The organism is Acinetobacter sp. BSP-28, assembly GCF_044130285.1.
Lineage (GTDB): Bacteria > Pseudomonadota > Gammaproteobacteria > Pseudomonadales > Moraxellaceae > Acinetobacter.
In genome coordinates, this window is record NZ_JBIQOB010000027.1 from 1 (window position 1) to 45,007 (window position 45,007).

The window sequence follows — 45,007 nt, forward strand, 5'->3', positions numbered from 1 at the left end:
CCCCTGTTTTCACAGGGGCTTTTGAATTTGGCGGAAGCGGTGAGATTCGAACTCACGGAGGACTCGCACCCTCGTCGGTTTTCAAGACCGGTGCATTAAACCGCTCTGCCACGCTTCCATGTGCGCCATAATACGGATCTTTTTAAAAACTGACAAGTAAAAATTACAACTAAACTATTCAAATGAATATTGTTTCACCAAATCAACTCAAAAAATCATAATTTGGCTGCCAATTCAGCACCCTCGCGGATTGCACGCTTTGCATCAAGCTCTGCCGCCAGTTTGGCACCACCAATAATATGGTAATTTGCCAAAGTAAATTCATCTTGATTCGGCATAATGTCTTTGACTGACTCCTGTCCTGCGCACACTACCACTGTATCTACACGTAACAGTTGATCGTGACCATTGGTTTCAATCCATAAGCCTTCATCAGTAATAGATTTATATTGCACTCCACGTAGCATTTTCACGGCATGCTTTTTCAATTGTGCACGATGTACCCAACCTGTGGTTTTGCCTAATCCAATCCCCAGCGGCGTGGTTTTACGTTGCAATAAATAGATCTCACGTACCGGATGGGCCACTTCAGCCGCCTGCATGCCACCTTCAGACACATAATTCGGATTTGGGTCAATGCCCCACTCCCGTTGCCAGTCTGCCAACGGTTGCGGCTGAGGCTGATGTTCAGGCTTCAATAAAAACTCGGACACATCAAAACCAATCCCGCCAGCACCAATCACGGCAACTCTGTGACCTACTGCTGCTCCGCGTAATACTTCTGCATAAGACAACACTTGCGGTGCCTCACTGCCTTCAATTTTTAAACTACGAGGCACTACACCTGTTGCAACCACAACTTCATCGAAGCCTTCACGCTCCAGTTGTTCACGGTTGACTCTGGTATTTAAACGCAGTTCCACCCCGGTTTTTTCAATTTGAACTTTAAAATAACGGATGGTTTCATGGAATTCTTCTTTACCCGGTACCACTTTGGCCAGATTGAACTGCCCACCCACTTCATGACTGGCTTCAAATAAAGTGACTTTATGGCCACGACTTGCAGCCACTGTTGCAGCAGACATGCCTGCCACACCTCCACCAATAACAGCGATTTTTTTCGGTGCTTTGGTTTTCACATACACAAGTTCAGTTTCATATGCAGCACGGGGATTGACCAGACAAGTTGCACGTTTATTTTTAAAAGTGTGGTCCAAGCAAGCCTGATTACAGGCAATACAGGTATTAATTTCATCAACACGATTGGTGGCAGTCTTGCTGACCCAGAAGGCATCCGCCAATAATGGTCGCGCCATTTGCACCATATCTGCCTTTCCAGCAGCCAAAATGGCTTCGGCAGTTTCAGGCATGTTAATACGGTTAGAGGCAATCACAGGAATAGCCACATGCTTTTTCACTTCCGCTGTATAGTCAGCAAATGCAGCACGTGGTACAGAAGTGACAATGGTCGGAATTCGGGCTTCATGCCAGCCAATCCCGGTATTCAGCAAAGTGACTCCGGCTTGTTCAAGAGCCTGTGCCACCGTAATCACTTCCTGCATGGTATTGCCGTCATGTACCAGATCCAGCATCGACAAACGGAAACAGATAATAAAGTTTTCGCCAATTTTTTTACGGATGGCTTTGACAATGTCTACGGCAAAACGCATGCGGTTTTCAATGTCACCACCCCAGCGGTCAGTACGCTGATTGACATGACGACTTAAAAACTGATTCAGCAAATAGCCTTCAGAACCCATAATTTCCACACCATCATAGCCGGCTTTTTTCGCAATGCTGGCCGTATGCACATAATCGTGGATAGTTTCGAGAATCTGCTTTTCACTCATTTGACGTGGTTTAAACGGCGAAATTGGCGATTTAATTGGACTGGCAGACACCACAAAAGGCTGATAGCCATAACGGCCAGAATGAAGAATCTGCATCAAAATTTTTGCGCCATGCTTATGCACGGCATGCGTCACCAAACGATGGGGTGCTACATCACCCAAAGTGTTCATGGTACCACCCGCAGGAAGCAACCAGCCCTGACGGTTCGGTGAAATCCCACCAGTGATAATCAGCCCTACGCCACCTTTTGCCCGCTCGCCAAAATATGCGGCCAGTTTAGGATAATTATAAAAACGGTCTTCCAGACCTGTATGCATGGAACCCATCACGACACGGTTTTTAATGGTCGTAAATCCCAAATGTAGCGGTTTTAAAATATTTGCATAGCTAGTTGTCATGATGGATCCTTAATATATTGGCTTTGCAACTTGTTGCATATTACTTTACCTATTTTTAATTTTTTGTTTATGACTTCTTTTAAACATTGTCTGACGAAACAGTCAATTTCTCATAAAAAAAAGCACAGTTGTTAGACTGCGCCTGAGACAGAACTACTTCATATTTTTTATTTTAATTCAGCTTTTTAATTTAGTTTCCTAATTCCAGTATTTTAATTTTGAGGTATAACCAATCCCCACATTAAAACTGTTGGTTGGATCGAGCTTTTGATAATGATTTTTTAAAGCCGGTTTGGCGACATATAAATGTCCGACATTATGTTCAGCGGGATATTCTGCGCCACGTTGATCTAACAAATTCCACATTTGATGTTCTATCGCCAAAGGATCAACGCCTTTTTTGACAATATAGTCTTGATGGAACACATGACATAAAAAATGGCCATAATAAAGTTTATGAATAATCAGCTCATCCATTTCCTTGGGTAAAGTCTCTACCCATTCACGGTCATTACGACGTAAGGCAATATCCAGAGCCACAATATCTTCCACTTCTGAACGATGAGTATCGCGATAACGAATGGCAGCTCCAGCTACAGCAAAGCGATGCAAAAAGGCTTTACGTCCTTCTTCTTCACTACACAGGAAATAATTACCTGTGATATTTTCAGCAAAATATTGTTTTAAAAATTTCCCAACCTGCTCCACATCCTGATTTTCTATACGCAAAACCAGATGATGCTCATACAGATCACGAAACTCATTCATGCGTTTCGGTAAATGTGAGGGTAAAAATTTGGTCACCAGTTGCAGGACTTTATCTGACAATCCTTTCATGCCAAATTTTTCTAAATAACCATCCACCTTGTCTTTCATGGCAAAGGCAGCCGGGACTTTAGCCGTTCCAAATTTTTCAATAAACATGAAGGTATCTTTGCCGTATTCCGCACCAATGTCGTAAGCCACACGATGAATATATTCACCTGCAATCGGTAAGCGTGGTAAATCGGTCAATAAAAAACGGCGAATTGCGGTTAAATCTTGCTGGGTGTTGGTGCCGACATAAAATACTTGGCTTGGAATTTTTTCAAAGGTATCCAGACGGACTGCAAATACACACACCTTGCCTGCCGAACCGGATGCTTCAAACAAACGGGATGGATCGGCATTAAAACGTGCCGGGGTATTTTCATCGACCTGCGTAACATCATGCGCATAGTGCTGATCTGAAGCACAGCAACCTGGATTATTTTCAATATCGGCAATCTGATAGTTTTGGTTTTGCAGTCTGGTTAAAATATCTTCTGGGTTTGAACCTAAATTCACGCCTAAGTGATTCACCAGTTCCAGTTGTCCTGCTTCATTTACTCGGGCATACAGCGCCAGTTCTGTATAGGCCGGACCCCGGCGAACCAGTGCACCGCCTGAGTTATTACAAACCCCACCCAAAACTGAAGCACCTATACAGGAGGAACCAATCACCGAATGCGGCTCACGATTGAAAGGTGCCAGTTCTTTTTCCAGTTTGTCCAGTGTAGCACCGGGTAAACAAATGACCTGTTTACCTTCATTAATCACTTGAATACCGGCTAAACGGCGTGTACTGATCAAAATCACGGGTCGATCATAATCATCGCCAAACGGTGTTGATCCACCTGTGAGTCCGGTATTGGCTGCCTGCAGAATCACAATACAGTCTGCATCCACCGCAGCTTGCAAGACTTGCCACTGCTCCAGCAATGACCCGGGAGCAACCACAGCCAAAACCTGCCCCGAACCATAGCGTCGACCTTGGCGATATAAACGGGTGTCATTGTCATCAGTCAGGACATGCTGCCTGCCCACGATGTTTATCATTTTTTGGATTGTTTGTTGTGAATTTGATTGCGTGAACATATTTCTAATCCTTTTCTAAAGTCATTTTTGAGCTACTCGCCGCTCTTTTAATACGCTTTAGAAATATCATCATAACTAACATTTGATACACGAAAACGTCATCCGTTGCTGTTTGAGGCAGACTGAAATAGGACCTCAATGTTTCTGCGAGAGATTAATTCGTTTTGTTATTTGACGAGTTCAACGGATGACAAATGCCTTTGGTTACTTTGGGCAAAACCAAAGTAACAGCTGAGCTCCCAATATCTGCTTTTTCACGATAAGACTCCGTCTAAACTCATCTTGCTTCAATTTATTATCTATATGCTTAACAGAGACTGGGAGAAAAAATTACGAAGCTATTTTCTAGAATTTATTAATTTATAAATTCTAGAAATCTCCCCTAACCCCTCTTTAATAAAGAGGGGGAACTCCTTCTTTTCAAAGAAAAGTTTAGGTAATCATCACTCAGCCAACTCTCTATCTAGCTTCACCAAACAATCCGAAGTAATATCGGCAATGGTTTTGGCACCGGTCAGCGTCATTGCCACGCGCATTTCTCTATCAATCAATTCAAGTAGATTGGAAACACCTTCACCACCGGCAGCGCCCAGTGCATAGACAAAGGCACGACCCAACATACAGGTATCCGCACCTAAGGCCAGCATACGCACCACATCCAGACCATTACGGATACCCGAATCGGCTAGAATTTTGATGTCGCCTTTAACCGCATCGGCAATCGGTGGAAGCGCACGTGCAGAAGACAATACGCCATCCAGCTGACGACCACCATGGTTGGAAACCACAATACCATCGGCACCGAAACGTACTGCATCCTTGGCATCTTCAGGGTCTAAAATGCCTTTGATCACCATTGGACCATCCCAGAACTCACGAATCCACTCCAGATCTTTCCATGAAATGGACGGATCAAAGTTATTGCCCAACCAGCCAATGTAATCTTCAAGACCTGTAGGCTTACCCAAATATTTTGAAATATTACCCAGGTCATGTGGACGACCCATCATGCCAACATTCCATGCCCAATGCGGATGGAAACAGGATTGCATATAACGGCGCATTGCTGCATTTGGCCCGCTCATACCCGAGTGTGCATCACGGTAACGCGCACCAGGTACCGGCATATCTACCGTAAACACCAAGGTTGAACAGCCAGCAGCTTTGGCACGTTCCAAGGCATTTTTCATAAAGCCGCGGTCACGTAGCACATACAGCTGGAACCACATTGGACGCTGAATCGCTGGCGCCACTTCTTCAATCGGACAGACTGAAACCGTAGACAAGGTAAATGGAATCCCTTTTTTATCTGCTGCCACTGCCGCCTGAACTTCCCCACGACGTGCATACATCCCTGTTAAGCCCACTGGCGACAGCGCTACTGGCATCGATAGGGTTTCATCAAACAGTTTGGTTTCCAGGCTTAACTGCGACATGTCATTCAGTACACGTTGTCTCAACGCAATTTTTGATAAATCTTCCACATTACGCTTCAGTGTATATTCCGCGTACGCACCACCATCAATGTAATGAAATAAAAACGGTGGCAAGCGGCGTCTAGCGGCTTCACGATAATCATTCGCAGAAGAAATAATCATGCTTATATCCTGTTTAATCTACTGGCACGCTGGCGACGAGCTTCTTCTTCATCAATCAAACGTACCTGTTGTACTACAAACTCAATGTGTCCACAGACTGCACTGCGTGCAGCATCAGGATCACGGCGTTCAATTGCATCCATCACCTGAAAGTGCTGATCATGCAATTGATCAAAACGGTGCGATTCGCTATAAACTTTGCGCCGGCCCAAAACCACATTGTATTTCAACAGGTCAAACAGGCTGCGCATCATCTGTATTAGCACTAAATTATGTGAGGCTTCGGCAATGGCTAAATGGAATTCGGCATCCGCTTTTGCCGACTGCTCATCATCCCCAATGGCTTGATAATGAGCAATCTGATCATAGCAACGGCGTATATTTTCCAGGTCTGCTGCTGTGGCGCGCTGCGCGGCATACCAGGCGGTACCACCCTCTAAAACGCTGCGCGCTTCCTGCACATCAAAACGGTAAGCAGGGTCTTGATCAATCAAGTTGCTTAAAGGTTCTACAATTTGATGATTGGTCCAGGCACCTGGCAGCAACTGCAAAAAGGTTCCCGAGCCAGCCTTGCTGAGCAACATGCCCATACTGACCAAATGTTGAATCGCTTCACGCAAAGATGAACGCGATACCCCGAGCTGTTCACATAATTTACGTTCTGCAGGCAAACGGTCTCCAACCTGCATATTGCTCTGTTCAATCAACATGCGGAGCTGCTGTACGGCTTGGTCGGAAACTTTCATCTGCATTTCTCTACTCTTGCATCAATTCCGGTTTATGGAATCATCCATGGGAACACATAGGCTTGTAAGGTAATGATAATACCAATCATCACGGTAAAGGAGATACTGTGTTTCACGGTAAAGCGGAACAAATCAGATTCTTTACCGACCAGACCTACGGCAGCACAGGCAATTGCAATCGATTGAGGTGAAATCATTTTCCCGGTTACACCACCACTAGTATTGGCCGCAACCAGCAATACTTCTGGCACGCCAATCTGTTGTGCCGTGGTGGCCTGAAGTGCCGAGAACAGTGCATTGGCAGATGTGTCTGAACCGGTCAGGAACACGCCTATCCAGCCCAAAAATGGCGAGAAGAAAGTAAATGCCTGCCCTGTATGTGCCAGTGCTAAAGCCAGCGTGGCCGACATGCCTGAATAATTAGCAATAAAGGCAAAGGCCAGTACCATACCAATCGAATAAATAGGAACTTTCAATTCATTGATGGTTTCGCCAAAAGTGATGACTGCTGCTTTTGGCTTCATTTTCAGGAAAATGATGGTGATGATGGCGGCAATGAAAATGGCTGTACCGGTAGCAGAAATCCAGTCAAATTTATAGATGGCATCATAGTCCTTAATTTCAGGAACCACTGGTGGCATCTTTTGGATCAGCTGATGCAAATACGGCACCTTGATGGAAATAACCAGATCATGCAGCGCACCATCCTTAGCAAATAAATCCTTAAAGGGCTTGATACTCCAGATGGTGACCATCACCGTTAAAATGGCAAACGGCGACCATGCTTTGGCAATCTGGCCAATGGTATAAGTCTTGTTAGCATCTGCTACTGTGTTCGCATCAAGTGCTGTATCCATATCACTAAAACGGAAGATATGTTTTGGCTGCCAGAATTTGAGCAAAACAGTTAAAGAAACAAGTGATGCAATTGCAGCGGTAATATCTGGCAGTTCAGGACCAACAAAGTTAGATGTTAAATATTGAGCAAGTGCAAATGATCCACCACCCACAATCACCGCTGGCCATGTTTCTTTCACACCACGCCAGCCATCCATAATCGCCATAATCCAGAATAATACGACTGGAACCATAAACGGTAACTGACGTCCTACCATCTGGCTGATTTCCATGGTATCTACCCCAGAAACCTGCCCGGCTACAATAATTGGAATCCCCATCGCACCAAAGGCAACAGGAGCGGTATTCACAATCAGGCACAAACCCGCTGCATACAAGGGTTTAAAACCTAAGCCCACCAGTAATGCGGCAGTAATGGCTACCGGAGCACCAAAACCTGCTGCACCTTCAAGAAAGGTACCAAAAGCAAACCCCACCAGCAACATCTGTAAACGCTGATCTTCGGTAATGGACAGAATGGACGAGCGGATAATATCAAACTGTCCGGTTTTGACAGAAATTTTATATAGAAATACGGCACCGATAATGATCCAGGCAATTGGCCACAGGCCATAGAAAAAACCATAAACCATCGATGCAAAAGCCATCATGGCTGGCATTTGATAGGAAAATAGTGAAACCAGAAGCGCAAGGATCACGGTAATTGTTCCCGCTACACTGCCTTTCATACGGAATACCGCAAGCGCTAAAAAGAAAAAAATAATGGGGATCAGGGCGATCAAACTGGAAAGCCAGATATTGCCCATAGGATCGTAAATCTGTTGCCATTGTTGAAGCATTGTCATCTCCTTGAAATGCTCACTGGTCTGCTAGAAATGATTTGAATTGCCTTGTATTAATCAATATTGGTATGACCAATATAGAATTAATTAAAAAAATAATTCACATTATGGCGATTATGGTAATTTTTGTTTAATTAAAGATCAATAATGGCCTATTAAAATAATTATTGGTATGACCAATTTAACAAATAATTTCGAGTAAAAGATCAACTTTTTTAAATCACCCAACTGAGTACAGTTTCAATAAATTGCTTGTTTTTATTTATATTTTTTCTTTTGTATACAAAATTAAAACCCAAGACTACAACTTTAGTCGTATATTACTGTGCATAGCGGTAATTTTAGCCACATAACTTACAAATACAGCAAAACATAAAAGCCATATTGGTCTGATCACCCTATATGGCTTTTTAAATTTATCCTGTCATCCCACACTTATTCCCTACCCGCTTCCCAAAATGCCTGTCCAGCCTGAATCGGATCATGGGTTTCGGCCAGCACATTCACCCAAACATCATATTGAGCAATTATTGGGTGCTGACTAGGGTGAAAATCTTTTTTGAGCCATGCAAACAATTGTTTCTTATTTTTCCCTAAACCTTGTTTACTCAGAAGCCAAGGCACTCCTTGAGCAAACATTTTAATACGTGCTGAAATGGAATAACCCTCGTGGCGTAAAAGTGCTTCAGTTCTGACTAAGCTAAAACCCATCATGTGCATAATAGCAAATGGAAATACCATTTTACGCATCCACTCAGGAACGTCACCCACTTGCATCATCACATCATACACAACGTCCCTATGCTCCATTTCCTCAATAGAGTGCCATGCCAATAAAGCACGTACATAAGGGTCAGCATGGGCAAATGTTCTTTTTTCGCCAAAAAAACTCTCTGCCATTAATGCTGTTAAATGTTCGAATGCAGCCGTAAAAGTTACATTTAAGCGTGATGATAGATTATTCGACATCCAATCAAATATCAGCTTACCTTCTTTCGCAATTTGATGTGCAGGTAACCCTTTCGCTTCTAGAACCTGATTCATCTTGGTATGTGCTATGCCATGTTGTGCCTCCTGACGGATAAAGTCAGCCACATGTAACTTTAGTTTTTCATCCTGAATTTGATCTCTATATTGACGGACACTTTCAATAAAATAGCGCTCACCATCTGGAAATAAGATACTCACTGCATCAAAAAAGCGCGATTTAAAAGGATCATTATCAAACCAATCTTTTTTCATATTTTCCAAATGAAAATCGAGATTGCTACGTACAACTGGATCGACATTAAAATGTATTTTAGCGTTCATCATCTTATTCTCATTGTTCATCATGATGCTATTTTGAATAAAATATAGCTTTACTTCTCGACCATAAAAGCCATATTTTATACTTGAGATGCCAAAAATGATAAAAAATGAGCGAAATTCTAATATCCCATGCCTATTTTCAAATTCTGTATCGTTATATGGTGCAGCACAAATTACTTGACTTGCTGACAGCTACCGAATCAACACATCTTGCAGAACTAGCAGAAAGCAATATTCTTGAGAAAAAACCACTTAGCCAGTTCAATGATTTTCTAAACATCCTAAAACGATCTCAAGTTTCATCGCAGCTTTACTTTGATATTGCTCAAAATTGTGAACTAAAACATTATGGACTGGTGGGCTATATTTCTTCCCATGCCAAGACCTTTCTGGAGGCAGCTCAATACATTGAAAAATATGGCACTTTAATTATTGATCATACTGGCGGTGAGAATATTCATCTGGAGCAGAAAGCATTTGAAAGTGCCGTAACCTGGCCATTTTGGAACAGTGACAGTATTGCCTTAAATGAAATCAATCTGTTTGCCATTCATTTGATTATTCAGCAGTTATTTACACAGCAAAACTTAAAATGCCAACGTATCGAAATTGCACATTCAGCAACCATGCCGATGCACATTTATGAACATATCTTTCAATGCCCGGTCATCATGAATGCTTCACGCTATGCTTTTGTCTATGCAAATCATCAGCTAGATACCCCGCTGCCTCAACCTGACGAGATCCTGATTTCACTGCTCAGCCAGCAAGCAGAGCAATGGTTACAGCATAATGATTCCATCAAAAATACGTTAACTGCCCAACTGGAATATATCATTCAACAGCATCTGGACATGGGACAAGCACTGCCTGAACTTGAAACCTTTGCGCAAAGCTTTCACATGTCCAAACGTAATTTGCAACGTAAACTCAAACAACAAGGGATTATTTACCGACAGTTGATTGAACAGATCAAAATGAAATATTGCCTGAGCTTACTGAAGCAGAACCAGCTGTCTTATACCGACATCGCTTTACAGCTCGGCTATGCAGATCAATCTTCTCTGGGCCGTGCTTTTAAAAAAAATTATGGTTATTCGCTGTCCCTGTTTCAGCATCAAACGTAGCTAGAATGATCATTTAAGCAGTGCTTGTCCCATCGGATCAATATCCTCATAATGGTTGAGATTATGATTCAATGCTGTCTCCGTTTCGGCTGAGTATGAAACTTTCCCAAATAAATATCCAAATCGCTCTGCCAATATTGATCCAGAGTATATTTCGCTATCAGGATAATCGGTAACAGGATCATTCCCCACGTCCCCTCGCCATAACAAAATAACAGCAACAATAAAAAATAGCGGACCTGCTTTCTCACCTGTTCAGTCCCGGTACTGACCTTTAAAGAAAGACGATGTGAAAAAAATAGCAGCGATCCTAAAAGACTAGCAAAAAACAACACCGTAAAGGGATTTTGCATGATCTCCTGTCTTGTAAAAATAAAAAGTAAAATAAACAAAGTGATATGAAGGATTTGCGTTAATCGAAGATAGTAAGCAAGTTTGGGGTTATAACCTGTAAATTGCGAGGCAGCGAAGTATTTTTTAACTCCTTGAATGATAATAATTAAATCATTGATTAACTGATTTATTTTTCCCAGTATTGTTTTTAATATTTGCATCAATGTTTTTTTTATGAATGATACCACTTTATTTTTAATCCCCATATTTGTTTACCGTGCGCTTTTTTTGTTTAAATCATTATCGCTATCTCTTTTATCACATCTTTATCACAAATGACTGGTCGAGAACTTCTCCATTCAATCAAAATCTTTGCGTATAACAATATGTTGAATCTATCAATTTCAAATTTTCAACGAGATTTTCTTTTGTAAAACCATTAGAAATAAAATAGTGCTACAATTGAAGAAATGTGTATTTTCTTGGGCCACCAAATTTCTCGGTGCCTATTTCATATCGTTAGGATTAACAATGACTGATAATGCAACTATCTTGCAGAATGTCCCTGTAGGCAAAAAAGTTGGTATTGCCTTTTCTGGTGGTCTAGATACTTCAGCTGCTCTTTTGTGGATGAAACAAAAAGGCGCAGAACCTTATGCTTATACAGCTAACTTAGGTCAGCCTGATGAAGACGACTACGATGCGATTCCTCGTAAAGCGGAAGCGTATGGCGCAGTTAAAGCTCGCTTAGTTGATTGTCGTTTACAGCTTGCATTAGAAGGTATTGCTGCTATTCAATGTGGCGCTTTCCACATCAGCACTGGTGGTGTTCCTTACTTCAACACTACGCCATTGGGCCGTGCAGTAACGGGTACCATGCTTGTTACGGCAATGAAAGAAGATGACGTCAACATTTGGGGTGATGGTTCAACTTATAAAGGTAACGACATTGAACGTTTCTACCGTTATGGTTTGTTGACCAATCCTGCGCTTAAAATCTACAAGCCTTGGTTAGACCAAACCTTTATTGATGAGCTTGGTGGTCGTGCGGAAATGTCACAGTTCCTGATCGACAACGGTTTTGACTATAAAATGTCAAAAGAAAAAGCCTACTCAACTGATTCAAACATGTTGGGTGCCACTCACGAAGCGAAAGATCTTGAATACCTGAATGCCGGTATCAAAATCGTTGATCCAATTATGGGCGTTGCTTTCTGGAAAGATGACGTTGAAATCAAACCTGAAGAAGTATCGATTACTTTCGAAGAAGGCTTCCCTGTTGCAATTAACGGTCAACGCATTGAAAATCCAGTGGAATTCATTCTTGAAGCCAACAGTATCGGTGGTCGTCATGGTCTAGGTATGTCTGACCAGATCGAAAACCGTATCATCGAAGCAAAATCACGCGGTATCTATGAAGCACCAGGTATGGCTCTTCTTCATATCGCTTACGAACGTCTAGTAACAGGTATTCATAACGAAGATACTATCGAACAATACCGTATCAACGGTCTGCGTTTAGGTCGTTTGTTGTACCAAGGCCGTTGGTTCGATTCTCAAGCGCTTATGCTTCGTGAAACTGCACAACGCTGGGTAGCTAAAGCAATCACAGGTACTGTGACTTTAGAACTTCGTCGTGGTAACGATTACACCATCATGAACACTGAATCTCCTAACCTCACTTATGAAGCTGAGCGTTTGACTATGGAGAAAGGTGATTCTATGTTTAGTCCTGCTGACCGTATTGGTCAATTGACTATGCGTAACCTTGACATCACTGATACTCGCGCAAAATTGGGTATCTATACAGGTGCAGGCTTACTTGCAGTTGGTACAGGTTCAGCAGTTCCTCAATTAAAAGACAAAAACAAATAAGTTTGTTTTTGATATAAAAAAACCGCTCCAAAGAGCGGTTTTTTTATATGACCTGTTTATGATTTTATTAATTCACTTTCAGGGATATAAGAACGAAGAGATTGATAATAAATCTGGTTACGGCCTAAATTCTTGGCACGATATAAAGCCTGATCAGCAATTTCCAATAATTCTTCTTTACTCAGCTCGGCTTCACCATGATAAACGGTAATTCCCAAACTAATGGTAATAAAATCGGATATTGAAGATTTTTCGTGAGGAATTTCTAAACGCTCGATGCTCTTAAATATATTTGACGCTACAGCATAAGCACCATGTGCATCCGTTTCAGGCAATAATACGACAAACTCCTCTCCGCCATAGCGTGCTACAAAGTCCATATGCCGAATGGCATTTTTAATAGATTTGGCAATAGACGAAATCACATCATCGCCTTTCTGGTGTCCATAAAAATCGTTATAGTTTTTAAAAAAATCAATATCAATAAATAGAATCGCCAATGCACAGTGTTCTTGACGGGTTTGTTCATAAAATACTTCCATCATTTCATCGAAAGTACGACGGTTTGAAATTTTGGTCAGGCCATCATGCTGACTTAAATGCAACAACTCTGAATTATGAATACGATGCATTTTTTCGCTAATTTTGGCACGCATGGAATATAAATAAATCATCCGTTCACGTGCAAAAATCATCTGGCTAATCACATAAGCAAAGATACAGCTGCCAAAAAGAATACGCCCCAACACCATGACATTAAAATCAACTTTAAGCGTAAAAAACAAAATGGTGGTGACAAAAGCAGCTGATAAACCAGCAATGAGCATATGAAACGGCTTTACCCCGGTAATCAGAGAACTCACAATGTAAATCATGCAGAGGATGGCCAAGCCTTGTTGCCGCAAGGCAATCGTGTCTACCGTCAAGGTTAACCAGGATGTGGAAACAATGGCCCAGAACATAATGGCCATGGAAGCCTGGGCAAAATATGGACGCAGCTTAGGAAAATGAGAAAAAGCAAATAATACCAACAGGCATAGAGCACCATTGGCCAAACCTAGACTACAGTTCAGAAAATCATGCTTGAAGTACTGTTTGTCGATCACCCAGTAATCGCTGGGTAAAATCACCAGAATAAAAATGAAATAAGATAAAACACCGCCCCACAAATATTTCTCTACATGCTTACGAGCACGTTCCAAGTTTTTCGACCAAAATTCCTGTTCCATTTTTTTGGGAAAAACCTGCCCTACGCGTTGACTTTGCCGCGTAATCAGCTCTTCTATCTTTTCTTTATCATATTGTAATTTCGCTAGATTATACTTGGATTCCATTGCCCAGCATTTCTTTCTTCTTTTAGTTACTAAAAATAACATATTTTTCTTATTTAGAATTAAATATATATAACCATTTGTCTGTAATTCTCGTTACCATTTTCACACTTTATGGATTATCATCTGTTTTATTTCTTCGATTGAAATGGCCTTGAATACTCTTACTCTTCTCCAGCCAGACGATTGGCATGCTCACTTACGTGACGGTTTATCTTTAAAACGCACAGTTCCAGATCTTGCCAAGCAGTTTGCACGTGCCATCTGTATGCCAAATACGGTCCCTCCGATTAAAACAGTTGAAGAAGCAGTGGCTTATCGTGAACGCATTATGGCGCATGTGCCTGAGGGTGTCGCATTTGATCCGCGTATGGTACTTTATTTTACTGACCATACCCAACCGAGCGAAGTCAAAAAAATCAAAGAATCTGAACATGTCAATGCCATCAAGCTGTATCCAGCCGGTGCAACCACAAATTCAGACAATGGCGTCAGCGATATTCGTAAAGTCTATGCTGTGATTGAACAGCTTGAAGAACATCAGGTTCCATTACTGCTGCATGGTGAAGTCACGCATAACCATGTGGATATTTTTGATCGTGAAAAACGCTTTTTAGATGAAGTCCTTTCACCTTTATTAAAACAGTTTCCAAAGCTTAAACTGGTGCTAGAACATATCACCACCAGTGAAGCTGCACATTTTGTCCTTGAACAAGACCGTAATGTAGCTGCGACAATTACCCCACAGCATTTATTGTTTAACCGTAACGATATGCTGGTGGGTGGTATCAAACCGCATTTCTATTGTTTACCGATTTTAAAACGTCAAACCCATCAGCAAACCTTGCTTGAAGTTGCGACCAGTTCTAATCCCAAGTTTTTCTTGGGAACAGACAGTGCTCCGCATTCAAAAAATGCCAAAGAAAATGCCTGTGGCTGTGCCGGTTGCTATAGCGCACCTACCGCAATTGAATTATATGCTCAAGCTTTTGATCAGGCAGGCCGACTTGATCGCCTGGAAGGTTTTGCCAGCCACTTTGGTGCTGACTTCTATGGCCTGCCACGCAATACCAATACCATTACTCTGGTCAAAGAAGAGCAAGTTATTCCGGAAAGTTTAGACTATTTGGATGGTGAACAGATTATCCCACTGTATGCGGGTAAGACCATCCAATGGAGAAAAGTGTGACAGATGAAACCCAACCAGTGATTGGTCAGCGTTTCCGTGGATTTTTACCTGTTGTTGTCGATGTCGAGACAGCAGGTTTTAACTCACAGACCGATGCCTTACTGGAAATTGCAGCAATCCCGATTATTTATAATGAAGAAGGTCAATTTGTACCTGGTGAAGCGCACCATGCACATATTAATCCTTTTGAAGGGGCAAATTTAGACCGTCGTTCCTTGGATTTTATTGGTATAGACCCTTCCAACCCAATGCGTATTGCCATGGCGGAAGATGAAAAAAGTGCATTAAAACGTATTTTCAAATCGGTCAATGAAGTACGTCGCCAGCAAAACTGCACCCATGCCGTTTTAGTCGGTCATAATGCACATTTTGATTTGGGCTTTGTACAAGCTGCGATTGCGCGTACAGGCACTAAAAATCAAAATCCGTTTCACAGTTTTTCGGTATTTGACACGGTGACTTTAAGTGCCGTGATGTTTGGTCAAACCGTACTGGCAAAATCCTGTATTCAGGCTGGAATTGAGTTCGATGGTAAGGAAGCACACTCTGCTTTATACGACACTCAAAAGACTGCAGAACTGTTTTGCTATATTTTGAACAAACTCGCACCCCATCTACTTGACACCTTGGTGGCGGATCAATAAGATACCGCCATCTTCTAAACGACCCTATCGTCTAGAGGCCTAGGACATCGCCCTTTCACGGCGGTAACCGGGGTTCGAATCCCCGTAGGGTCGCCATCTATTATTTCTCTTCGCTTTAATCCAATTTCTTAAAAGCATTCTATTCTTTAGATTTCGCTATATTGCTAAATATCCATATCTATCCTATTGATTATTTTAGTTTCTATTAAAATATTTTATTGAAAATAATTCTCATTTCTATTGCTTAATTCAACATTTATAATGATAATCACTCTCATTTTCATTTACATAATCACTAGCTATGCGATTTAATCACTCTCCTCTTAGCTTTGCCGTACTAACTGTGCTGAGTACTCCTGTTTTTGCAGAAACGAATAAGCAAAATACACCTGAGGCTCAAGTTAAATTAGAAACGATTGTACTAGAGGCAGAACAAGCTAATGATGTCGGTCAAACTACCTATCATGCTGACCAATTAAAACAAATGCCAAATGGTAAAAAATCCATTACTGAATTTTTACGCCTCAATAGTAACGTTCAATTTCAACGTGATTCGCTTAATGCAGGCACTCAAGCTTCTTTAGCACCTGAAGAAATTTCAATTAATGGCGCACCCTTTTTTTCCAATAAGTTCGTTGTTAATGGTGTCAACACCAGCAACACCTTTGACCCAATTGGGGCCAGTGCAGACACCAACTTCACCAGCTTTCCAAATAGCTCACAAACTGCAAATATCAGCACCGACTTATTATGTGAATTAACAGTCTTAGACAGTAATGTCAGTGCTGAACATGGTGATTTCCAAGGTGGGGTAATTTCCGCAAAAATCTGTGCACCTAAAACCGAAGTAGGCAAGATGCATGGTTCTGTGAGTTACGACTATACAACCGATGCATGGTCACGCTTTAATTATATCGACGCAAAAGAAGAAGCTGCTTTTGAAGATAGCCAAGATTCTAAACATCATCGTGAATATACCACTCAAGGTTTAAGCACCAATCTGTATGGCCGCCTTTCAGAACAATGGGGACTCAATTTTACTGCTGCACAACGAAATTCACGCATTCCCGTGCTCAGTGGCTTTGCTGAAGATAAAATAAAAACTGAAGAAAACAATGACAGTATAGGTTTAACCACATATTCTAATTTGAATGAGGATCATAAATATCAATTTGGCTATGACTACTTTTCTTATGACAAAGATGGTTATACCAAGAACCTGATCAATTCAAATTTCAATACCCAAACTGCAACACATACAGCGTTTATCAATGCCATAGATCGCGTTAAAAATGTCACGATTGAACAAAACTTAAATTATCGTACGACTGAATCAGAAAGAAAGATGAAACAGAACTACACTGTTTTATGGGACTATTCCGAAGGTTCCAAAGATTGGAGAGAAAGCCAGACACTGAGCGAAGGTGGCACAGGGGGTACTTTAATCAATGCCCAAGAAAACCTGAGCTATGATATTAAAGCCCTGTTTAATCCCATCCATTTTTTAAATACAACCCATCAATTCAAGGTCGGTGCTGAATATAAACATAATGAAGGCTCTTGGATTCGGCCTGAAGCAACCACCACCTATACAACACGCCAAAATCTCAAGGGTAAAATTTGTGCATTAGGTGATATTTTATGTGATGAGGCTTCACTAAAATACAAGAAATGGCAAGGTCAATTTACCAATTATGGTGCTTATTATGGTGCTGGTGAGTACACAGCTCGTCAGGATCAAGGGGCTGTATTTCTCGAAGATCTTATTCAATGGAATAATTGGTCTGCACGCTTAGGTCTACGGGGAGATTACGAATCTTTAGCGGATAATTTTAATCTTGCACCCCGTTTCAACCTACAGTACACCCCTTTTGGCAATGAGGCACTCAAGCTGACTTCTGGTTATAACCGTTACTATGGTTCAACCTATTTAATTACCGAACTGGATGAAAAAGCTTACATCAACAATGGCAAGTTAAACCGAGGTACACAATATTCGGATAATTGGTCAGCCGATAACAACTATGGCTGGGTATTAACCAACAATCCAGGCACTGGTGGAACCAAGGCCACAGATTTAGACACACCCTATAGCGATGAAAAATTACTGGCTTTAAATAGCAAACTAAACAACTTTGATATTGAACTTAAATGGGTGAATCGTGCCTTCCACGATCAGGTACGCCAGCAAAAAGCACAAGAGGGTGAACCACGTACCTTCATTAATGCAAATGGTGGAAAATCTGATACCTATTCTTTCAATGTAACTACCCTTCATCCTTACACTTTATTAAATCTAGATCATGCCTTTGGCTTAGGTATCAGTTATATAGACAATAAAACGTTCCGTGGCAACTTCAGAATGACTGATGACAACTCTGCTGGCTATAACACTACGGTTATTATTGAGGGTAAAGAAATTCTCAAAAGCAATCTACCTACCAATGATCAACCCATTACTGCGCGTTTAAGCTGGAATATCGAAAGTTTAGATAAAAATTTTAAAATTTATAACTTCCTGAACTATCGTTCAGGTTCAAGCAATTATGTCAGCAAAGGTGAAAAAATAACCACACAAAATGGTAACGAAGTAAATGTGATGGAAAAAGAAGATTTTGCTAGCCGCTTTACTTGGGATTCACGTGTTGCTTATGATTGGCAAGTTAGCAATCGTCACACCCTCACAACGGGTCTTACCATTAGCAATCTGCTAAACAAACAAAATGTTTCGGTTACAGATAGTGGAGCTCCATATTCTGAAGAAGGCCGTCGCTTTGTTGCTGACATCACCTTTAAATTCTAATTCAAGTAAGTTCTCATCCAAGTTATTTAAAGTTTAACTCCTGAGCACTTCGGTGCTCTTTTTTTATGGCCATTTGCATGCTAAGTTCACTCTATTGAAATCAATGACCCTGAAATCATGTTGAAAAAAATTTTTCTTGTTTTAATCATCCTCCTTCCCTCTGCTTTATATTTATATATTGTCAGTAAAGATGAAGCTCCAGCCAAAGATTCATCGATCACTCCAGCACAAGAGCAGCCTCAGAAATATCAGACACCAGACCACTAATTTGTGGTCTTTTTTATTGAATGTCTTTAAAAGCCCTTCTACATCTTCGAAAATTTTATTTATTTTAAAATTCACATAACAAATACTTAAAAATAATAATTTCAACCTGTTTTTATCTTATGCAACCTCCCACTCAACCTTGGTAGCATTCATCTACTGAGAAGCGTAAGCCATCGCAAAAAGAGTGATGACCACACATTATCTCATTATGTTGTCCCTAGGCGGCACATTGGTACTGATTGTATCACGCTAAAAATTAATACCGTTTTAGAGCTACAGATCAAGTGCAGTTTAAAAACTGCGCTTTTTAATTTTAGATTTGTCATTTTTTATGCAGTTAATTCAATATTTTAAAAATAACACAATTACAGGTTTGACAGCCCTCTTAAAAATCCATAATATACGCATCACCTCCTTACGACCCTATCGTCTAGAGGCCTAGGACATCGCCCTTTCACGGCGGTAACCGGGGTTCGAATCCCCGTAGGGTCGCCATATATCGTGCTATACGATCATTCAAGCTCCAATACTTATCATTATTACATTGCAGATTTGTAGTTTTTCACTACAATAGCTCGCTTCATTTCTTTTTTCATTTTTCTCTTATGCAGTCATCTCATACTCCGAATGATGCTTCGCATCAGGGCAATTCTGCGCCTTTAAAACGCGCTATGAGTACTCGACATCTGGTCATGATTTCGCTTGGTGGCGCAATCGGAACAGGTTTATTTTTAGGTTCGGGTGAAGTCATTGCACAAACGGGGCCTGTAGGTGCCATCATCTCCTATGTATTAGGCGGTTTAATTGCCTATGCAGTCATGCTTTGCCTGGGTGAGCTTGCGGTACACATGCCCGAATCGGGTTCTTTTGGTACCTATGCACGCAGTTACATTGGTCCAGGTACCGGCTATATGGTTACCTGGTTATACTGGCTAACCTGGACTGCCACCCTTGGAACCGAATTTACTGCCGCAGCCCTGCTGATGCAGGAATGGTTCCCGCAAATTTCGGTCTGGATTTGGACCATCTTTTTTGCAGCGATTGTTTTTGGACTCAATATGAGTTCAACAAAGTTATTTGCAGAGTCTGAATTTTGGCTATCCCTGGTCAAAGTTGTAACCGTGATCAGCTTTATTATTCTAGGCTTATTGGCAATCTTTGGTGTGCTTTCATTCCAAGATCACACTTCTGCACCTTTATTTAGCAACCTGACCGCTCAAGGCTGGTTCCCTCAAGGTTTGTTCCCTATTTTTGCAACCATGCTGATTGTGAACTTCGCCTTCTCTGGTACCGAACTGATTGGTGTTGCTGCCGGTGAAACCAAAGATCCAGCCAAGAATGTCCCTAAAGCGATTAATGCCGCAATCTGGCGACTGCTGATTTTCTTTGTTGGTACCATTGTGGTGATTAGTGCGCTGTTACCGCATCAGATGGCAGGCTTGGGGGCTGAAGGCGTGAGTAGCAGCCCATTCGTGACGGTATTTACCTATATTGGTATTCCACATGCGGAAGATATTATTCGCTTTGTGATTATCACCGCGCTGTTATCTGCAGCCAACTCGGGTTTATATGCCGCCTCACGTATGATGTGGTCCTTATCTGACAAAAAACAGTTACCTGCTGTGTTCTCTAAAGTGAACCACCGTGGTATTCCTTTTGTAGCGATTATGGTCACCATGCTGGGTGCCTTGCCTGGTTTACTGTCAGAACAGTTTGCACCTGAAACCATCTTCAAGAACCTGTTGGGTATAGCGGCATTTACCATGGTTGTTGTCTGGATGAGCATTTGCTTAAGCCAGTTCAATTTCCGTCGTCAGTGGTATAAGGCAGGTCATAGCGCCAAAGAATTGGGCTTTGCAGCACCCTTGTTCCCCATCGTACCGATTCTAGGTTTTGTGTTCTGTTTTATTACCTGTATTAGTATGGCAGCAGATCCGGAAATGCTACCGGGCTTTATTGGTTGCTTAATCTTTATTGCGGGTTGTTATCTCAGTTATTTTGTGTTCTATCACAAGCAAAACTAACACATAAAAGGAGTGGTCAAGTACCGCTCTTTTTTTTAAGCTAAAACAAGAGAATCACCCTCTATAAAAGATCTGACCATGTATGAAAATCATTTTTATTCACGGCATGAATCAACAAAATTATGATGAAAAATCATTAAAACATCTTTGGCTCAATACTTTTCAAGCCGGTTTAAATAATGCGCAACTGAATATAAATATTCACTCTCTAGAGATCCGTATTCCTTTTTATGGCGATTTGCTCAGCAAACATCATTTATATAACAGTCTCGATTTAAATACCTTATTGCCCAAATCCCTGTCAAATTTACATCTGCCCTTTCATTTAAGGCATAACAGCACAATTGTTCCAGAACAACATCCCTGTGTGAGTAGATTACCGTGTTTTAATCCGGAGCATGTAGCATCCCTAACCCAGCGATTAGCCCTCATTACTGCACTGACCAGAGATCATGCGTTTAAAGAACTGGCTCTATTCCTGAATCATTATCCCAAGCTACATGAAACATTTATCCATAAATTCTTGATTGAAACCTATTTATATTTATCTAATCCGGATTTCATGCATGAAGTACATCACCGGATCATGTCTTACCTTCATCCCGAATTAGATCATATTATTGTTGCGCATTCCTTGGGTTCGGTGATTACTTATAACCTGCTGCACCAATTTTCCAATTTCAGAATTCAGCGCTTTATTACCCTAGGTTCTCCGCTGGCTTTTAAAGTCATACAGGAAAAACTCAATTTGCCCATTTCCCGACCGCCACAGCTGCAAGGTGACTGGTTTAATTTTTATTCACCCGATGATTTTTTAACAGCATTTCCGCTATCCGAAGCCCCCTTCAACTTTGAACCACCGATTATTAATCAGGCCATTACCACCTTCTTGCAAAACCCGCACAGTATTACCGGCTACTTACAGCATCCAGCCGTGATTAAAAGCATCATTGATGGCTTAAATCTCAAAAAAATCGCCATTTACAGGTAGTTCCCCTATATTTGTTTTATTTTTATTCAGTTGAATCTATTTTTAAAAATTATCCCGGAAAAAGGTTTGACAGGGTGTCTGATCCACCCTATTATACGCCCACCTCTGAAACGTCCCTATCGTCTAGAGGCCTAGGACATCGCCCTTTCACGGCGGTAACCGGGGTTCGAATCCCCGTAGGGACGCCAATTCTTAGATGACCCTATCGTCTAGAGGCCTAGGACATCGCCCTTTCACGGCGGTAACCGGGGTTCGAATCCCCGTAGGGTCGCCATATTCGAGATAGAAAAATCTCACTGAAAAGCCTGATCATTTTGAATCAGGCTTTTTTGTTTTTAACAGCATTAAATCTACAATAGCTTTCTATTTTTAATTTTTGAATCTAAAGAAAAATAATGCATTCTCAAAATATCTAGGGTCTGTTGACAATTCGTCTATGTTTGCGACGACGAGTATTTTTAGAGGATACTAGGCGTGAACTACAAAATTTAGTCATTCTAAATGCGTAGTTCATAACGACGTAGCGTCAAAAAATACTCTAGTCCCGAAGGGTTGTGGCTAAAATTATCTCAAACTGCGTCATGAAATTTAAAAATGGAACCACCATTCTTTGCATTTCATTCCTTGTTTGCTCAATTTTAGCCTACAACGCAAGCCATTTATGAAATGTCAACAGACCCTACTATAAAAAGCAGACCCGCCTTTCAACCCATATAAGAGAAAGGACAATGGTCTGTTTGGTAGTTTCAATTTTACGGGTCTAAAGCATGCTCATCCCGTTAAGCACTACGACGTGAATTGATCTGACCTTTAATGATTGCGGTGATATTGCCTTTGGCATATTTAAAGAAAACTTTCAGTGGTGACAGTTTCGGATTTGGACGTTTGCCTTGGGCAATATCTTTAAACTGTGCGGCATACCAGATGATTTCCATAATTGCCATCTTGTCGACCATGGGAATGCCGGTTTTGATTTTATCTACCGCATAACGTACATCCTGTCCCGCAATCAGACGATCAGTCAAATCAGTTTCCACTGCCAATGGACGGGCAATACCAATAAAATCACAGGCACCACTGTCCAGTGCCGCATTCATGCCTTCAACAGTACGGAAGCCACCAGTCACCATTAAATGACATTTCACTTCTTTACGAATTTTCTCGGCAAAGTCGAGGAAATAGGCTTCGCGGGCAATACTGCTGGCTTTACGTTTCTCTGCCTTGGCGCCGGCCATTGCGGGTGCTTCATAAGTTCCACCTGAAATTTCAATCAGGTCGATACCAGCTGCATCAATCGCCTTAAATACGGCAACTACTTCTTCTTCAGTAATGCCACCGCGCTGGAAATCAGCCGAATTGAGTTTTACTGAAATGATAAATTGATCTGAAGTCACTGCACGAACTGCTTTATAAATTTCAAGCAAAAAGCGCATGCGATTTTCAATTGAACCACCCCATTGATCCTGACGTTTATTGGTCAATGGCGATAAAAACTGGCTGATCAGATAACCATGTGCCCCATGCAGCTGCACACCTTCAAAACCGGCTTTCTCACAAATTTGGGCAGAAGTTGCAAAACGCTGAATAATATCGAGGATTTCATTTTCACGTAATTCACGCGGAGTACCAAACGTGGTGGCCAGCATTGGAGAAAAAGGTACAGCCGAAGGTGCAACGGTTTCTTTGTTTAAACCTTTGGGACACTGCCGTCCTGGATGGGACAATTGGATCAGTTGCACCATGCCATGGCGTTTACCAACCTCTGCCCATTGTTTCAACTGAGCAAGATCACATTCTGATTCAATGACGACCACTCCCGGTTCATTTTTGGCGCGGAAGTCCACCATCACATTACCGGTAATGGCACAACCCAGACCACCTTTGGCCCAGGCTTCATAGAGATTAAAATGTAACTGGCTCGGCTGACCCGCATCATTTGCCAAGGCTTCACTCATTGCACCCTTGATAATGCGATTTTTAAAAGTGATATTTCGAATCGTGGTTGCTTCAGCCAGATGACTCATATCTCAATCCTGATTTGTTTCTATTTATATAGAGCTAAGACTCTAAACTGATTATATCATCCGTCAATGGTAATTCTGACAATATGACTTGTCAGTATATTTATACGTACTGACTGGCTTCAATCAGTTGACGGGTATATTCAGTTTGCGGATTTAAAAACAGCTGATCAGTAGTTTGAAATTCCATGACCTGCGCCCGACGTAACACCAGCACTTTCTGACACAGAGCTTTGACCACCTGTAAATCATGACTGATAAATAGATAACTGATCTGATGCTCTTGCTGCAAACGTCTGAGCAATTTCACAATCGCACGCTGTGTGGTACGGTCCAGCGCCGAGGTCGGCTCATCTAAAATCAGCAGCTTTGGACGTAATATCAAGGCTCGTGCCAAGGCTACCCGTTGACGTTGCCCACCAGACAATTCATGCGGATAACGGGTTCTAAAGCTAAGCGGTAATTCTACTTTTTCCAGAGCTTCATCAATTCGCTGTGATATTTCCATGGCTGACAGTTTTTTTAGAGCTAAACCTTCGCCAATGGTTTGTTCCACGTTTAAGCGTGGATTCAGACTGCTAAACGGGTCTTGAAACACAATCTGAAATTCGGCACGTAATGGCCGTAACTGCTTTTCATTGCATTGGTTTAAATAGGTACCGAGCAGCACAATTTCACCATCACTTTTAATCAAGCGGGTAATCGCCAAAGCCAGCGAGCTTTTACCCGACCCGCTTTCCCCAACAATGCCAATCGATTCACCTTGCATTAACTGTAAATCCAAAGGTTCGACTGCGACAAAGTAATCTTTGACCCGGTTGAGTAATCCCTGCTTGATCGGAAACTTCACCGCAACCTGCTTTAAGGTCAATAAATTTTCAGCTTCTGGAATGTGTAGCGCCTCACCAAAATCATGATTCAACAAATCACGGGTGTAAGCCTGTTTCGGATGTTGAAATATTTGCGCAACGCTGCCCTGTTCTTCTACTACACCCTTATTCATCACAATGACCTGATCGGCATAGCGACGTACCAGATTAAGATCATGGCTGATCAGAATCATCGCCATCTTGCGGTTTTGCTGTAAGGATTTAAGCAGTTTGAGAATCTGTGCTTGCAAGGTGACATCCAGAGCCGTGGTCGGCTCATCGGCAATCAGAATGTCCGGATCTAAGGCCAAAGCCATAGCAATCATCACCCGTTGCCGCTGTCCACCGGAAAGCTCATGAGGATATCTGCGCAATTTATCTTCAGGGTCGGAAATGCCGACATCTTTTAATAATTCGATAATTCGCGCTTGGGTCTTTTGCTTTGACCAGCCTTGCAGCAATAAAGTTTCACCGATAATTTTCTCGACCCGATGCAAGGGATTTAAAGCCGTCATCGGTTCCTGAAAAATCATGGCAATTTTATGGCCACGAATTTGTCTGAGCTGTTCAGTCTTGAGTGACAACAGATCTTGCTGCCCCAATAAGGCCTGACCTTTTATTTTTAAGGTACTGGGTAACAGTCCCAGCAAAGCCAGACTGCTAATCGACTTGCCCGAACCACTTTCACCGACCAAGGCAATCGTTTCACCCGCATGCAGCTGAAAATTCAGGTCATCTACCAGCACCTGCTCTGCCTGCCGGATATTTAAATGCTGCACGCTTAACAAGGCTTGCGGATTATTGGCGTCTTGGATCGAATGCATCTCGTGTCGCCTCCCCAATATAAATCAGTAAAGATAGAACAATGGCCAGGGTAAAGAAGCCGGACAGTGCCAGCCATGGTGAATTCAGGTTGGATTTACCTTGTAATAACAGCTCGCCTAAAGATGCTGCATCCGGTGGTAAACCGTAGCCTAAAAAGTCCAATGCCGTCAGTGCTGTGATGTTGGCAGTCAACATAAAAGGGAGCTGCGACAGGCTAGAACTCATGGCATTCGGCAAGATGTGGCGCAGCATAATGGTTCGGTCTGTGACGCCCAGACTGCGTGCTGCACGCACATAGTCCAAATTACGTGCTTTTAAAAATTCGGCGCGGACCAATCCCACCAAGGTAGTCCAGCCGAATAACAGCATAATCAGAAACAGCCAATAGACGTTTGGTGTAAACATGCTGACCAGAATCATCACCATGAATAGCATCGGCAAACCGCCCCATACTTCTAAAATCCGCTGCCCCAATAAATCGACCCAGCCACCGTAATAGCCCTGAATCGCGCCCACGGCAATACCTAAAAGCGCTGATGCAATTGTGAGTGCAAAACCAAAAAGCAGTGAAACCCGTAAACCATAAAGGATACGGGCAAGTACATCACGGCCCTGATCATCGGTACCCAACCAGTTTTGCGAGGTCGGTGCAGAAGGTACGGGTACTGCCAGTTCCAGATTGGGGGTTTGATAGGAATATTGAATCAGCGGCCAGATCGCCCAGCCTTTTTCATCAATCAATTGCTGCACGACTGGGTCTTTATAATCAGCTTCGGTTTCAAATACTCCGCCAAAAGTCGTTTCCGGATAAGACTTTAACACCGGTACAAAGAGTGAATGGTTATAGCTTACCAACAGCGGTTTATCGTTGGCGATCAGTTCAGAAGCCAGTGATAAAACAAAAATCACGGCAAAGAAAATTAAACAGCTAAACCCAAGCTTGTTTTCTTTAAAGCGTTTAAAACGTGCTTGCATTAAAGGTGACATTATTCAGCACCTCGCGATTCAAAATTAATCCGCGGGTCAATCACCTGATACAGCACATCACTGATTAATCGCAGCACTAAACCGAGTAAAGTAAATAAGAACAATGTACCAAAAATCACTGGATAATCACGCTGTTGAATGGCTTCAAAACCCAGCAGACCCAAACCATCCAGATTGAAAATAATTTCGATAAACAGGTTGCCGACAAAGAAAATGCCAATCAGCGCTTCAGGCAAACCGGCAATCACAATCAGCATGGCATTGCGAAACACATGGCCATAAAGTACCCGTGATTCGCTGAGGCCTTTAGAACGTGCCGCCAAGACATATTGCTTGTTTAACTCTTCCATAAAAGAATATTTGGTTAAATAGGTGAGGCTGGCAAAACCGCCAATCACCATCGCCAGTAAAGGCAAAGTCATATGCCAGAAATAGTCTTTGATTTTGCCCAGCCAGCTTAAGCTGTGAAAATTTTCCGACACCAAACCTAGCAGCGGAAACCACTGAAAATAGGAACCACCGGCAAAGAATACAATCAGTAAGACGGCAAATACGAAAGCAGGCACGGCATAACCAATCGCCAGTAACAGCGAGGTGGATTTATCGAACAGCATGCCATGCTGACGGGCCTTTTTAATGCCTAAGGGAATGGAAACCAGATATATCAGCAAAGTACTCCACAAGCCTAAAGACAAAGACACCGGCATTTTTTCCCAAAGCAATTGCGTCACTGGCTTGTCTTTAAAAAAACTGCTGCCAAAATCAAAACTGGCATAACTTTTAAGCATGTTCCAGAAGCGAATGTGCGCAGGTTGATCGAAGCCGTATTGGGCTTTAATCTTCTCCACCATTTCTTCACTTAAGCCTTTCGCTCCTTGATAATTACTTTTGGCACTGGCAGTTTCGCCACCAGTCGCACCGAGGCCCTGAAAAGCTTCAGCCTGTTGAATGGCTTGCTCAACGGGTCCACCCGGTGCAATCTGGATCACCACAAAGTTAATCAATAAAATGAAAAACAGCGTTGGAATAATCAGCAGCAGTCTTTTTAATATATATATGCCCATCGAAACAGTGTTCCTTGTGCCTGCGTTATGCCTTATTGTTTATTTTTGACCTAAATACTGGGTGACTTTTTTGGCTTGCCCGGCATCACTCCACCAATAGTCAATGCCAGATGACAGCTTTGGTTTGACCTTCGGCTGATGATACATGTTCCAGTAAGCAAACCAGTTTTCACCCTTACCATAGGTCGGAATTTGATAATAACCGGCACGCAACAGGCGATCCAGCACCCTGGTTTTCAGCACCAGTTGCTCACGACTAGGTGCATGAATAACCTGCTGAACCACCTCATCAATCACAGGATTTTTAATACCGGCATAATTGTAGTTCCCCGGCTGATCTGCCGATGCACTGCCCCAGAGCTGCGCCTGTTCATTGCCCGGATTTAGCGACTGTGGCATCACACTGGTAGTCATGTCAAAATCCTTGGTCCGCATGCGCTCGATATACTGCGGCACATCGACATGACGGATGGCGACCTCTACCCCTAAACGCTTCATATTGCGTATAAATGGCATCAAGGTGCGCTGCAAACCATCCTGATGAATTAAAAACTCGATACGAATCGGCTTGCCTTGGGTATCCAGCAAACGACCATTTTTAAAGGTATAACCTGCTTTTATGAGTAGCTGGCGTGCAGTCAGCAAGTTATTGCGGTTAAATCCGCTGGCATCAGACACCGGATATTTCCATTCTTTCAAAACGCCTTGACGTTGAATTGGATTCAGTCGGGCTAAATAGGGTTTTAAAATGGCCAGTTCTGCAGAACTTGGAACACCTTTGGCTTCCAGCTCACTATTGGCAAAATAGCTTTGTAAGCGTCGATATTGTCCATAGAACAGCGCTTTATTTTGCCATTCAAAATCGTAAGCATAGGTAATGGCCTGACGAAACTTGATGTCTTGAAAAGGCGCACGACGGCTATTAAACACAAAACTTTGCGTTGGAATCGGGTTGTGGTGCTGAAAGCGGTATTTCACCACCATCCCTGCTTTTACCGCAGGAAAACGATATTCAGTCACCCATTTACGTGCAGTAAACTCTTCATGCAGGGTATATTGCCCCGACTTAAAACCTTCAAAGGCAATATCCAGATTACGGTAATAGACATACTTCAAACGGTCAAAGTTATAACGGCCTTTATTGACCGGCAAATCTTTGCCCCAGTAGTTCGGATTGCGTTTATAACTAATACTGCGCCCTGCATCTATGCGATCGATCAGGTACGGACCCGAACCTAAAATCGGCTGCATGGTGACCCGGGTGAAATCTTTCTTCTGCCAATCACGTTTTGAATAAATTGGCATTTGCGCCAGAATCAACGGCATTTCCGCATTATTGTCAGATTTAAAACTCATCTTGACCGCATATTTGGACAAAACTTCGGTTTTATCCAGATCGGACAGATACATCTGCAGTCCCGGATTCGCCTTGGTTTTATAGGTATCAAAAGTGAATTTGACATCTTCAGCAGTCACTGCACTACCGTTACTAAAGCGTGCTTTAGGATTTAAATGGAAAATGACATATTTGGTTTGCTTGGGATCATAAGTCACTTTCTCCGCCAGCAAGGGATACATCACCCCCGGCTCATCCAGCGAATTCGACATCAGCGTGTCAAACAGATATTCCACCCCATCAGTTGAGCTGCCTTTGCCATTCATACTGTTTAAATTGTCAAACGTGCCATTGCTGGCAGTACTTAAATAACCGCCTTTAGGCGCCTGAGCATTGGCATAAGGCATGACCAACAAGCCAGCATATTTCGGCTGGCTATGGACAGCAATATAAGGCGTGGTCTGCACGGCAGCCCATAGCCATTGCGTCAAAAGACTGAGACCCCATGCAAAACCCCAATATTTCGCCCTGGCAAATGACATCTAAATTGACTCCCTGTCTTTGCGTATTGTTATAAGTTTGGAACTTTAATCACATCACCAATACGCAATTGTTTATTGGGTTGCATATCATTCATTTCTGCGAGCTTTGAACTTTCCAGACCATAACGGTTGGCGAGGCCAATCAGGGTATCACCGCGTTTGATTTTATACTCAACCACAGTTTTAGGGATCACAATTTGCTGACCGACACGTAAACCTGAACGCGTGCTAAGGTCATTCAGTGCTGCCAATTCAGCTACCGATACCCCAGTCCGATTGGCAATCGCATTTAAGGACTCACCCGCTTTCACGGTATACGCATCGGTGTTTTTAGATGATTTCACTGCTTTTTCTAGAGGCTCATCCACCTTAGCGTCCAGTTTTGGAAGATCCCCGTCAATTTTTAAACGTTGCCCAATACGAACGGTTGAATTGCGGGTTAAGCCATTCAATGCAGCTAAATAATCCAGCTGTAAATGATATTTCTTCGCAATATTGCTTAATGTTTCGCCAGGTTTAACCACATGGCTATCACTCTTTTCAAAGCTGACTTTTTCAATTTTAGCTTCTACTTTTTGGGATGTTGCGACTGGTTCTTCACCAGTCAGTTTCAAACGCTGTCCCACCCGTAGGCCAGTATTGCGGTTAATGCCGTTGATATTGGCAATATAATCCATGCCTAAATTATATTTGGCAGAAATGGCAGACAGGCTATCCCCTGATTGCACCGTATAGTTATCCGGAACCGTTGAACTTGCAGGAATCTTCAGAGTTTGACCTACCCGAACGCCACTGTTGTTGGATAATTTATTCAGCTGTGCCAATTCGGTTAAGGAAATTTTCGATTTGGCTGCAATGCTCGACAGGGTATCGCCACGTTGCACCTGATAATTTTCAGTCTTATACGATGGCTCAATGTCTGCCGGTTCCGCTTTCACCGAATTGGATTTTTCTTCTGGCTTGGTCTCTACCTTACTTGCAACTTCCTGTAAGGGTACATTAATTTTTTGTCCTACTCTTAAACTGCTGCCCGCAGTCAGACCGGTGGTTAAATCTGCCAGCTCCTGATTGGATAAGGCATATCGGTCTGCAATCAGTTTGAGATATTCGCCACGTTTAACCACATAGGACTTGGTTTTCACTTTAGCAGTGGATTTTGAATTATTGCTCTTGGTTTCAGCAGTATCGGAATTGCTTTGAGCTGTTTCTTTTAACGATAGTTTTTGTCCAACGCGTAAACCGCTGCTGACTGATAAATTATTGTAATCTGCCAGCTGTTTCACCGATAAGCCAAACTGGCTAGCCACTCCGGTCAGACTGTCATTGGCCTGAACTACATAGGTTTCAGGCTGTGTTTTAGACTTAGTCGATGAAGAAGTTTCGCTATTTTGTGGTTTAGCATCATAAAGATAAATACTGGTTCCCACATACAGCGGAGAGTTTGGATCAATCTGGTTCCATTTCGCCACATCACGCCAGTTCAGACCATTTTTCATGGCAATGACGGCTAAGGTATCACCCGGCAGAACGGTATAGGTACTGCGTTTTCCTTTTGGCGGTACCACCACCACTTCTGAATCGGTCTTAACGTAGTTTTTACCCTGGTTGCGTTTAGCTTCATCTGAATCAGCCCGGGTACTTTCCGCCACGCCTTTTGGATAAGCGAAACCTTTGGTTAACTCCTTGCCTTGCTGTTCAGCGACTGACAGGCTGGTTTGAATGGCTGTTAACTTAATTTTGCCATCAAATGGATCGACAATTTCGGTACCTTGCGGTGCAATGGCTTTAATTTCCGCCACTACTTTTTCTTGTTCGGCTTTACTTGCTACAGGTTGAAGTATCTGTTCTACCGTTTTATTTTCACCTTCTGCTTTCACGGCCGCCATAATTTGCTCACGTTCAGCGGCAGACAATGGTGGTTCTACAGTCACAGGTTTGACATTTGCCACCTGACTCACCGCAACAGGAATACGTGGTGCACTCGGAATATCCGTATTTGCAGCAAAAGATGCCAAGGCATCAGAACCTTGAGGCGTAGCCATACGTTTTCCGGTCGAAGGCTTTGTTACCATTACAGGATTTGTCGCTTGTACCGGAGTAGCAGTGACTGGCTGAGAACTTTTAGTGGTGCTTGTGGCTAATAACGGTGGCGCTGTTTTTACCGGATTAATCACTTGAGTATTGAGTTCAGGTGGGTTGCTTTTTTCCGGTGTAAAAGGTTGTGCTGTACTCGCCCATAATGCACCTGAACTTGGTGAGAGTTTTTTCAGTCGGGCATCAACAGCAGGACTTAAATCCGCAGGAATAATGATCTTCATTGGGCTTTGACTATCAATCCAATCACCACGATGACCTGGATTTAACTGATACAGCTCGGCACGGCTTAAACCGGTAATGGATGCAACTTCATTTAAACTCACCGGCCCTACCGACACTTCCCTAAAGTGTGGTCGGTTGGCAATCGGCGGTAAAGACACCCCATAGGCATTCGGATTTTTAATAATTTGTGCCACAGCCAGAAAACGTGGTACATAGTTCATGGTTTCCTGAGGCAGTTTCAGTGACCAGTAATCTGTAGGTAAACCTGCCGCCTTATTGCGGTTAATCGCTTGCTGAATACGTCCCGGACCCGCATTGTACGCGGCCAAAGCCAACTCCCACGAGCCAAACTGATTATATAATCCACCTAAGAACTCATAGGCAGCACGGGTCGATTCCACCACATCACGACGGCCATCATACAAACTGGTTTGTCTTAAACCATAAATCCGTCCGGTACTTGGAATAAACTGCCACATCCCGGCTGCTGCTGCACTACTGGTCGCTGCAGGGTCATATGAACTTTCAATAATCGGCAATAAAGCCAGTTCTGTCGGTAAACCACGACGTTCCGCCTCTTTCACCGTATGATAAAGATAACGTGAAGCACGGGCACTCAAACGGTCCAGATAAGGTTGTCGGGAAATAAACCAGCCGCGCTGCGCTTCAATACGCGCATCCCAATGGTTATAATCCATCTTGAATCCAACGGTCATACGCTTCCAAACATCACCGTGTTTTAAAATAAGTAGACGGTCGCCTTCCACCGCACGCATATCCGTTGCAGACAATAAATCTTCTAAAGAATCCAAGCTATCGGCATCTAAGTATCCGGACGAACCGACCATTTTCGATTTTGAGCCATGTGTTGCACTTTGGCTTGAGGAACAGCCTGACAGTCCCAAAGCAGCTAAGGCTGAACCCAGTACTGTTATTTTTAAAAAATTGGGTAATGCAGGCTGCCACAAAATCGCGGTTGGTTTATACATAAAAAAATCCAAACAACTCGTATAAAATTTATTTTTTAGATCTGCCATTGTAGTGAAGCATAGGGTAGACACAAGGGATTAATTTAGCGCGATTTCACTATAAATGTTACAAGAATTTAAAAAATAACCATGTTCTACACTTTTAGAGTGGAATTGCGTTATACAATATGTCACTCACCCGGTTTATTTTGACTCTCATTTAGCGTTCGGATTTGGTTTATATGACTCAAACAATCACTCTTTATGTCGATGGCGCTTGTCGCGGCAATCCTGGTTTAGGCGGTTGGGGTGCATATATCATTACAGAATCAGAAAAGCATAAACTGTGTGGCGGAGAAGCAGAAACCACCAATAACCGCATGGAACTCACTGCGGCGATTGAAGGTATTCAATTTTGTCCCCGCGATGCCAAACTGATCATCTGGACAGATTCCAAATATGTCAAACAAGGCATCACCGAATGGATTCATGGCTGGAAAAAGAAAAACTGGAAAGATGTCAAAAATCCGGACCTGTGGAAATTACTGGATGCCACTTGTCAGGGGCGTGAAATTGAATGGAACTGGATTAAAGGTCATGCCGGACATCCGGGTAATGAAATGGCTGATCAACTGGCCAATCGGGGTGCTGATCAAACATTAAAAGCCATGAAAAATCTCTTATCATCTGCCGAAACTGCATTAGAACAAGCCGATATGCTGGATAAAAAAAAAGCTGAAAAAGACTGGTTATTAGATGATCCCTTTGGTTTCGACCTGATGGAAGCCGAACTGCAAGAGGACAGCGAAATTTTAGATAATGACGCTTTAGAAAATACAGAACAAGAAAACCATCAGGCAGACAGTATGCAAGAACAAAGCGAAGATCAAGACACGATTGTACCTAGCATTACTACGGCTTCGGAAAAACCGTTACACCCACATATTGTGATTACGCCACGAACAAAGGAAGTTCATGGTCCACGCCAGCTAATTCTGGATACAGAAACCACCGGTTTCTATTTTCAGGACACTGACCGTATTATTGAGGTGGGCGCGATTGAAATGGTCAACCGCAAATTGACCGGCAGTTCCATTCATATTTATATCAACCCGCAAAAACCGGTGGGTGAATCTGAAAATATTCACGGTATTTCAGACGAGTTCTTGAAAGACAAACCGCTATATCAAGACATTGCCGATGTGCTGTTTGACTATTTAAAAGGCGCAGAAATTATTGCGCATAACGCAACCTTCGATATGAACTTCCTCGATATGGAATTCAAACGTGCAGGCTTTGTTGCATTATCGGAAGTGTGTGAAGTGACCGATACTTTGGCTATGGCCAAGAACAAACATCCAGGGCAGAAAAACTCCCTCGATGCTTTGGTACGTCGTTATGAAATTCCGCAGCGTGACCGTACTTTCCACGGTGCCTTACTCGATGCCGAAATTTTAGCGGATGTCTATCTGGCCATGACTGGTGGTCAGGTGTCTTTCGATATGGATACCCTTACAGAGGCCGAGCAACAGCAAGGTCAAACTGCCCGTTCCACCGTACAAATAGATTTGCCAGTAATTTTACCTTCAGCTGAAGAACTGACTGCACATGAGAATTGGGTCAAACAATTTGAAGAAAAACATGGAACAGCTTGTCTTTTTGCAAAATAAAATCTACATTTCTAGTGGTTTTTTGTATTTAAACGTTTAACAGTTAAGTTATAGTTAAATGCAAAGAAGTTTAGCCTTGAACAGGCTACTCATAAACAGATAAAACACTAGGAAAGGTGCAGATACATGTCTTACCAAACCTCAATTCATTTTGATCCGACGGCATTGCTGATAATAAAAAATGAGGTTGATAACTCAATTAAATTAGTTGAATCAGCGGTTAGTTCCTTGGCAGAAGACCAGACTTTACCTTTTGGTATTGACGATGCACTGAATCAATTTGAGCAATGTGCTCAGGTCCTTGCCCTGATTGATATGCAAAGCCTGGCTAAAATTGCTCAATATTCAGCTGAGTTAATGCGCAAGATCATGGGGAATCCTGCACAAATTAATACTCAGGAAGTGGTGGCCTTAAGTGAAGGCACCACCATGTTAAAACGCTATATCGAATTTATTTGCTTACGCGAAGTTAAGATTCCACAATTCCTGCTCGACACCTTGAATCGTCTGGAAATTGTGCTGGGTAAACCCATTACCCATGAAGGTCAGCATATCGAGTCATTACTGGACTGTATCACCCCCGATTTTAAATTGCCTCAAGCACCAGGCTTGGAAAAATCACAATATGTACATCGCCTGTACAAATTGTCTTTAAACAAGATGATTAAACAGGAAGAAACTGAATTGGATCTACAGGCGATCAAATTGGTCGGTGCATATTTGGCAGGTCTGGCAGATAACACGCCAAGCAAGCAATACTGGAATCTGGTGCATGTGGCATTCAATCAAATTGATCATTTGTTGCTTAATGATGCACGTTTACGTACCCTGATCAGTATTGAACGCAATATGGCGCAATATTTTAGTGTTTCAGATCGCTTCAAGCCAAGTCTGCCCGATTTAGCCAACATCTTAAGTTTGTGCATTAGTCAGGAAAATGATACGACCCAGCATATCCGTAACCAGTTAAACATTGGCGAAGATCATTTAACCGATACGCAATTGCAGGTGTTTAGCCGCCATCTCTATGGCCCTGATTTTGATACCATGCATACCATTAGTGAACTTGTGACCACAGAAATGACACAAATTCGTAATGACATCGAATTCAACTATCAAAACATGACAGCTGAGAAAACTCGGGAATTACAAGACAAATTAATGAGTCTTGGCAACATTTTCAAAGTGTTAAATCTGAGTGAAGCTTCCAATGATTTGTCTCGCCAAGCCAACTTGCTGGACAAGACAGAAGTGTTAAAAGATGAAGGCTTTGCTCAACAATTGATGAATTGCATTTTATCTGCCATGAATTCAATTGGTGTTCTGGAACGTCATCACACTTCAAGCCGTCTACAGCTTCGTGTCAACAACATGAACATCTCTTTAGACCGCCTGGATGAAGCACACGATGCCTTGCTGAATGAAACCAAAGCCGTGGTGACTTTGGCAAGTGATGCCCTGATGCAATATTTGCAGGATAATAATCTGACAACCTTAGAGAACACAGCCACCCAGTTACGTGAAATTGGCGGAGCATTGCTGTTCTTAAATGCTGAATCAGGTCAAAACTCGTTAAATACTGCAGCAGCATTTATTCAGACACAAATTGAAAGCTCTGCTGCTATCAGTGCTGAACAAATCAATCACACGCTCGATACTTTAGCCAGTGCCGACATGCTGATTGACAATTTAAAATCGAAACAGCCTGTCCTGCAGTCCATGTTTGATGTAGCATTGCAAAGTAGCGAAAAACTGAAAACTGTTGCCTAATGTCTGAATTGTCACTTGCTTATATCTTTCATCAACATCAACTTTTAGTCGATGAAAACTTTCAACTCCCTCGGCTAGAACGTTTAGCAAGTGACCTTCACTTCAGCACGGGTGATCAAGTGATTGCCCGTGATTTGCTCGAAAATGAGCCTCTTCCCGCAGGCTTGCAACTGGTTCCCATCCGCCAATTATTAACACTATGGGATACCCAACAGTTTGAAACTGCCAGTCGTGCAATACAACTTTTAGAATGGCGTAGAAATCATAAATTCTGCAGTCATTGTGGACATGCAACTGAAGTTCATCCGACTGAATATGCCATGGTGTGCCCGGCTTGTGGTTACCATCAATACCCTCGCGTTAACCCTTGTGTCATTACCGTGATTACCCGTGGTGACGATGAAATTCTGCTGGCTAAAAATGCCAAAAACAAAAGCAATATGTATGGCCTGATTGCAGGTTTTGTTGAAGTTGGGGAAACTTTAGAAGAAGCAGTACGTCGTGAAACTTTTGAAGAAGTAGGATTAAAAGTAAAAAATATTCAGTATCTTGCTAGCCAGCCCTGGCCTTTCCCGAGTAACTTGATGCTCGCTTTCCGGGCTGAATATGCTTCTGGAGAAATAAAACTTCAAGAAGAAGAAATTAGCGATGCGCAATTCTTTAAAATTGATCAACTGCCTGAAATTCCATTTAAAGGCAGTATTGCCTACGCCATGATTAAACACATTACCGAAGGTCATCCGGTGGCAGATGACACCCGTGAATGGCTGTAAGTTAGGGCTTTAGAGCTTCTTCCAGTACTGCCAAAATTTGTTTTTTGGTCTGGAAATGGCGACTGAACAAACTGGCAACAGAAGCCATAATGGAAACATGTCCTGTACCCGGGATGGTAATCATTTGGCTGTGATTGCCCTTTTCCTGCAAAACTCGATGGAAATCTTCTGAATTGTTATGCCCCACCACCTGATCATTGGATGCTAAAAACAGGTAATGTCGCACCGTATTCGTTTCAACAAAATAATACGGCATTACCTGTTGATAAGGTACGCTCTGATCAAAGGCATCTGCACAGATCGGATCATCTTTATAATCAAAGTGATAAGGCCCAGAAACTCCAATAATCGCACGAATTTGAGCACGGCAATGCAAGGCATAGGGCTTCGGATTATAGAGTGCCGACATCACATTAAATGCACCGGCTGAATGTCCCATCAATACCAGTTTTTCAGTCTGAATATGGTATCTAGACTGATGTTGAGTCAAATAGTTTAATGCAAGACTCAGGTCATCAATATAACTGGGAAATACATGTTCGGGCGCAAGATGATAATTAATCACCGCTACATCATAACCTTCTCTGGCGAAGGCTTCTCCGACGAAGCGGTAATCTTTTTTATCACCATGCAGCCATGCCCCACCATGCACAAAGACAATTAAAGCACGCTGTTCACGCGGCACTTCGGTGGTAAAAATATCCAGGCGATGCCGAGCTTTTAAGCCATAAGCAATATTTTCAGTTACCGTATAACCTTTACGTGAGGTTAAACGGTTAAGTGCATAACTGCCAAAATCGTAAAGGCGAAAATCTTTATATATAATTTTCACCTGTTCAACTTTTTGATAAATTTTCTTTTTTACTGCTTGTGTAACCTTATTGAGCATATGACGTTGGCTCAGCTTGATCTGGATCAATGGCGACTGGGGTTTGTTCAACCGGTTGTGCGTTTACCATAGGACTGCTAAAACTTGAAGTCATGGCACGCGATTGCTCAATATTATCAATTAAAGTAATAATTTTAGTCACGTTGCCCACTTGCTGCAACACCTGGTTCAAATCATTAATTTCTGCAGTATTTAAACGCCCCATGACATATAAAACACCATCCTCGGTGTGAATACGTACTTTACTGTCAGACACCACCACAGCTTTCATAATCAGACCACGTGTATTTGCAGTCACAGTGGTATCTTGCATGATGGTGCTATAACCAATCTGATTACCGACAACAATGTAATTATGCACGGTTTTCACATCACTCATGGCGCGGACATTATCTTCCGCTAACTGTTTTAAGTGTGCATCCGGCACTTGACCTGTTAACAATACATTGCCATGAAAACTTTCAATATTGACGCGAGATTGTTTAAAACGACTATCTAATTTATATAAATTGATTTTAGCGGTACGTTCGATAGAGGAGTCAATAAACACCTGTCCAAGAGAACGGGCACCACTTTCTGTACCTACCGGGGCTGATCCTGTGCCACTAGAGATAAAACTTGCACAACCAGATAAACTTGCTACACACAGTAACGTCATTGCAATACGGTTAAACACTCAGCAAGACTCCTCATTATTCAGTTCTATTTTATGTCAGCATTTACGCTATGATTTTGTTCAAAGATTAATAAACTCTTGATCAAAAGTAAAAGCATTTTCAATCCATTGTTGATCATAAGTGAATTTAGAAAAATCTTGCTGTATGGTTTTTGCAAATTGTTGAAGAAAATCAAAACAAATCACATCAAAACGACAATAAAAAGTTTGAAACTCTGGATAGGCATGCAAAAAGCACAGTGCCGATTTCATAATTTTGCGCTGTTTGGAAAAAGAAATGCTTTCGAAGGACTGAGCATATTGGGTCACTGAACGTGCCTTGACTTCGACAAAAATCAGTTCCTGAGCCTGCTGTACAATCAGATCAATTTCCCCGTAACGGCAATGATAATTTACCACAATCAGCTGAAAGCCTTGAGCCTGCAATAACATTAAAGCCTGCCGTTCAGCCCATTGTCCCAAATTTAAATGCGCCGGAAGGTTTGACATTACAATACCCTAATTCCCTTTTTAGTATTTTCGAAGCAATGCGGAATACGGCGAATTTGATTATGGCTGATTTGAACCAGTCCGGTACGGCCCTGAAACTGCATGCTTTTTAAATTGGGTTCGGCCAAATATTGGCTCGCAATATGCCAGGCATCCCCACCAAAAGCGATCAAGCGCTGATAAGCCATGGAAACGGTGTTGGGTTGAGTGGCCTGAGTGACATCTGGCCATTCAGAGCCATACAAGGCCGGAGCATCACAAAACTTCCCCCCTACTGGCAATATCTGATCTTGTTCAATGGCATTTGGTAAAATATAGATGTTTTTATGCGGCAGCTTGGTCAGTTGATTGAGCCAGGCATTATTCCCCAGTAGTAATAAACCGGTATGTTTATTTAATTTTTTGGGTGCTTCCTCAATTAAATTCAGGGGATAATCTGTCTGGGTAAGTAAAGAAATCAGAAAAAGCTCATTATCAATATCAGAATCCTTTTGCTGTAACACATACAGCTCTTTAATTTTGTCATCTTGCAATACCTGATTCAGCGCCACTGCATCATCCTGCTTGGACAAACTAAATTGACTCACATTGGCAAACTGCGATGACACTTCATTCAAGGCCAGAACCCGAACCTTTGGCTGTACCTTAATTACAGCTTCCACATCCTGACGTGCCAAAGGCCCCACCACCATTTGCGTTTTTTTATTGATGTTTTGTTTTAACAGCAGGCTTATTTTCTTTTTATCTGAGTTTACAAATTTAATAGGGGTTTTTGAGTCCGATGCCTGATAAGCACTCATAAAACCCTGTTTGATACTTAATCCGGCTCGCGCCATAGGTTCCGATTCAGGTAAAATGACCAGCACTTCAGCTTGAGCGTGGTTAAAAATGCAATACAGCAGAAAGCCTATTAAAAATTTTTTATTATTCAACATTGGAGAAACCTTATGAGTGCTCAGTTATTTGTTGTAGCGACCCCAATTGGGCACTTAGATGACATTACTTATCGTGCTATTGATATTCTAAAGTCTGTAAGTATCATCGCGGCAGAAGATACACGTACTTCCGCTCAATTATTAAAGCACTTTAATATATCAACTCCACTGACTGCCTGTCACGAACATAATGAAAGCAATAAAATTGACATCTTGATCCAGCGATTGCTGAATGGCGAAAATATGGCACTGATCAGTGATGCAGGTACACCGCTGATTAGCGATCCGGGTTTTAAACTGGTTCGTGCAGCCCAAGAGCATAATATTCGTGTTGTGCCGGTACCGGGTGCCTGTGCAGCCATTGCGGCGCTCAGTTCAGTCGGCTTACCCAGTGACCGCTTTAGTTTTGAAGGTTTCTTGCCTTCTCGCCAGTCACAGCGTCTCAGCCAGTTAGAAAAGCTGAAAGATGAAACCCAAACCCTGATTTTTTACGAAGCGCCCCATCGAATTTTAGAGTCGGTGAAAGATATGGCACAGGTTTTTGGTGCCGATCGTCCTGTGGGTTTTGCCCGTGAAATTACCAAGACCTTTGAAACCATCAAAAAGATGACTTTGGGCGAATTAGTTCAATTTGTCGAGTCAGATCACAATCAGCAAAAGGGCGAAATCGTTTTAGTGATTGGCGGTGCAACTGAAGAAAAAGATCTGGAACAGGAAAAACTGGACCAGTTATTGACTCGCTTATTACAGGACTTATCTGTCAAAGCGGCTTCGCAATTGGCCGCAGATTTAACTGGAATAAAAAAGAAGGTGGCGTATCAACGTGCTTTGGAGCTCAGCAATAAAATTTGAGCGACTGTCAGTTGAAAAGCAAAAAGCATCACGAAAGTGATGCTTTTTTATTCTGCAACAAAGCCTGACAAAAAATCAATTAATCTTTTGCTGACTCGTCTGCAGGTACTTCAGTGATGCGACCACCACGAGCAAGGAAAGCAGCCACTTCGTCTTCCAAAGCTTGACGCTGTTTCAGTTTGGCAGTTACTGTCAGTGTTTCGGCTTCAGCTACATCACCATCAGTTGCAGCTGCATCACTGTCAGATGCACCTTTTTCAGCAGCTTTCGCTTCATCTTCATCAACTGCAGTTTCTTCTACATCATCGTAGTCATTCATATCTGTCATCTTTCTTTCTCCCCAAAAATGACTTCTATCAATCCAATTTAAATTGATTGCGAATTAGGAAGAAATTTAGCAATCTCTGCTCGTTTCGCATAGGGTCAATTTCAAAAAAAACGTATCTTTTTTAATCAAAAAAGTAACCTTATATAAATATTTGTACAAAAAGCAGTTCTTTGAGCTCAAACAGCATAACGTGTATCTTTTAAGATCTGCAATCCGTTGGCTTGAGACATGAAAGCATCTTTTAAAGCCGCATGCTGTTCTACCTCTTTCAAACCAAAATTTCGTGCCCAAACCACAGGGAAAAGCTGTGTCGTTTCCATCCATCCAATCGCAGACATGCTGTGCATCATGGCATCGTTTTGACCTTTACGGCGGTGTTCATAGCGTTGCAAGGTTTGCTCATGTGCCCAGACTCCGCGCTTTTTGTCATGCAATAAAACATCGCATAAAATCGCTGCATCCAGACAGCCAATATTGACACCCTGACCCGCCAATGGATGGATTACATGTGCAGCATCACCAATCAAAGCCAATCCATTGCGTACATATTGTTGTGCAGCACGTGCTTTTAGTGGAAATTGTGCCCGTGGTGTTGCTTCCAATACCTCGCCCAGCATGTGATGACTTTCACGCGTGAGCAGCGCAGTAAAATCAGCATCATTCAAAGCTGCATATTCCGCTGCATAATCGTCTGGCAATGTCCAGACAATCGACTGCCAGTATCCTTCCTGTTCCGGATTTAAACTGGCCATCGGTAAAAATGCCAAAGGCCCAGTTTCCAGAAAAATTTGACGGGCCACATGTTGATGTGGCTGAGCTGTTCGAATGGCACAAGTCAAACCGGCTTGTTTATAGTCAAGAATATCAATATCAATAAAGGCCTGCTCACGAACAAAGGAGTTTGCACCATCCGCGCCAATCACCAGTTTAGTTTTTAATTGACTGCCATCAGCAAGATGAATAATCCATACACCGACACCCTGCTCTACACCTGTGACCTTGACCTGAGTACGATAATCCTCAAGTTGCTCCAGCATTTGTTGCTGAATCGCAAGATTCAAAAGACTCGGCTCTACCATCGAACCTAAGGCTTGATCGGCAGAAGGTGTTTTTATTGAGGCTTGACCGAAATTAATTTCACCATAGCCATTTTTATTCCACACCTGCATGCCACTATAAGGCATCTGACGAGCGAGCTTGTCCCAAACATCTACAGTTTTAAGCAAATGAATAGTCGCTTGGCTGAGTGCCAATACACGCGGGTTGGCGATACTTTTGGTTTTCTCGGCATCCAGGATTGGAGCTGCATCCAGTACTGTTGCCTGCACACCACCTTGTGCCAGTAGCAATGCAGTCAGACCACCGACCAGACCACCACCAATAATGACGACATCTAAAACATCCGATTGATTCAGGCTCATGCTTTTAACCCCATTGCATAATTGGCAACCAGAGGTTTAATTCCTGGAATGGTATCAAAAGCCACCAAGCCGGTATTACGAAGGAATTTAAGTACAGGGTTGCTATTGCTAAAACCACGTACCACGGAATCACAGAATTTAATTACGCGTTGCTGATCGGTCAGACGGGATTTTTCATAGTCTTGCAGCATAGCTGCATCACCCAAGTCTGCTTGTTGAGCTACTTGCTCTGTTAAATAACGGACCAAGACGTAGGCATCACGCATACACAGGTTAAAGCCCTGACCGGCTACCGGGTGGATGGTATGGGCTGCATTACCCATCAGCACTACACGTCCTACCGCCTGTTTTTCTGCCAAAACTTGTGACAATGGGAAACTAAAACGCTTAGCGGTTTTCTGGAATTTACCGGCACGGTCACCATAGGTTTGCTGTAAAGCATCAAGGAAATGTTGGTCATTTTCATCGCCTAGCCATTCGCCTTCTGTGCCTTTTTGCACTGGCCAAACCACTGAACGGCGGTATTCACCCGGTAATGGCAACAGTGCTAAAGGCCCAAGCGGGCTAAAGCGTTCAAAACCCACATGATTATGCGGCTTAGAAGTTTGAACGGTAGTGACAATTGCCACTTGGTCATAGTCATGTTCAGATGCGCCGATTCCTAAAGCTTTACGGCAGAATGAATCTCGGCCATCGGCAGCAATAACCAGCTTGGATTGTAATGATAATGTTTCTTCGCCACGTTGTGCTTCGATATAAGCTAAATCAGCATCTTGGCTTAATGAAGTCACTTGTACGCCATCAATCAGTTCAATCAATGGCTGTTTGCGCACTTCTGTAAGTAACACCCGACCGAGCCAGGCATTTTCAATCACCTGACCAAAGCTTTCAACTTTTTCCTGTTCTGCTTTTAAACGTGCCTTACCAAAGCTGCCTTGTTCGGTAATATGCACTTCCAAAATAGGCGTTGCGTGTTCTTGCAAGGCATTCCATAAGCCGAGTTCTTGATAAATTTGGACGCTACGGCGTGACAAGGCACTGTTACGTGCATCAAAGCTCGAATGATAGGGTGCAAGATGGGCATCATCATAATTGGGGTACTTAATTGCTTCGAGTAACTTCACCCCAATGTTTGCCTTAGCCAACATCAAGGCTAAACTCAGCCCGACCATACCACCGCCCACAATGATGACTTCTTGCTGCATGCTTTGATCCTTTTTTATGAGGTATTCGAGTTCAGGAGATTCAATCGAAATACGTATAATCTGTAATGGATTTTATATTACCGCAAAGTAATTTATTTTTATAATGAAATAGCGTTGATGCCAAGGAAGATGATTGAATCTTGATGCTTTGTATTGAGATTGTTTATATTCACTAATCAAAACCGTGGAACATTGATCAAATAGTAAGCGTGCAACATGATAAATCATTAAAAAAGCCCAATCGGCAGTAATTGGGCTTTTCATATCAATATAAGACTATGATTTATATTAAATAAAAAATTGATTTCGTATAAGGTGTATTATGTTAATTTTAGGAAAACTTAATTTTTACCAAGTTATTATTTTATAAAAATTTTCAATTAATAGGTATACAGTCCAAAGGCTCATAAATATAAAAAGTAACTTTTCCTTCACTCACTTTTTCTACTTTTTTCAATTTTATAGAAGATGAATATGAGCATTCATAAGCAGATATAGCTTCTTTCATACTATCACTTGAGCTAAATAAATACTGTGATTCATATCCATCATCAAAATTGAATTTAATGATTTCTCTATATACTTCTATCCCTTTATTATAAAAAGTAATTTTTTCAAAATCTTCATTTGAAATAGACAGTTGAGCAGTATCCCAATTAAAGTTAGTCAAGCTTGAAAGTTTGATTTTTTGATTGTTTTCTTTCATTAATGAGTCGCCATCAAACCGTCTTTCTAAAACAAAAAAATAAAAAAGAGAAGCAGCGATAATAAATAAAATAGTAGATTTAATATTCATCATATTATGGTTTTATCATCTTAAGATTTTTAAATTAATTTAACATAATGGCGATTATACGAAATTCAGATGTTAGAAACCATTTAAAGTGTCTGTATTCTCACCAATAAAAATGTCTGGTCTATGATGCGCATCAACATCATGGACTGGATATGAATCGAGATGCTGATCACTATGTCTGACAAGGA

At 42.2% G+C, this 45,007-nt stretch carries 33 protein-coding genes and 5 tRNA genes; 15 read left to right on the forward strand and 23 right to left on the reverse strand.

Annotated elements, in window-relative coordinates:
• Window positions 1-28: 28 nt before the first annotated feature.
• The 7 genes from ACE01R_RS15540 to ACE01R_RS15570 form a co-directional block, all read right to left on the reverse strand.
• Window positions 29-118, reverse strand: a tRNA-Ser gene (locus ACE01R_RS15540).
• A gap of 97 nt (window positions 119-215) precedes the next feature.
• Window positions 216-2,249: an FAD-dependent oxidoreductase gene (locus ACE01R_RS15545; RefSeq protein ID WP_395552429.1), complete on the reverse strand. Its 2,034-nt coding sequence runs from the start codon at window positions 2,247-2,249 to the stop codon at window positions 216-218.
• A 198-nt stretch (window positions 2,250-2,447) separates the two neighbouring features.
• Entirely contained in the window at window positions 2,448-4,145 is a 1,698-nt protein-coding gene (dld, locus tag ACE01R_RS15550) for a D-lactate dehydrogenase (RefSeq protein WP_395552430.1), read from the reverse strand.
• Between the two features lie 443 nt (window positions 4,146-4,588).
• Window positions 4,589-5,743 carry an FMN-dependent L-lactate dehydrogenase LldD gene (gene lldD, locus ACE01R_RS15555; protein ID WP_395552431.1) on the reverse strand — a complete coding sequence of 385 codons (1,155 nt, stop codon included), beginning with the start codon at window positions 5,741-5,743 and terminating at the stop codon, window positions 4,589-4,591.
• A gap of 2 nt (window positions 5,744-5,745) precedes the next feature.
• On the reverse strand, window positions 5,746-6,489 hold the full coding sequence (lldR, locus tag ACE01R_RS15560) for a transcriptional regulator LldR (protein ID WP_395552460.1): 744 nt from the start codon (window positions 6,487-6,489) through the stop codon (window positions 5,746-5,748).
• Between the two features lie 32 nt (window positions 6,490-6,521).
• The gene (gene lldP, locus ACE01R_RS15565; protein ID WP_395552432.1) at window positions 6,522-8,192 is read right to left on the reverse strand and encodes an L-lactate permease; all 1,671 of its coding nucleotides are present in this window, start codon (window positions 8,190-8,192) and stop codon (window positions 6,522-6,524) included.
• Between the two features lie 432 nt (window positions 8,193-8,624).
• Complete coding sequence (locus ACE01R_RS15570) at window positions 8,625-9,500, reverse strand: metal-dependent hydrolase (RefSeq protein WP_395552461.1); 876 nt, start codon at window positions 9,498-9,500, stop codon at window positions 8,625-8,627.
• 107 nt (window positions 9,501-9,607) lie between these two features.
• Between ACE01R_RS15570 and ACE01R_RS15575 the strand changes: the two genes are divergently transcribed.
• On the forward strand, window positions 9,608-10,627 hold the full coding sequence (locus tag ACE01R_RS15575) for an AraC family transcriptional regulator ligand-binding domain-containing protein (RefSeq protein ID WP_395552433.1): 1,020 nt from the start codon (window positions 9,608-9,610) through the stop codon (window positions 10,625-10,627).
• A gap of 68 nt (window positions 10,628-10,695) precedes the next feature.
• Here the strand turns inward: ACE01R_RS15575 and ACE01R_RS15580 are convergent, their stop codons facing one another.
• Entirely contained in the window at window positions 10,696-11,226 is a 531-nt protein-coding gene (locus ACE01R_RS15580; protein WP_395552434.1) for a hypothetical protein, read from the reverse strand.
• A 265-nt stretch (window positions 11,227-11,491) separates the two neighbouring features.
• Between ACE01R_RS15580 and argG the strand changes: the two genes are divergently transcribed.
• Window positions 11,492-12,835: an argininosuccinate synthase gene (argG, locus tag ACE01R_RS15585; protein WP_395552435.1), complete on the forward strand. Its 1,344-nt coding sequence runs from the start codon at window positions 11,492-11,494 to the stop codon at window positions 12,833-12,835.
• Window positions 12,836-12,891: 56 nt separating this feature from the next.
• On the opposite strand, the gene ACE01R_RS15590 is transcribed toward argG, so the two are convergent.
• Entirely contained in the window at window positions 12,892-14,169 is a 1,278-nt protein-coding gene (locus tag ACE01R_RS15590) for a GGDEF domain-containing protein (protein WP_395552436.1), read from the reverse strand.
• Between the two features lie 151 nt (window positions 14,170-14,320).
• On the opposite strand from ACE01R_RS15590, the gene pyrC reads away from it, so the two are divergent.
• The 9 genes from pyrC to ACE01R_RS15635 all read left to right on the forward strand — a co-directional run bounded on the left by pyrC (window position 14,321) and on the right by ACE01R_RS15635 (window position 22,358).
• Window positions 14,321-15,355 (forward strand): dihydroorotase, encoded by a 1,035-nt coding sequence (pyrC, locus tag ACE01R_RS15595; RefSeq protein ID WP_395552437.1) that lies wholly within the window; start codon window positions 14,321-14,323, stop codon window positions 15,353-15,355.
• Window positions 15,340-15,999 (forward strand): ribonuclease T, encoded by a 660-nt coding sequence (gene rnt / locus ACE01R_RS15600; protein ID WP_395552438.1) that lies wholly within the window; start codon window positions 15,340-15,342, stop codon window positions 15,997-15,999. The genes pyrC and rnt overlap by 16 nt, the downstream gene beginning before the upstream one ends.
• Window positions 16,000-16,019: 20 nt before the next feature.
• Window positions 16,020-16,095: transfer RNA gene (locus ACE01R_RS15605), tRNA-Glu, on the forward strand.
• A 205-nt stretch (window positions 16,096-16,300) separates the two neighbouring features.
• A complete protein-coding gene (locus ACE01R_RS15610) occupies window positions 16,301-18,802 on the forward strand; it encodes a hypothetical protein (RefSeq protein ID WP_395552439.1) in 2,502 nt (833 codons plus the stop codon).
• Window positions 18,803-19,488: 686 nt separating this feature from the next.
• A tRNA-Glu gene (locus ACE01R_RS15615) sits at window positions 19,489-19,564 on the forward strand.
• Window positions 19,565-19,674: 110 nt separating this feature from the next.
• Complete coding sequence (locus tag ACE01R_RS15620) at window positions 19,675-21,093, forward strand: amino acid permease (protein ID WP_395552440.1); 1,419 nt, start codon at window positions 19,675-19,677, stop codon at window positions 21,091-21,093.
• Between the two features lie 82 nt (window positions 21,094-21,175).
• Window positions 21,176-22,084: a hypothetical protein gene (locus tag ACE01R_RS15625; protein WP_395552441.1), complete on the forward strand. Its 909-nt coding sequence runs from the start codon at window positions 21,176-21,178 to the stop codon at window positions 22,082-22,084.
• A 112-nt stretch (window positions 22,085-22,196) separates the two neighbouring features.
• Window positions 22,197-22,272, forward strand: a tRNA-Glu gene (locus ACE01R_RS15630).
• Window positions 22,273-22,282: 10 nt separating this feature from the next.
• Window positions 22,283-22,358: transfer RNA gene (locus ACE01R_RS15635), tRNA-Glu, on the forward strand.
• 505 nt (window positions 22,359-22,863) lie between these two features.
• Here the strand turns inward: ACE01R_RS15635 and ACE01R_RS15640 are convergent.
• From ACE01R_RS15640 to ACE01R_RS15665, 6 genes are all read right to left on the reverse strand, one after another.
• Window positions 22,864-24,108 carry an NADH:flavin oxidoreductase/NADH oxidase family protein gene (locus ACE01R_RS15640; RefSeq protein WP_395552442.1) on the reverse strand — a complete coding sequence of 415 codons (1,245 nt, stop codon included), beginning with the start codon at window positions 24,106-24,108 and terminating at the stop codon, window positions 22,864-22,866.
• A 100-nt stretch (window positions 24,109-24,208) separates the two neighbouring features.
• On the reverse strand, window positions 24,209-25,798 hold the full coding sequence (locus ACE01R_RS15645; RefSeq protein WP_395552443.1) for an ABC transporter ATP-binding protein: 1,590 nt from the start codon (window positions 25,796-25,798) through the stop codon (window positions 24,209-24,211).
• Window positions 25,773-26,786: an ABC transporter permease gene (locus ACE01R_RS15650; protein WP_395552444.1), complete on the reverse strand. Its 1,014-nt coding sequence runs from the start codon at window positions 26,784-26,786 to the stop codon at window positions 25,773-25,775. Before ACE01R_RS15650 ends, ACE01R_RS15645 begins: the two co-directional genes overlap by 26 nt.
• Window positions 26,786-27,850: a microcin C ABC transporter permease YejB gene (locus tag ACE01R_RS15655; protein ID WP_395552445.1), complete on the reverse strand. Its 1,065-nt coding sequence runs from the start codon at window positions 27,848-27,850 to the stop codon at window positions 26,786-26,788. Before ACE01R_RS15655 ends, ACE01R_RS15650 begins: the two co-directional genes overlap by 1 nt.
• A gap of 39 nt (window positions 27,851-27,889) precedes the next feature.
• Window positions 27,890-29,728 (reverse strand): extracellular solute-binding protein, encoded by a 1,839-nt coding sequence (locus ACE01R_RS15660; protein WP_395552446.1) that lies wholly within the window; start codon window positions 29,726-29,728, stop codon window positions 27,890-27,892.
• A 29-nt stretch (window positions 29,729-29,757) separates the two neighbouring features.
• A complete protein-coding gene (locus ACE01R_RS15665; RefSeq protein ID WP_395552447.1) occupies window positions 29,758-33,036 on the reverse strand; it encodes a LysM peptidoglycan-binding domain-containing protein in 3,279 nt (1,092 codons plus the stop codon).
• A gap of 221 nt (window positions 33,037-33,257) precedes the next feature.
• On the opposite strand from ACE01R_RS15665, the gene dnaQ reads away from it, so the two are divergent.
• The 3 genes from dnaQ to nudC all read left to right on the forward strand — a co-directional run bounded on the left by dnaQ (window position 33,258) and on the right by nudC (window position 37,228).
• The gene (gene dnaQ, locus ACE01R_RS15670; RefSeq protein ID WP_395552448.1) at window positions 33,258-34,685 is read left to right on the forward strand and encodes a DNA polymerase III subunit epsilon; all 1,428 of its coding nucleotides are present in this window, start codon (window positions 33,258-33,260) and stop codon (window positions 34,683-34,685) included.
• Between the two features lie 126 nt (window positions 34,686-34,811).
• Entirely contained in the window at window positions 34,812-36,455 is a 1,644-nt protein-coding gene (locus ACE01R_RS15675; RefSeq protein WP_395552449.1) for a chemotaxis protein, read from the forward strand.
• Window positions 36,455-37,228 carry an NAD(+) diphosphatase gene (nudC, locus tag ACE01R_RS15680; protein ID WP_395552450.1) on the forward strand — a complete coding sequence of 258 codons (774 nt, stop codon included), beginning with the start codon at window positions 36,455-36,457 and terminating at the stop codon, window positions 37,226-37,228. Before ACE01R_RS15675 ends, nudC begins: the two co-directional genes overlap by 1 nt.
• Before the next feature lies 1 nt (window position 37,229).
• On the opposite strand, the gene ACE01R_RS15685 is transcribed toward nudC, so the two are convergent.
• From ACE01R_RS15685 to ACE01R_RS15700, 4 genes are read right to left on the reverse strand one after another with little or no spacing between them, the layout of a single operon-like run.
• On the reverse strand, window positions 37,230-38,117 hold the full coding sequence (locus ACE01R_RS15685) for an alpha/beta hydrolase (protein WP_395552451.1): 888 nt from the start codon (window positions 38,115-38,117) through the stop codon (window positions 37,230-37,232).
• Window positions 38,107-38,793 carry a BON domain-containing protein gene (locus ACE01R_RS15690; protein WP_395552452.1) on the reverse strand — a complete coding sequence of 229 codons (687 nt, stop codon included), beginning with the start codon at window positions 38,791-38,793 and terminating at the stop codon, window positions 38,107-38,109. Before ACE01R_RS15690 ends, ACE01R_RS15685 begins: the two co-directional genes overlap by 11 nt.
• 60 nt (window positions 38,794-38,853) lie before the next feature.
• Window positions 38,854-39,282 carry a YraN family protein gene (locus tag ACE01R_RS15695; protein WP_395552453.1) on the reverse strand — a complete coding sequence of 143 codons (429 nt, stop codon included), beginning with the start codon at window positions 39,280-39,282 and terminating at the stop codon, window positions 38,854-38,856.
• The gene (locus tag ACE01R_RS15700) at window positions 39,282-40,217 is read right to left on the reverse strand and encodes a penicillin-binding protein activator (protein WP_395552454.1); all 936 of its coding nucleotides are present in this window, start codon (window positions 40,215-40,217) and stop codon (window positions 39,282-39,284) included. The genes ACE01R_RS15695 and ACE01R_RS15700 overlap by 1 nt, the downstream gene beginning before the upstream one ends.
• Window positions 40,218-40,229: 12 nt before the next feature.
• Between ACE01R_RS15700 and rsmI the strand changes: the two genes are divergently transcribed.
• Window positions 40,230-41,069, forward strand: coding sequence for a 16S rRNA (cytidine(1402)-2'-O)-methyltransferase (rsmI, locus tag ACE01R_RS15705; protein ID WP_395552455.1), 840 nt, complete (start codon window positions 40,230-40,232; stop codon window positions 41,067-41,069).
• A gap of 79 nt (window positions 41,070-41,148) precedes the next feature.
• Here rsmI and ACE01R_RS15710 read toward each other — a convergent pair whose 3' ends face one another.
• The 4 genes from ACE01R_RS15710 to ACE01R_RS15725 form a co-directional block, all read right to left on the reverse strand.
• Window positions 41,149-41,397: a hypothetical protein gene (locus ACE01R_RS15710; protein ID WP_395552456.1), complete on the reverse strand. Its 249-nt coding sequence runs from the start codon at window positions 41,395-41,397 to the stop codon at window positions 41,149-41,151.
• 176 nt (window positions 41,398-41,573) lie between these two features.
• A complete protein-coding gene (locus ACE01R_RS15715) occupies window positions 41,574-42,818 on the reverse strand; it encodes an FAD-dependent monooxygenase (protein ID WP_395552457.1) in 1,245 nt (414 codons plus the stop codon).
• The gene (gene ubiH, locus ACE01R_RS15720; protein ID WP_395552458.1) at window positions 42,815-44,023 is read right to left on the reverse strand and encodes a 2-octaprenyl-6-methoxyphenyl hydroxylase; all 1,209 of its coding nucleotides are present in this window, start codon (window positions 44,021-44,023) and stop codon (window positions 42,815-42,817) included. Before ubiH ends, ACE01R_RS15715 begins: the two co-directional genes overlap by 4 nt.
• Before the next feature lie 376 nt (window positions 44,024-44,399).
• Window positions 44,400-44,822: a hypothetical protein gene (locus ACE01R_RS15725; RefSeq protein WP_395552459.1), complete on the reverse strand. Its 423-nt coding sequence runs from the start codon at window positions 44,820-44,822 to the stop codon at window positions 44,400-44,402.
• Between the last annotated feature and the right edge of the window lie 185 nt (window positions 44,823-45,007).

Coding starts and splice junctions, on each gene's coding strand:
- ACE01R_RS15660 (WP_395552446.1), bottom strand. CDS start 29,728: ATGTCATTTGCCAGGGCGAAATATTGGGGTTTTGCATGGGGTCTCAGT.
- ACE01R_RS15700 (WP_395552454.1), bottom strand. CDS start 40,217: ATGTTGAATAATAAAAAATTTTTAATAGGCTTTCTGCTGTATTGCATT.
- ubiH (WP_395552458.1), bottom strand. CDS start 44,023: ATGCAGCAAGAAGTCATCATTGTGGGCGGTGGTATGGTCGGGCTGAGT.
- rsmI (WP_395552455.1), top strand. CDS start 40,230: ATGAGTGCTCAGTTATTTGTTGTAGCGACCCCAATTGGGCACTTAGAT.
- ACE01R_RS15570 (WP_395552461.1), bottom strand. CDS start 9,500: ATGAACGCTAAAATACATTTTAATGTCGATCCAGTTGTACGTAGCAAT.
- ACE01R_RS15695 (WP_395552453.1), bottom strand. CDS start 39,282: ATGTCAAACCTTCCGGCGCATTTAAATTTGGGACAATGGGCTGAACGG.
- ACE01R_RS15725 (WP_395552459.1), bottom strand. CDS start 44,822: ATGATGAATATTAAATCTACTATTTTATTTATTATCGCTGCTTCTCTT.
- ACE01R_RS15665 (WP_395552447.1), bottom strand. CDS start 33,036: ATGTATAAACCAACCGCGATTTTGTGGCAGCCTGCATTACCCAATTTT.
- lldR (WP_395552460.1), bottom strand. CDS start 6,489: ATGAAAGTTTCCGACCAAGCCGTACAGCAGCTCCGCATGTTGATTGAA.
- ACE01R_RS15645 (WP_395552443.1), bottom strand. CDS start 25,798: ATGCATTCGATCCAAGACGCCAATAATCCGCAAGCCTTGTTAAGCGTG.
- ACE01R_RS15610 (WP_395552439.1), top strand. CDS start 16,301: ATGCGATTTAATCACTCTCCTCTTAGCTTTGCCGTACTAACTGTGCTG.
- ACE01R_RS15590 (WP_395552436.1), bottom strand. CDS start 14,169: ATGGAATCCAAGTATAATCTAGCGAAATTACAATATGATAAAGAAAAG.
- ACE01R_RS15575 (WP_395552433.1), top strand. CDS start 9,608: ATGAGCGAAATTCTAATATCCCATGCCTATTTTCAAATTCTGTATCGT.
- ACE01R_RS15675 (WP_395552449.1), top strand. CDS start 34,812: ATGTCTTACCAAACCTCAATTCATTTTGATCCGACGGCATTGCTGATA.
- ACE01R_RS15685 (WP_395552451.1), bottom strand. CDS start 38,117: ATGCTCAATAAGGTTACACAAGCAGTAAAAAAGAAAATTTATCAAAAA.
- lldP (WP_395552432.1), bottom strand. CDS start 8,192: ATGACAATGCTTCAACAATGGCAACAGATTTACGATCCTATGGGCAAT.
- ACE01R_RS15715 (WP_395552457.1), bottom strand. CDS start 42,818: ATGAGCCTGAATCAATCGGATGTTTTAGATGTCGTCATTATTGGTGGT.
- dnaQ (WP_395552448.1), top strand. CDS start 33,258: ATGACTCAAACAATCACTCTTTATGTCGATGGCGCTTGTCGCGGCAAT.
- argG (WP_395552435.1), top strand. CDS start 11,492: ATGACTGATAATGCAACTATCTTGCAGAATGTCCCTGTAGGCAAAAAA.
- ACE01R_RS15625 (WP_395552441.1), top strand. CDS start 21,176: ATGAAAATCATTTTTATTCACGGCATGAATCAACAAAATTATGATGAA.
- rnt (WP_395552438.1), top strand. CDS start 15,340: ATGGAGAAAAGTGTGACAGATGAAACCCAACCAGTGATTGGTCAGCGT.
- lldD (WP_395552431.1), bottom strand. CDS start 5,743: ATGATTATTTCTTCTGCGAATGATTATCGTGAAGCCGCTAGACGCCGC.
- ACE01R_RS15710 (WP_395552456.1), bottom strand. CDS start 41,397: ATGACAGATATGAATGACTACGATGATGTAGAAGAAACTGCAGTTGAT.
- ACE01R_RS15650 (WP_395552444.1), bottom strand. CDS start 26,786: ATGTCACCTTTAATGCAAGCACGTTTTAAACGCTTTAAAGAAAACAAG.
- ACE01R_RS15655 (WP_395552445.1), bottom strand. CDS start 27,850: ATGGGCATATATATATTAAAAAGACTGCTGCTGATTATTCCAACGCTG.
- ACE01R_RS15620 (WP_395552440.1), top strand. CDS start 19,675: ATGCAGTCATCTCATACTCCGAATGATGCTTCGCATCAGGGCAATTCT.
- ACE01R_RS15640 (WP_395552442.1), bottom strand. CDS start 24,108: ATGAGTCATCTGGCTGAAGCAACCACGATTCGAAATATCACTTTTAAA.
- nudC (WP_395552450.1), top strand. CDS start 36,455: ATGTCTGAATTGTCACTTGCTTATATCTTTCATCAACATCAACTTTTA.
- ACE01R_RS15580 (WP_395552434.1), bottom strand. CDS start 11,226: ATGGGGATTAAAAATAAAGTGGTATCATTCATAAAAAAAACATTGATG.
- dld (WP_395552430.1), bottom strand. CDS start 4,145: ATGTTCACGCAATCAAATTCACAACAAACAATCCAAAAAATGATAAAC.
- ACE01R_RS15545 (WP_395552429.1), bottom strand. CDS start 2,249: ATGACAACTAGCTATGCAAATATTTTAAAACCGCTACATTTGGGATTT.